The organism is Halopseudomonas yangmingensis (assembly GCF_900114825.1).
In the GTDB taxonomy this organism is placed as follows: Bacteria; Pseudomonadota; Gammaproteobacteria; order Pseudomonadales; family Pseudomonadaceae; genus Halopseudomonas; species Halopseudomonas yangmingensis.
In genome coordinates, this window is the sequence record NZ_FOUI01000009.1 from 1 (window position 1) to 57,671 (window position 57,671).

A 57,671-nucleotide genomic window follows, 5' to 3' on the forward strand; every position below is an offset into this window, starting at 1 on the left:
CCGCTGCAGTTTACCGTACGCCTGAGCGGCCCGTCGGCCAGCCCGGTGGAAGTCAACTGGACCCTGCAACTGGACGGCAGCGCCAGTGCCGATGACCTGCAGAGCCCGATCAGCTACAGCGGTAGCGTCACCATTCCGGCCGGCCAGCTGAGCGCGGTGGTCAGTGTACCGACACTGGATGACAACCTGTTCGAAGGCGGGGCGGGCAGCTTTGAGGACCTGACCCTGAGCCTGACCGGCGCCACTGGTGCCCAGCTTGGCAGCCAGACCAGCGTCAGCGGCCTGATTGAAGACAACGACAGCCTGCCGGTGGCAGTGGCTGACAGTTATTCGGTTGTTGAAGGTGCAGCACTGGGTAGCGAGGGGGTGCCGACAGTGCATGGCTGGTTAAATAATGACCCTGCCGGGCTGACGGTCGCCAGAATTTCACTGAATGCGGATGGCACTGGTTTTGTTGAAGTCGATCCGGTGACTGGTGCGCAGATCACAACCGCCCTTGGCGGTGTCCTGACTGTCTATGCCAGTGGTGAGTTCACCTATCAGGCTCCGGTTCTGTCGCACCCTGAGCATCTTGAGGCACTGCTTGATACGCTCTATTACCAGGCCTCGGACGGCACCAATCTGGCGGACCCGGTTGCTGTGTCTTTCAGTGTCTCCGATACCGAGCCGGTTATTCAGAGTGTTGAGAGTTTGCTGGCAAATAACGTACAGGGGCAAACCTTCGGGACCTGGAGCTACACACCCAGTGAAGACGGGTTCTTGCAGGAAATTGGCAACCTGCACAGCGGTATCAATCTCGGTTTTGATGCCGATGCGCTAAATGGTAATGCCATTGTGCTGCGGGAAGATGTATACGAGTCGGGTGTCTATGCAGGCGAGCGGCTGGAAGTGCAGATTCAGGATGGCAGCCAGACTTACACCTTCTTTACGTTGTTCATGAAGGCTGACGGCACCTACGTGTTCGATCTGGTCACGCCGAACCCGACGACCTCGGAAAGTGCCACTTTCGCGACGTCTATTGGTGGTAATTTTGATGCACTCTGGGCTGAACAGATACTTGGCAGCAACTTCGCGGGTTCAACCGATATTCGTTTCAGCGGAAACGGCACTACCGTCAATGCCAGCACCCAGGGCATAGGCACTGCGAACAACTTCATCAATCCGGGCCAGTCGCTGAATATTGATTTCTTTGTGGCTGATGGTGATGGTAATGGCGCAACCCACCCGACCGAGCAAAAGCTGGTGGATGGCGCCTCATTGACCGTGGCGTTCAATGGCAATTCCGGGGATGCAGTAGTCAACCTTCTGGTCAAGGATGTGGCGGGTAACACCCTTGCGACTCTTAACGGTATCAGTGTTTCTAATACCTCTCCGAGCATTAGCCTGAGTGCCCTTGAACTTAATATCGACAATTTCCACGGCATCACGCTCGAGCATGTGTCTGGAGATACCCTGCGTGTGAAAACCGTAGGCACTGAAATGTTGATACTGCCTGCCGATCAGACGTTGTCGTTTAACGTGCAGATTGTTGATGCAGACCTTGATGCGGTCGATCAGGATTTCACCGTCGATATCACCTCGCCGATAAGCGACCAGTTGATGGTTGGCAGCTCGATTGATGACACCTTCAACGGGGGGCGAGGTAATGATGTGCTGATCGGTGACATCCTTGGCAGCCAGAGTGTCGAGACGCCGCAAAACTACAACATTGCCCTGATGGTCGATGTGTCTGCCAGCATGAATGATCCGTCCGGAACATCGGGTTTGAGCCGCTTTGCCTTGATGAAACAGGCCTTGAATACCCTGGTGCAGGATCTCGCCCAGCATGGCGGCACGGTGAATGTCCAGCTGATCCCCTTCGGAACCAACGTCGGAACAGTAGCCACCTACACGCTCGACAGTGCGGCGTCGGTAAATGCCCTGATGGTAGCCATCAACGACCTGACATTGTCGACCTGGACCAACTACGAGGCTGCCTTGCGTGCAGCCAAGACCTGGTTTGACAGCCAGTCGCCTGTCACACCTGACTTCCAGAACAAGGCCTTGTTCCTGACTGATGGCAACCCGACGTATCACCTTAATAACAATGGCAACCCTGTGCGCGGCTCTGGCGGCGGCAGCAGTGGAACCAATGCGGCGAATATGAACAACGCCCTTGAAGCAATGAATGATCTGGTCGGTGCAGGGTATGACGTGTCGGTGAGCGCCATAGGCATAGGCACTAATGTTAACCAGAACTATCTGCGCTTTTTCGATAACACCAGCGTGACAGGTACAGGCGCTGTGAATATTGGCGGGACCAGTATTTCCGGCAGTGTCGGACAGGTCGAGATAGTCAATACAGCAGCAGACCTTGACGTCGCGTTGGGATCTACCATAGATATCGTGCCAGAAGTCGGCGACGACGTGCTGGTAGGCGGAAGTGGTGACGATATCCTTTTTGGTGATGCGCTTTCATCGGACGCCTTGGGTGGCGATTACGTCGGCAAGGGCTATCAGGGCATCGTTGACTACCTAAGTGACACGCTAGGCCGTACACCCACGGCTGAGGATGTAATGCAGGCAATCAGGAGTAATCCGTTGCAATTCCACGATGCAGACAGCGAGGTGGGTGGTAACGATCTGCTTGACGGTGGTGCCGGTAATGACCTTCTGGTGGGTGGCGCGGGTGATGATGTGTTGATTGGCGGGCAGGGGGATGACCTCATGTACGGAGGCAAGGGGGCCGACACTTTTGTCTGGCAAAAGGATGACCAGGGCAGCCTGTTGGTTCCGGCTGTTGATCGCGTGATGGATTTCAGTGTTGCTGAAGGTGATCGTCTGGATATCAGTGAATTGCTCGGAGGCATAGATTCGACCGGTATCGGTAACTACCTGGAAGTCAGTAATCTGGTTTTCGAGGGGGTCGAGAGCACGCTGTTGTCGATCAATACCGAAGGAATGATTGCTGAAGGGGCCAATCAGGAGATCCTTCTCAAGGGTGTCAGCTGGACCGATGCTGATATAAGCAGCCTGCTGGCAGGCCCTGATCCGACTCTGATAGTCTGAGTGTGGTCGTGACACCGATCAGTCGTGCGGCTGATCGGTGTTTTTTTATGTTCGTCCGTTGCAGGAGAGCAGAAAATGTTCGTCAAGCGTGATCCTGAGGGCGTTATTTTGGATGTGTCTGTGGAGCCCTTGCCAGGCTACCAGGCTGGCGGGCAGGGCGAGTCTGATGAGTTGCAAGGCTGGCTTGAGAAACGGCGGGCTCTGGATAGTTTGCAGTCACTTCAGCACAGTGATCGGGATCTGGTGCGGGTCATTGAGGATCTGGTGGATGTGTTGCTGCAGCGAGGCGTAATCAGAATCACCGATCTGCCCGAAGCTGCAATCAATAAACTGAACAGCCGATCCCAGGCGCGCGCGCACCTGGGCGGATTGTCCAACCTGATTGACCAGGAAGAGCGAGACAACCTGGTCTAGTCGCGCTCCTGCCAGGCTGCAGGCGCTGCCAGCAGCAGGCCTTGCATGGCGGTGATGCCAAGCGTCTTGAGGGCTTCTGCCTCGCCATCGCTTTGTACTTGTTCGGCAATCAGAGGCAGGTCAATTCGCTGGGCCGTGTTGGCCAGCGTCTCAAGGTACAGATGCTTTTCCTTTTCCTGGTCCAGATTGCGAATAAAACTGCTGTCAATCTTGAGGTAGGCCAGACCGATAAGTGCCAGTTCGCCAATCATGCTCAACTGTCTGCCAAAGTGCTGCAGAGCCAGTCGGGTGCCACAGGGCCTGAGTCTTTCGGCAAAGGCAGCGATTTCAGTCGAGTCGTACAGGTGCCGTGCATCCACTTCCAGCGTCAGCAGTGCAGCCTGAGGCCTGTTGCGATCCAGCAGGGAGGCTATTTTCTCAAGGCTACGGCTGTCGGCCAGGGTGGCTGGCATGAGGCTCAGGGCCAGCGGTGAAGGATGCTGCCGCAAGTGAGATAGCGTCATTTCCAACATGCACAGGTCAAAGTCCTGCGCCATGCCGAGACGCTCGATCCATGGCAGGAATCGACCTGCATGGATCAATTCCCCTGTGTCGCCAATCAGCCTTACCAGCACCTTGTGGTGAAGGGTTTGACTGTTTCTGCTATCGATCACAGCCTGGAAATGAATCACGAAACGGCGATCGTCCAGTGTGCTCTGTAGACGACTCTGCCAGTCGTCGGGATTGGCCTGAACGGATGCAGTGCCGATGCACAAGCCCGGCTCCAGCCAGAGGTCGCTGCAGCTGGACTCGCTCAATGCCTGATCAAGCCGCTGCAGCACCACAGCCAGTGTGTCTCCTGGATGATAGTCGGCCAGCCCCATCTGGAGTGGTTCGTGATCGCTGCGATGCAGGTCTTCCAGTGCCGCGATGTGCGGACGCAGTCCATTGGCTGTTTGCAGCAGTTCTTGCTGCTGGCTGGCCGGTGCCAGTATGACAAACTCACCGCCTCGTGAGCGACTGCAGAGCCAGTTGGGGTGTTGTGTCTGCAGTGCCAGCAGCGGGGCGGCCAGGCTGCCCAGCAGCTGGTCGGTGCGTTGTGCGCCCAGTGTCTGGTTGAGCTGGTTGAGGTTGCCCAATCGCAGTCCGAGCAGATGGCCGGTTGTTGCGTCTTCAGCAGTCAGGGCGGCGCTAAGGGTGTGAGTGAAGGCCTGGCGGTTGGCCAGGCCGGTCAGCTCATCCTGATAGGCCTGCCGGCGGTAGCTTTCCGTGCGCGCCGCCTCCTCATCAAAAAGTCGCTTCAGTTTGCCCACCATCTGGTTCATCGCCAGTACCACATGCCGTAGTTCGGGGGTGCGCGGGACCTTGCCCAGTGTGCGATATTCGCGTCGGGTGATAGCTTCAGCCTGATCGGCCAGCGCCAATAAGGGACGCAACTGCAGGCGCAGCAGGCGGGAACCCAGCAAGGCAGCAACCAATCCACAGAGTACCAGCCAGCCAAGTATTCCCAGTGCGCTGTCCCACAGCCGGTTGAGCGCAAACTGCGGATGACTGATCACTTCTACCCGGGCATGTTGCTGCCACCCATGCATGATCAGGGCTTCTCCTATACCTGGTTGCAGGTTGACCAGGCGCACAAACCAGCCGGGTGCTCTGGTTTCCTGAAGGTCATGGCTTCGCGCTGTCAGCAGGCTGTTATCGGAAACACCTATCAGGCGGATGCTGGAGAAATAACCGGTGTCGAAGATGGAGCTGACCATCAATTCGGCCATTGCCGGATCATCGACGTGCGGAGTCAGTGACAGGCCCAGCGCAGTGGCAGCATCCTGTGCGTGTGAGGCCAGTTGGCTCTGAAGCTGTTCGCGTGAGGTTTCCAGGCTGACCAGAAAGCTGCCGCTAAAAGCCAGAAGCAGAAACAGGCCTATGCCAAGGATCAGCTGTTTCACCAGAGACATGGGTGGGTCCTCACTGTCAGTGTGCTCCCGGAGCAGGGAAGCCTTCATCGCGCATCTTCAGCAGCAGATCCTGCCAGCGCGACAGTTGTGTGGGTGAGCCGGTACGGCTGCTGCGTCCTTGTCCGTCTAGCCACAGGCCTTCGGCATTGAAACTGTAAACCGGTAGCAGGTCGGAGCGTTGTGATGCCGGCAAAATCCGGTCGATCAGGTTGTCCAGTACCAAGGGCTCACTGTCGGCGGTCGGATAGAAGGTGAGCACCATGTGAGCCTGATTCAATTCGATGGCCTTGACATAGGTCAGACGTAGCTGGTCATTGCTGATGCCCAGGCGGCGCAGGCTGAAATACTTGGCAATGGCATAGTCTTCACAGTCGGCGGCACCTTTGATCAGTGCTTCGACCGGTGTTGCCCAATAATCGTTCTGACCCCAGATATCGATATCGTCGGCAAAGCGCAGACGCTGGTTGAAGAACAAGTTGACGGCCTGTAGCTGCTCGTGAAGGGACAGAGTTGTTGACTGCTGAAGCAGTCTTTCCCATTCCTGCAAGCGCCAGTGTGCCTGCAGGTCCATGCCATAGCGTTGCTGTGCCCGTTCGATGATGCGTTCGAAATTCCACGCACCGCTGCCCAATGACAGCAACAAGGCCGCCAACAACAAAAGGCAGGACCAGATACGGGCCGGGTTGGCGGTCACTGGTGCAGTCGCTCATCGGGCTGATTGTTGCCACGCAGTGTAGGCAACAATCGGCCGGGCTGCCAGAGAGGAAGGCGGCGGGTCAGTGACGTTGCAGCAGCGCCGGCTTGCCCTTGTCTTCCGGGGCGTGGAACAGCAGGAACAGCTGGGTGAGGGTATCGGGGATGTGTTCGAGCATCTCATCAACCACCTCGGCCTCGCGGTTGATTTCAACGAATTCCGGCTGGTCATCGAACAGGCCTGAACCGACCATCACCGGCAACAGCAGTTCGCTGACGGTCTCTTCCTGTTCGGCAAACCAGTCATCCTCACGCATGAACACGCCTTCCATAAAGCCGACGCACCAGCTGCGCAGGTCGGAATAATCCGGCTCATCACCCAGGTCCAGATCGCAGGGCAGCTCGAATTCCTCGTCACTGGCCAGCTCGCTGGCGATCCGGCTATGCAGCTCACACAGAGTGTCTTCGATCAGCTGGCGCTGTTCGTCATTGGCCCAGGCCGGCGGTTCGGCGAACAGGGCATCCAGCCACTCGCGCTCGGGAACCACCGTCGGAGCAATGGCCAGGGCGGTGAGGAAGCCATGCCCGGCCATGTAATCGAGCGCTTCTTCGTGCAGGTCGTCGGCATCGAGGAAGGCCTGCAGCTTTTCAAGTCGACTGGCGAAGGACATGGGTACACCTCTTGAGTATTGGTAGCGGCATTGTACCCATGCGCCGGGGGTTTGCCAAAGAACCGCTGCAGGGCTGCTATAATCGCCAGCCTTATCCATGCGACGGGTGCCCTAACGGGCCTGCCCGCGCCGGCACAGCGGAAGATAAACCCCATGTATCCAACCCCCCTGGACGCCCTGCAGGCGGTATTCGGTTACAGCCAGTTTCGCGGTCAGCAGCAGGCCATCATCGAACAGGTCAGCGCTGGCGGCGATGCCCTGGTGCTGATGCCGACCGGTGGCGGCAAGTCGCTGTGCTACCAGATTCCCGGGCTGATGCGTGCCGGCCTGACGGTGGTGGTATCGCCGCTGATCGCCTTGATGGACGATCAGGTGGCGACGCTCAGGGAACTCGGGCTACGCGCGGCGGCACTGAACTCCACGCTGGATGAACAGGCCCAGCGCGAGATTGCTGCAGCTATGCGCCGTGGCGAGCTGGACTTTCTCTATCTGGCGCCAGAGCGGCTGGTCAAGCCGCGTACCCTGCAATTTCTGCAGAGCCTGCCGATTGCCCTGTTTGCCATTGACGAGGCGCACTGCGTATCCCAGTGGGGGCATGATTTTCGCCCGGAATACCTGCAACTGGGGCAACTGGCTGGGTTGTTTCCGGGGGTGCCGCGCGTTGCCCTGACCGCCACCGCGGATGAGCGCACCCGCGAGGAAATTGTCCAGCGCCTGCACCTGCAGCAGGCCGAGCGTTTCGTTTCCGGCTTCGACCGGCCGAACATCTTTTACCGGGTGCTGCCCAAGGACAAGCCGCGCCAGCAGCTGCAGGCCTTCCTGCGCGAACGTCGCGGCGATGCCGGAATCGTCTATTGCCTGTCGCGGCGCAAGGTCGAGGAAACCGCCCAGTGGCTGAGTGAGCAGGGCTGGCCGGCGTTGCCCTACCATGCCGGTCTGCCGGCCGAGTTGCGCGCCCATCACCAGAGCCGCTTCCTCAACGAGGAGGGACTGATCATGGTTGCTACCATTGCCTTCGGCATGGGGATCGACAAGTCCAATGTGCGCTTTGTTGCCCACCTGGATTTGCCCAAGAGCATCGAGGCCTATTACCAGGAAACCGGGCGGGCCGGGCGTGATGGCCTGCCGGCGGACGCCTGGATGGTCTACGGGTTGCAGGATGTATTGATGCTCAGCCAGATGATGGCCGGCTCCGAGGGCGATGAGCGCTACAAGCGCGTTGAGCGCCACAAGCTGGATGCCATGCTGGCGTTCTGCGAGTTGACCGGCTGCCGGCGGCAGGCGCTGCTGGCCTATTTCGGCGATGTCATGCCGGAGCCCTGCGGGCATTGTGATAACTGCATCGAGCCGGTTTCCACCTGGGATGGCAGCGAGGCGGCACGCATGGCGCTGTCGACCATTTACCGCAGTGGCCAGCGCTACGGGGTTGGCCATCTGACCGATATCCTGCTGGGGCGGCTGACCGAAAAAGTCCAGGGTGCCGGTCACCAGCATCTGTCGACCTTCGGCATCGGCAAGCAGCTGGATGAGACCGAGTGGCGCTCGGTATTTCGTCAGTTGATCGCGCACCGGCTGGTTGAGGTGGATCTGGATGCCGGCGGTGGCCTGCGCCTGATGGACAGTTGCCGGCCACTGCTGCGTGGCGAGCAATCATTGTCACTGCGCCGCGATGTGGTGCGCAGTCAGGCTGCCAGCCGGCGCACTGACCGGCCGCTGGTGGCCGAGGCCGATCGACCCTTGTGGGAAGCCCTGCGCGCGCTGCGTCGGCGGCTGGCCGAGGAGCACAGCGTGCCACCCTATGTGATTTTCCCTGATTCGACATTGGTCGACATGCTGGAGCGGCGGCCTGCCGATCTGCAGGACATGGCCAGGGTCAGTGGGGTCGGTGCACACAAGCTGGAGCGCTACGGTGCGGAATTTCTGCAGGTGCTGCAGGGTGGCGCGGCAGCCGAAGCCGAGCCGGCCTCGGCGCAGGCGCAGCAGGTCGAGGTAGCCGGGCTGGCGCTGGCGGGTATGCATGCCGGGCAGATTGCCCGACAGCTGGGGATGCCGGAACGTCAGGTGTGGATGGAGCTGGCGCGCGCCATCGGTGCCGGCAGCATTGCCCTGCAACATGCCGTCGATTTGCCGGAGGCACAGATGGCACGCATTGAGGATGCCTTCCTGGCCGGGGATGGTGAGCAACTGCCGGGTGTACGCACGGTTGCCGCCGAGCTGGGTGATGAGATTGAGGAGGGCGTGCTGCACTGCATCCGTGCAGCACTGCTGGCGGAGATCCACGGCTGACGGTGGCCGGCCGTCAGCCCTGCCTGGTGTTGCCTTAGAACGTCTGGCCGAGGCGCATAAACAGCGCCTGCTGGTCATCCTCGTTGATGCCGATGCCGAGAATCAGCGGCCCGAGCAGGGTGTCTATGCCCAGCAGCAGACTGCCGGCCGCAATGTAATCGGTATCAAAAGCATTGCTACCGTTGTTGTAAACCCGCCCGTATTCGAGGGTGCCACCCAGATAGATCGGCAGATTCACCGACAACAAGCTGCCCGGCATCAGGCGGCGGTAATACACGGCACGTGCCAGATTGAAATTCTGACCGGTCAGAGCATCCTGGCGATAACCGGAGAACATGCCCGGTCCGCCAAGCTGGAAGCTGCTTTGGGCTACATCCACATCATCGCTGGTGCGTCCGGCCATCAAGCCGGCAATCAGGCTGTGCGGGCCGCTGGAGTAGGCCCTGTTCAGACGAACATCAATCTGCCGGTAACGTTCACTGGCACCCAGGTCAGGTTCCGATTGGCGCCAGATGAAACGTGCGTCATCGCCGCTGCGCGGGAAGTTGACGTTGTCCAGCGTGTCACGGTCAATCTGCAGGCTGTAGAAAGCCTCGTCGAAGCTGAAGGACGGGCGTTGACGTTCGCCCACACGCACTTTGGCATCTCCCCAGTAGCGCGACATGCCGAAGCGGATCTCTCCGTTGTTGGAGATTTGCCGGCCCAGATTGAAACCGGTGCCATAGCGTTGCTGCCGGTAGTCAGCTACCGGCCGGTTATCCTCGATTACTTCGATGTTGCGTGACTCGGCGTTGGCAAAGGGAGCGACAAACCAGCGCGAACCGTAGTCCAGCGGCTGGTAGAACTCGCTGTAGGCCAGTTGTTGCTGACCCAGTTGAACCCGAGTCAGCCATTCGGCCCCCAGACGGTTGACACCGTTGACCCTCAGGCTGGCACCGATGTTGTACTGGCTGCCACCCTTGAAGTCGTCACTCAGACTGAGGCCGGGGCGCAGGTAGTTGATACCGGTTTCACGGCCGCTGGTGCGGATCACCAGGGTGTTGATCTGCTCGCCGTGGAGAACCTCGTAATTCACCCGGCTGAAGTAGTCGGTGCCGTAGATGGTGCCCATGTCCTTCTGCAGTCGTTCCAGGTTCAGTGGCTCGCCGACTTCCTGGCGTACCAGGCTGCGAATCACCCGGTCATCCACCTTGCCACTGTTGAGTATGCGGATTTCGTGAATGATTGGCTGGCGTTGCGGGCGGGCGCTGGCCAGATTGCCGCCGGGACTGGTTTGCAGTTGCCGCGCAGCCAGCTGTAGGGTCATCGGATGCTGCTGCAGGCTCTGGCTGCCGGCGAGAATCGCTGCGGGCACTTCGGAAAAGCTGCCAAAGCCAATATCACCGAGTTCTGGTTGCAGCAGGATGTCGTTTGGTCCGAGTGTGGCCAGTTGCTTTTCGGTGTTGTTTCGCGTGAGCAGGGTAGTGGTCTGGTCCATGATGTCGAAGACCGACTTCAACTGCTCCTTGGATTTCAGTGGCGTGCCTATGTCCACCACAATCAGTCGGTCCACACCCATGCGGCGTGCGACATCGACCGGCAGGTTATTGGTCAGCACGCCGTCCACCAGCATGCGTCCTTCATGGCGTACCGGAGCAAAGAAGCCCGGCAACGCCATGCTGGCGCGTATTGCCAAAGGCAGATGACCGCGCTGGAAGACCACCTGGTCACCGGTGGTGATGTCGGTAGCGACGGTTCGAAATGGAATCGGCAGGCGATCGAAGTCATCCACCTCGTTGGTGTGTACCAACAGGGTTTCCAGTGCCACACCGATATTCTGTCCCTGCAACAGGCCCAGCGGCAGCTTGACGCCCTGACGGTCAAAGCTCAGCCGCTGCTTGACCAGAAAGTCGCGATCATCCTGCTTGCGACGAAAGGGGATGTCCTCGCGTGCCGGGTCGTCGCTCATGATAGTGGCCCAGTCCAGCTCCTGAGCCAGTTCCGCCAGTTCGTCGGCACTGTAGCCGGCAGCGTAGAGACCTCCGATAACAGCCCCCATGCTGGTGCCGGCAATCGCATGCACGGGGATATTCTGGCGCTCAAGCTCCTGCAGTACGCCGATATGGGCCAGGCCGCGTGCACCTCCGCCGGACAGCACCAATCCGATACGCGGTTCGGCAGCCGCCAGGCCGGTAAACAGGCTCAGTAACACGGGCAGCAACGGGGTGCGGAGCAGTCGGCGTATCAACGGGGTGCGCATGGGTGAAATCCATTGGTGACGGCATATGGCTGGCGGCATTGTAAAGCAAAGTTACCCGCCCAGGCTGCCTGCATCTTTGTTTGACTGCCCGTCACGCAACAGTCATGCAGTGTTCAAGGGACGGCAAAGCAGTTACTCCAGAATCTGTTGGTGAGGGCGCTGCTGTACGAGCGCCACAGCTCAAGCCAGGAGGCGTCAATGAATATGGCACTGCAGCAGATTCACCCGGGCAGAACCCGGGTCCGGTCGCTCTGGATTTCCGACCTGCATCTGGGAACGCGCGGCTGTCAGGCCGAGAAATTGCTGGCATTTCTCAAACAGCATGATTGTCAGTACCTGTATCTGGTGGGCGATATCATTGACGGTTGGCGGATGCGCAAGGGCGTGTACTGGCCACAAAGTCATACCAATGTTCTGCGGCGGATTCTGACCATGAGCAAGCGCGGCACACAGGTCATCTACGTTACCGGTAACCACGACGAATTCCTGCGGCGTTATTCGGGCCTGGTGCTGGGTAATATCAGCCTGCTTGATGAGGCGATCCACGAAACCCTTGATGGTCGCCGCCTGCTGGTGATCCATGGAGACCAGTTTGATGTGATTACCCGATGTCACCGCTGGCTGGCTTTTCTTGGTGATCACGCCTACGAGTTCAGCCTGGTACTCAACCGTTGGTTGAACCATTGGCGCAGGCGATGGGGCTACGGTTACTGGTCCTTGTCTTCATGGCTCAAGCAGCGAGTGAAGAGTGCGGTGAGCTTTATCAGTGACTACGAGGATGCTTTGCTGCACGAGTGTCGCAAGCGTGGACTCCAGGGTGTGGTGTGCGGGCACATACACCATGCCGAGTTGCGCGACATATCAGGAATTACCTATCACAACTGCGGTGACTGGGTTGAGTCCTGCACCGCTCTGGTGGAAAGACCGGATGGGCGTTTCGAGTTGCTGCGCTGGGATCAGTTGCAACCGGTGGCAACCGGGTTGCCCCTGGATGAACTGGCGGGGTTCAGCGAATGATCTTGTCGCGCAATTTGCGAGCCGCCTGTTCCAGCGCCACGACAATCTGCTCCTTGTCGTAGTTGCGGATGCTGGCGGTGTCCAGATACATGGAGAAGCCGGGTAGCTCGTGCTCGACAAATTCGGGCGCGGCACCCAACTCCCTGCGCAAGCCGACCACCTGATAAATCTGTACCGGACGGGAGAAGCCCTTGACGTTGATCTGCCCCTTGTCGCGGCACAGGATGGTGTCCTTGACCAGTGACCAGGTTTCGTGGGGGATAAGTATCTCTCCCGCCTCGGCAGCACTCTCCAGGCGGCTGGCCAGATTCACCTCGCGGCCGATGATGGTGTAATCCATCCGGCTCTGGGCGCCAAAGTTGCCAACCGTGCAGTAGCCGGTACTGAGCCCCATGCGGATCTCCAGTGGCCGGGTAATGCCCTTGCTGCGCCATTGCTGGCGCAATACTTTCATGTGTTTGCGCATGGCAATGGCCATGGATACTGCTGCTTCGGCATCCTCCTTGGCGCCGCGGGTGACCGGATCGCCAAAGAACACCATCACGCAGTCACCAATGAACTTGTCAATGGTGCCGCCGTACTCCAGCGCGATGCGTGACATTTCATCAAGGTAATTGTTCAGCAGGTCGGTCAGAGCTTCTGGTTCCATCTCTTCGGCCAGTTCGGTAAAGCCGCGGATGTCGGAAAAGAATACGGTGAGTTTGCGTCGCCGGGTTTCCAGACGCACACTCTGGCGGCCACTGAAGATTGATTCCCAGACTTGCGGTGACAGGTACTTGGACAGGTTGGCCGCAAGCATGGCGCTCTTTTGCTGCTGCTGGCCGATTTGTTCGCGTGCCTGTTCAAGGTGACGACCCTGACGGTAAAGGAAGATGCCCTGTGTGATGATCACGGCAATGCCGCCAATCAGGCTGGCAGCATTGAGCAGACTGCTGCCGGCCGGGTTCAGTGTGGCGGTAGTCACTTGGCCAGCCAGTAATGCCGCGGCAACCGCCAGCAGCCAGGCGGCAATCAGGTAGCGCGCCCCCCCGGCAATACTGCTGGCAAAGCCGAGCATCAGCATAAAGACCATTGATGGCACCAGGCTGAAGCCGATCAAGGCAACCAGAACGCCGCAATGCAACGCATCGATTGCCAGCAGCAGCAAGCGGAACTTAACCGAATCCCGGTGAGCCAGCCGGCGATTGCTCCATTCGGCCAGATGCGGGTAAAACAGGCTCCAGGCAATCACCAGCGTTGCGGTGATTGCTCCGCTGCTCTGTTCGAGCGCGGCCGCCGCAAAGGTCAGGGCCACACACAGGTAGGCGATGATGCGGGCGTGGTATCCCTGCAGGGGAGGGCGTACCGGAATCCTGAAGCTGTTCAGGGGCATGTTGCAGCTATCCATTGCCAGAAAAGTGAAGGGGGATACTGCCGCCTTGGGCGATCGTATCCCGCAGGGATCATAATATGCGGGGAGGCAGGGGGGAATAGCGGCTTGTGGTAAGGGCCGTGCCTGTGGCAGTTTGATGCGGGTCAATATTGCCTGTAGCTGCTATCTAGGAGAACCATTGGTGGATGCTTTGCATGCCTTGCACTCGCGGGTTTCCGTACCCCGCCTGACCGGACCTGCACCCACGCCGAGACAGGTGGAGGCGCTGTTGCAGGCGGCCCTGCGTGCCCCGGATCACGCCTGGTTACGGCCCTGGCGATTTCTGCTGCTGGAACAACAAGGGCTTGAGCGGCTCGGGGACTTGTTCGGGCAGGTGGCATTACGCAACACACCGGATATTTCTGCCGATGTCCTGGCTCGCTATCAGGGGCTTCCCTTGCGCGCCCCCATGATGATCATTGCCATTGCACGGCATGTGCCCCACCCCAAAGTGCCCGAGGCCGAACAGGACATGTCCTGTGCCGTGGCTGTCGGCAACCTGCTTCTGGCAGCCCATGCCATGGGGCTTGGAGCGGTCTGGCGCACCGGTGAGATGGCAGCCGAACCACTGGTGCACGATGGCCTGGGGCTGGCGGAAAACGAAAAGATCATCGCCTTTGTCTATCTGGGGCAGCCGGCAGGCGGCCGCAAGCCGGTTCCCGAGCTCAAGCCGGCGGACTATCTGGAGGTATGGACTGGTAACTGAATATTGGCTCGCAGGCCACCGGCGGTGGCCCGGCTAAAGCCCAGAGTGCCACCGTGGCGGCTTATTGCACGACGGGCTATGGTCAGCCCCAGTCCGTGGCCGCTATTGGCTGCCTGCTCCGGCAGGCGCAGAAAGGGTTCGCCGAGCCGTCCCAGCCACTCGTCAGGTACTCCCGGCCCCTGGTCTTCAATTTGCAGGCTCAACAGGTCGGCATCATGCGTCAGTCTCAGTGTGATGCAACCGTTGTCCGGACTGAAACGCACGGCATTGCGCAACAGGTTGTCGATGGCGCTGGCCAGCTGGTCGGGCCAGCCCTGTATCTGGATGCCGCTGCTGCCTTGCAGATCAAAGCGGATGTGGCGTTCTTCGGCCAGTAAATACGCCTGTTCCACGCAGTTACTGACCAGGCTGTCCAGGTCAAAGGGCTCGGCTGGCTGATCCAGGGTATCCAGTCGGCTCAGCGCGAGAATGTCGTCAATCAGGGCATCCAGTTGGTCGCAGGCCTTGTCCAGTCTCTGCCACATGGGGTCATCGGGAGCAGGCTGGTGTCGCTGCACCAGTGCCAGTCCGATGCGCAGGCGCGCCAGTGGTGAGCGCAGTTCGTGGGAAACATCGCGCAGAAGCTGGCGCTGACTGCCCAGCAGCTGCTGGATGCGTCCGGCCATTGCCTGGAAACGGCGTGCCAGGTCGCCGATCTCGTCCCGTCGCTGGCTTGTCAGGGTCAGCGGCTGCAATGCCACATCGCCGAACTCGCCGCGCTGCAACTGTTCGGCGGCTTGCCCCAGGCGGGCCAGTGGCAGCGTCAGGTAGCGGCTAAGCAGCAGGCTGAGGATGCCCAGTACCAGCATTGCCAGCAGGATATTGACCAGTAGCCCCCAGCGGCTGTGCTGCCAGCGCAGCAGTTCGGGAGTGGGTACATGGATGGTCAGTTGGTACTGGTCGCGTTGTGATTCCCAGCCAAGCTGCAGCAGCCGGCCATGTCGCGTGCTGGTCGATTCTGCCGATGCCTCAAAGCGCGGTAACTGTGGAATGGTACCGGGCAGCAAGCGCTGGCCCTGACTGTTGTAGAGCTGTGCGCGCAACCGGTAGTCGCGTCTTTGCTGCTCCAGCCACTGCTGTGCGAGTTGCGGGCCACCGCTTTCATAACGGTTGATCAGTTGCTCGGAAAAATCCCTGAGCTGGGGGTGGAACTGCAACAGCAACCAGTCCTGTTGCAGCATGCGGCTGACCAGAAAGCCGCTACCGCCGACCAGCAGGGTTGCCAGCCAGAGGACCGCGAAAACTTTCCAGAACAGCCGCATGGCGAGACTTAACTCCGGTTCTGGCGGTCGCCACGCTCAGACTTTTTGCTGCGTTTGCCATCCATGTTGTCACTGCCCTGGCGTTTGCTGCGTTGCTCCATACGCTGCTGGCGCTCTTCGCGCATCTGCTGCCAGGCTTTTTGCTGTTCCTCGTTGAGAATGCCCTGCATTTCCTGCTGGTGTTGTTCGCGAAGCTGCTGGTGCTGCTGCTGGTGGCGCTGGTGCATGTCGCGCACCTGTGACTGCTGGCCCTCATCCAGTTGCAGGCGTTCGGTAAGCCGCTGCAGGTGCTGCTCGCTATCCATGCGTCCCATGCCTTGGGCCAGTGAGGCAGTGGAAATACTGATGGCGGCAATCAGCAGGCTGGTGGTAAGAATGGTTTTCATGCGGGAACTCCTCTGTGCATTAACCGGGGCCCGTATTGCCGGTAGTGGCTGTCGGGCTTGTATGACAGTTTGCCGGTTGGCCGGTAAAGCGCCGCTGTTGCCGGGTAAAGACTCTGTAAAGGTTTCGGTTACTGGCGCAGCAGATAGCCGCGGCCGCGCACCGACTGGATCAATGGCCGGCCATCCGCATGCTGGCCGAGTTTGCGGCGCAGGTTGCTGATATGCATGTCAAGACTGCGATCGTAAGGGCCGAGTGGCTTGCCCAATACCTCGCGAGACAATTGCTGGCGGTCCACCAGTTGCCCGCTGTTATGCATGAGCATAGCCAGAATCAAGGCTTCGGTCTGAGTCAGTGCCAGTAGCTCGTCGTTGCGCCAGACCAGCAGGCTTTCGCTGTCCAGGCGCAGGGCGCCGCACTGCAGTTGTCCGCTGCCCTGGGGCACAGGCTGGCTGCGGCGCAGCAGGGCACGCAGGCGGGCTACCAGTTCGCGCGGGTCGCAGGGTTTGGCCAGATAGTCATCAGCGCCGAGTTCCAGGCCGAGGATGCGATCGATGGGTTCGCCGCGGGCACTGAGCATCAGCACCGGTGTGTTGTGCAGGCGGCGCAGCTCGCGTAGCACCTCCAGTCCACTGGTGTCCGGCAGCATCAGATCCAGAATGATTGCATCGGCTTCGGCGGCAGCAGCCATCTGCAGCCCGCTGCGGCCGTCATGCGCGCACGTTACCGCGAAGCCTTCACCCTGCAGCCAGTCGCTTAGCAGCTCGCAAAGCTCCTGGTCATCATCAATCAGTAGCAGGTGTTGTGGGTTCAGTTCAGCCATTCACTGCTTTTCCGTCGACCGCCGCCGCTACGCCCCAGCATAAAACCGAGCAGCAGACTGCCGGCAACCGTGCCGCCGCCAATCAGGAACCACTGCTGTTGCTGTTGTTGGTCGCGCGCGCGCATGGCATCGATAATCGCTTGCTGCTGTTGCAGTCGATCCTGCAGTAGCAGGTTTTCCTCGCTCAGGGGGTTGTCCCTGGCCTGCGAGCGGGCCTGTTGCAGGGCGTTTTCCAGGCGTGCGCGTTCGGCTTCAAGCTCGGCCAGTTCTGCCTGCAATACCGCGGTGTCTTGCACGTTTTCGCTATCGGCAAGGGGGTCGGCGCTGGCGGGCAGGGCGCCGGTGCTGATCCACAGGGCCAGCAGCAGGGTGGTCAATGGTGTGCGCATTGCTGGGCTCCTCAGGCAGGCAGAACAGGTTTGAAGGGTTTGACTTCAACTGCGGCATATACGCCGGCGGTCACATAGGGGTCTTCGGCTGCCCAGGCGCGTGCCTGTTCCAGCGAGTCGAACTCGGCTACAACCAGGCTGCCGGTAAAGCCGGCTTCCCCTGGCTCCGGGGTATCCAGTGCCGGATGAGGCCCGGCCAGTAGCAACCGGCCGGCAGCCTGAAGGGCTTGCAGGCGTTGCAGGTGGGCTGGTCGGGCACTCAGGCGGGACGAGAGGCTGTCAGGGTGGTCGGTGGCCATGATGGCGTAGAACATGCGGAATCCTTGGTGTACTGGGCCGGCGGACGGCAGACGGTTTGTTCAGGTAAAACTGGCATGCAGACGGCATAATAGACAATATGTCGTCCCGGCCACCAGCGGAGAGCCCCTTGATCGTTGATCTGCACATGCACAGTACTGCTTCGGATGGAGTCCTGGCGCCGGCTGCGCTGATGCGCTGCGCCGCCGATGCCGGCATCGGAATGCTGGCGCTGACTGATCATGACAGTCTGGACGGGCTTGACGAGTCCCGTGCTGCGGCTATTGCCGCCGGGATGCACTGGATCAGTGGCGTCGAATTATCAGTGCAGTGGCAGGGTGTCAGTCTGCATGTGCTGGGCTATGCCTTTGATACCGGATCTACGGTGTTGCGCGAGGCGTTGGCCGGTGTCCAGCAGGGGCGCTGGCAACGTGCGCAGCAAATTGACGAGCGGCTGGCCGCCAAACGTATGCCGGGGGCGCTGGAGGGTGCTTGCGCCATGCAAGTGGCTGCCGGTGGTGATGCGCGCCAGCCACCAGGGCGTCCGCATTTTGCCGATTGGATGGTTGAGGCCGGATATGTGCGTGACCGGGCTGAAGCTTTTCGCAAGTGGCTGGGTGCCGGCAAGCTGGGTGATATACGTCAGCATTGGCCAACGCTGGAGCAGGGCGTAGCGTGGTTGCGTGGGTCCGGCGGGATTGCCGTGCTGGCGCATCCTTGCCAGTACAATCTGACGCGTAGCCGTCTGCGCCGGCTGTTGCGTGATCTGGTTGCTGCCGGCGGGCAGGGAATCGAAGTGGTTAATGGTAACCAGCCGCCTGAACAGGTCGCCTACCTGGGCAAATTGTGCGTCGAGTTCGGCCTGCTGGCCAGTTGCGGCAGTGATTTTCATCAGCCCGGCTCCCCCTGGGCAGCGCTAGGCCGCATGACAACCATGCCAGCAGACTGTCAGCCGATCTGGCAGCGCTGGATCGGGCAGTCGGCGACGATATCTGCTTGAATGGAATAAACGGTAAGCCGTCAGGTGCCGACAATGACAGAGGACAGCATGAGTCAGTATTTTCAGCTTCACCCGGAAAACCCCCAGGCGCGCCTGGTACGTCAGGCGGTGGACATAATCCGCAGTGGCGGAGTGATCGCCTATCCGACGGACTCGGCCTATGCGCTGGGTTGCCATCTGGGCGACAAGGACGCGCTTGAGCGAATCCGCCGGTTGCGCCAGCTGGACGACAAGCACAACTTCACCCTGGTCTGCCGAGACCTCTCGGAGCTGGGTGTTTACGCCAAGGTCGACAACACCACCTTTCGTCTGCTCAAGGCCCATACCCCGGGGCCCTATACCTTTATCCTGAATGCCACCACCGAGGTGCCACGCCGCCTGTTGCATCCCAAGCGGCGTACCATCGGCCTGCGTATTCCCGACCACCGCATCACTCTGGAGTTGCTCGAGGCACTGGGCGAGCCACTGATGAGCGTGACCCTGCTGATGCCCGGCGACAGCTTGCCGATGACCGATCCGGAACAGATCCGCGAGCGCCTTGGCAAGCAGATAGACCTGATCATTGACGGCGGCGCCTGCAATCTTGAACCTACTACTGTCGTCAGTCTGGTTGATGGCCAGCCGGAAGTACAGCGGGTCGGGCTGGGTGACCCTGAACCCTTTGGCGGTAGCCGCGAGCCGGCGTTTGATTGAAGCGCCGGCAAACCGGGTATAATCGCGCCATTTGCCGATTCCACGACCATCCAATGTCATCAGGAGATTCCCTTGAGTTCTGTCGATTCACAGCGCCGCGTTCTGTCCGGCATGCGTCCTACCGGACGCCTGCATCTGGGTCACTATCACGGGGTGCTGAAGAACTGGGTCAAGCTGCAGCATGAATATGAGTGTTTCTTCTTCGCTGCTGATTGGCACGCGCTGACTACCCATTACGAGAACCCCGCCGATATCGAGCAGAATGTCACGGACATGCTGGTTGACTGGCTGGCGGCCGGCGTCAGTGGCAGTGCCGCCACCCTGTTCATCCAGTCACAAGTGCCCGAGCATGCCGAGCTGCATCTGTTGCTGTCGATGGTCACGCCGGTGAGCTGGCTGGAGCGGGTGCCGACCTACAAGGATCAGCAGGAAAAGCTCAGGGATCTGGATCTGGCCACCTACGGCTTTTTGGGTTATCCGCTGTTGCAGAGTGCCGACATCCTGATGTATCGCGCCGGTCTGGTGCCGGTGGGCGCTGACCAGGTTGCCCATGTGGAAATCACCCGTGAAGTGGCGCGCCGCTTCAATCACCTGTACGGGCGCGAGCCGGATTTCGAGGCGCGTGCCGAGGCCGCCATTCACAAGATGGGCAAGAAGGCAGCCAAGCTCTACAGCAGCCTGCGCAAGGCCTGGCAGGAAACCGGTGATGCCGAGGCGCTGGAAACGGCGCGGGCGTTGCTCAAGGAGCAGCAGAACATCACTCTGGGTGACAAGGAACGGCTGTTTGGTTACCTCGAGGGTGGTGGGAAGGTGATTCTTGCCGAGCCCCAGGCGCTGCTCACGCCGGACTCGAAAATGCCCGGTCTGGACGGGCAGAAAATGTCCAAGTCCTACGGCAATACCATTACTCTGCGCGACAGCAACGACGAGGTCAGTGAAAAGGTGCGCCGCATGCCCACCGATCCGGCCCGTGTGCGTCGCACCGATCCGGGCGATCCGCAGAAGTGTCCGGTATTTCAGCTGCATCAGGTATACACCGACGAGGCTACGCATGGCTGGGTGCAGCAGGGTTGCCGCACTGCCGGTATCGGTTGCATCGACTGCAAAAAGCCGGTGATCGATGCCATCTGCGCCGAGCTGGCGCCAATGCAGCAGCGGGCCCGCGAGTTTGAGGCCAATCCGGAGGCGGTGCGACTGATTATCGCCGAAGGTAACGAGCGGGCCCGTGAGGCGGCGCGCGATACCCTGATCGAAGTGCGGCAGGTCATGGGCCTGCAGTACCGCCAGTAACGGCCTTGAGCCTGGCCTCCCCGGACAAGAATGACATCCCTGCTGCGGCGACAGTGCCGCAGCAGCAAGAGCTGCCCCTGGCTCTGGTGTATGGTCAGGCCATTACCCAGTTGCCACAGGATCTGTATATCCCGCCACAGGCACTGGAAGTCTTTCTTGAAGCTTTCGAGGGGCCACTGGATCTGCTGCTGTATCTGATCCGCCGACAGAACATCGACATCCTTGACATACCGGTGGCGGAAATTACTCGCCAGTACATGGGGTATGTCGAGCTGATGAAGACTGCCCAGCTGGAGCTGGCTGCCGAGTATCTGGTGATGGCGGCGATGCTGGCCGAGATCAAGTCACGCTTGCTGCTGCCGCGCCAGTCACGTGAGGGTGAGGACGAGGAGGACGATCCGCGTGCCGAGCTGATTCGGCGGTTGCAGGAGTACGAACGTTTCAAGCAGGCGGCCGAACATATCGACAGCCTGCCGCGCCTTGGGCGTGAACTGTTTCAGGCTGCGGCCGAGCCGCCGGCCATCGAGCTGCGCCGCCAGCATCCGGAGGTCGAACTGCAGGAACTGCTGGTGGCTCTGACCGAGGTGCTCAGCCGTGCCGAGCTGTTCGAGAGTCACCAGGTTACCCGCGAATTGCTGTCAACCCGCGAGCGGATGGCAGAGGTTCTGGAGCGGCTGCGCGGCGGCGGCTTTCTGCCCTTTGTCAGTCTGTTCAGCGCCCAGGAGGGCAAGCTGGGCGTGGTGGTGACCTTTATGGCGATTCTTGAGCTGGTCAAGGAGCAGCTGGTGGAGTTGGTGCAGAACGAACCCCTTTCCCCGATCCACGTAAAGCTGAGGCAGACGGATGAGCCAGCCATTGCTTGAACAGATTCTTGAGGCCGTGTTGCTGGCGGCGGCAAGGCCGCTGCCGCTGGAGCACCTGCGCGAACTCTTCGAGCCAGGGCAGGAGCCCGCCAACGATACCTTGCGTGCGGCGCTGGAACGCTTGCGCGAGCAATGCAGTGGGCGCGCCTGTGAGCTGGTGGAAACTGCCAGTGGCTGGCGGCTGCAGGTGCGTGCTGACTACGCCCCCTGGGTTGGCCGGCTATGGGAGGAGCGCCCGCAGCGGTACTCCCGGGCCTTGCTGGAGACGCTGGCGCTGATTGCCTACCGCCAGCCGATTACCCGAGGCGAGATCGAGGATATTCGTGGCGTGGCTGTCAGTAGCCAGATCATCCGTACCTTGCAGGAGCGGGACTGGATTCGGGTAGTGGGTCACCGTGAAGTGCCCGGTCGACCGGCATTGTTTGCAACTACCCGGCAGTTTCTTGACCACTTCAACCTGCGCAGCCTGGCCGAGTTGCCGCCACTGGCCGAGTTGCGCAGTCTGGAGCAGATCGAGGCCGAACTGCCCTTGCAACCGCTTCAGGCTGCCGCCACTGGAGAAACGGCTGTATGGCTCTCCGATACGGCAGTGCCTGACGCCCTTGAGCCTCCAGAGGAGGCTGATTTCGGCGAACTTCTGGAGCAACTGGGCAGTATGGAAGCCAACCTGAAAACCGACTTTGATGATCCTTTGCGCCCGTCCGCGCGCTCACAGGAGCAGGGCGAGGGTGGTGATCACGGTAGCTGAAACGGCGCTGCGCTGTTATCCTGTGCGGCTTGATTTTTTTACACCGGGAGGTGCCGCCATGAATGACCAGAACACCAACGAGCAGAGCGAAAGCCAGATACCTGTCAGCGGCGAAAAGCTGCAAAAAGTCCTCGCGCGCATGGGCCTTGGCTCGCGCCGTGAAGTCGAAACCTGGATTGGCGCCGGCCGGGTGCTGGTCAATGGCGAGCCTGCCACCCTCGGCTGCCGGGTAGACAGCCTTGATCAGATCACGGTTGACGGTCGACCACTGCGTCGCGACCTCGGTGCCGAAGTACTGCGTCGGGTAATGATCTATAACAAACCTGAAGGCGAGGTCTGTACCCGTGACGACCCTGAGGGTCGCCCCACGGTATTTGACCGTCTGCCACGCCTGAAACACGGCCGCTGGATCAATGTCGGCCGTCTGGATATCAATACCTCCGGCCTGCTGCTGTTTACCACCGATGGTGAGCTGGCCAACCGTCTGATGCATCCTTCCTGGCAAATGGACCGCGAGTACGCGGTACGGGTCATGGGCGAGGTGGACGAGGAGATGATCGAGCGCCTCAAGCAGGGCGTGATGCTGGAGGATGGCCCGGCGCGCTTTACCGATGTGGTCAGCTCGGGCGGTGATGGTATCAATCGCTGGTACCACGTGTGCCTGGTTGAGGGGCGCAACCGCGAGGTGCGTCGCCTCTGGGAATCCCAGGGCGTGCGTGTCAGCCGCCTCAAGCGGGTGCGTTTCGGACCTGTTTTCCTTGGTGCCGAGTTGCCTGTCGGTCGCTGGCGCGAAATGAAGCAGAACGAGCTGGACACGCTGTCACTTGAGGTTGGTCTGCAGCCAATGGCCCTGCCGCAGATGAAGACCGAGGAGAAGGAACGTCTCAAGCGTCTGTCGCGCAAGCCGTCGATGCACAAGGCGGCGCGTCCGTCCCCGCGTGGCAAGGGCAAGCCCGGCCGTTAAGCCGGGCGTCTTGTCCGGACGTCAATGCGTGGCTGATTCCCCGACCACGCAGTTGCGGCCGTTCTGCTTGGCCTGATACATCAGCTGGTCAGCACGTTCAAGCATGGTAGCAGCGCTTTCATCCGTTCTGCGGGTGGCTACACCCAGGCTGGCGCTGAGCGGAATATCCTGACCATCGATCGCAAACTGCATCCCGGCAATTCGCCGGCAGATGCGTTCGGCTACCAGCAGGGCCGCCTCGACGGCGGTGTTTGGCAGCACGGCAACAAACTCCTCGCCGCCCATGCGGTATACACCATCGACGGCCCGCAAGCAGTCATTGATGCAATTGACTGTGGCTTTCAGTGCTTCATCACCAATGGCGTGGCCGTAGCTGTCATTGATTTTCTTGAAATGGTCCAGATCGATAGCGATGATGCTCAAATCGCTGCGCTGGCGAATGCTGTGCTGGATCTCGCGCTGCAGGCTTTGCTCCAGCGCCAGTCGGTTGCCGGCGCAGGTCAGGCTGTCGTTCAGGGCGGCGGCAATGGCTTGCCGGTACAGCAGGGCATTGCGCAGCGGAAACAGCAGGCTGCCCAGCAAGGCTTCCAGTATCTGCAGTTGCCGCTCGCTGAAGCGCTTGCCGCGGCAAAATACCACTTCGCCCAGGTAAGCGCCTTCATGGGTCATGCGGTAGCTGCAGCGATGCAGCTTCTGAACACCCAGCGCAAGGTTCAGCTTGTGTGACTCATGCCGGTATTCCAGTCCGTCCACGCACATCTGGCCGTGCAGTTCGCGGAAAAACAACTCAAGTACCCGTGGCAGCTCCAGCGTGGTCTGCAGCAGTTGCAACAAGCGTTGCTGCATAGCTGGCAGATTGAACAGTGGCTCTGTCTTGAGCGGGTGCTGTTGTTCCTTGTCCCGCGGATGAACCAGTGTCAGGCGGGCGGAGTCGAATTCGGTGCTGCTTTCCTGAATGAATGACATGCGGAATCCTCGATGCATGCAAGCTGTTGCAATGCATAAAGCATGAACCGTGCCATCATTGTGTTTCTTTTAAAAACAATAAGTTATTGGTTTGTTTGGTGGCTTTGCGGCAAAAAAATGCCGCCGACCCCGGAAGCTGTCGGCGGCTGTCGGCAGAAAAACGGCGTTTACTGGGCGTCCAGTGCCTGGCCGTTGACGCCCTGACTGTCAGCGCCCAGCAGGTAGAGAAATACCGGCAGGATCGCCTCGGGCGCCGGATTGCGTTCGGGCGCTTCGTTGGGGTAGGCGCGGGCGCGCATGGCGGTGCGGGTGGCACCGGGGTTGACGCTGTTGACGCGGATATTGCTGGTGCCGTCCTGTTCGTCGGCAAGCACCTGCATCAGCCCCTCCAGCGCGAACTTGGATATGGCGTAGGGACCCCAGTAGGCGCGCCCCTTGCGCCCGACGCTGGAGGACAGCATGACCACCGAGGCATCCGTCGAGGCGCGCAGCAATGGCATCAGTGCGCGGGTCAGCAGGAAGGGCGCATTCAGGTTGGTCTGGATTACCTGCATCCAGGCCTCCGGCTTGACCTGGTCGAGCAGCGTGCGTGGGCCCAATGCGGCGGCATTGTGCACCAGTCCGTCGAGGCGTCCGTAACTATCAAACAACTGGTCAGCCAGGCTGTCGAAGGCCGCCGCGTCGGCCTTTTCCAGGTCCAGTTCACAGATTGCCGCCGGCGCGTGGCCGGCCGCTTCGATCTGGTCATACACCGCCTCGAGCTTGGCGGCGTTGCGGCCCAGCAGAATCACCTGGGCACCCAGTTCGGCGCAGCGCAGCGCCAGGGCGCGGCCGATGCCGTCACCGGCGCCGGTAACCAGAATGATGCGGCCGTTGAGCAGGCCGGCCGGGGCGTTGTAGTCAAACATCGAAAATCTCCTGTTGGCGCAACTGCTGCAGCCAGGGCAGCAGTTCGGCGGCGTGTTGGACACTGTGATCGGCTTGCCAGGTGGCGGGCGGATCATCGCTGGAAAGATACCCGTAGAGTGCTGCTGCGGTGCGCATGCCGGCGGCGCGACCGGCTTCGATATCGCGCCGGTGATCACCGACGAACACGCAGTGTTGCGGTGTGACGCGCATCTCGCTGCAGGCCTTGAACAGTGGTTCCGGATGTGGCTTGGGCTGGCTGACCTGATCCGGACAGACCAGACTGGCACAGCGCCGGTCAAGTTGCATGGCTTGCAGCAGCGGAATGCTGAAGCGGCTCATCTTGTTGGTCACCACGCCCCAGGGCAGGCCTTCGGCATCCAGCCAGTCAAGCAGCTCGGCAATCCCGGGATACAGGCGCGTATGCATAGCCAGTTGCGCCGCATAGCGCTGCAGGAAGTCCTCGCGCAGAAGGTCAAACTCCGAGGCCTGCGGTGAGCTGTCAAAGGCGGCGCTGAGCATGCCGGCAGAGCCATCCGAGACCCGGCTGCGCACCAGGCTCTCGGGAGCCGGTGGCAGGCCGCGATCGGCGCGCATGCGCTGGATGATGTCGACAAAGTCCCCGGCGGTATCCAGCAGGGTGCCGTCCAGATCAAACAGGATGCCGGCCAGCATCTCAGGCACTGCGGCTGCAGTGGATCATGTAGTTGACGTCGACATCGGCTTCCAGCTTGTACACCTTGGTCAGCGGATTGTAGGTCAGGCCGGTGATGTCCTGCAGGTCAAGGCCGGCGTCGCGGGCCCAGTTGCCCAGTTCGGCCGGACGGATGAACTTGGCGAATTCGTGGGTGCCGCGCGGCAGCAGGCGCAGCACATATTCGGCGCCGACAATGGCGAACAGGAACGACTTGGGGTTGCGGTTGATGGTCGAGAAGAACACCTGCCCGCCGGGCTTGACCAGGGTTGCGCAGGCGCGGATCACTGATGAGGGATCCGGCACGTGCTCGAGCATTTCCATACAGGTCACCACATCGAAGGCACCCGGCATTTCCGCTGCCAGCTCCTCAGCGGTGGTTTGCCGGTAGTCGACCTCGACACCCGACTCCAGCTGGTGCAGACGGGCAACGCCGAGCGGCGCCTCGCCCATGTCAATGCCGGTAACACTGGCGCCGCGCAGGGCCATGGCTTCGGCGAGGATGCCGCCGCCACAGCCGACATCCAGCACCTTTTTGCCGGCCAGGCCGGCACGCTCGTCGATCCAGTTGGTGCGCAGCGGATTGATCTCGTGCAGCGGGCGGAATTCGCTGTTGCGATCCCACCAGCGGCTGGCCAGGGCTTCGAACTTGGCGATTTCCGCGCGGTCGACGTTAAGACTCATCGGGTTGATCCTCTTTTTTGATCCGGGCGGCCCAGTTGGCCACCTGCTGGTGGATGTCGGCGGGCAATAAGTCAGTGGCCAGCTGTCCGTTGCTCAGGCGTCGGCGCCCGGCTACCCAGACATCACTGACCTGGCGCGAGTTGCTGCTGTAGAGCAGGTGCGACAGCGGGTCGTAGACCGGCTGCAGCAGTGGGTCACCCAGATCGATCAGGGTCAGGTCGGCCTGCTTGCCCGGCTCCAGTGAGCCGGTCTGCTGTTCCAGGCCGAGGGCGCAGGCACCGGCCAGGGTTGCCATATGCAGGGCCTTATGCGCCTGCAGGGCGGTGGGCTCGCCGCTGACGGCCTTGGCTAGCAGGGCAGCAGTACGCAGTTCGTCGAGCAGGTCCAGATCGTTGTTGCTGGCAGCGCCATCGGTGCCCAGTGCTACATTGACACCGGCCTGCAGCAGTCGCTGTACCGGGCAGAAGCCGCTGGCCAGCTTGAGATTCGATTGTGGGCAGTGCACCACCTGAACATCATGGCGGCTGAGCAGCGCCAGATCACTGTCATCCACCTGGGTCATGTGTACTGCCTGCAGGCGAGGGCCCAGCAGGCCGAGGCGCTGCAGGCGCTGCAAGGGGCGTTCGCCGTACTGTTGCAGGCTACCGGCTATCTCGTCAGCGCTTTCATGCACATGCATGTGGATCGGCAGATCCACCTCGTCGGCCAGCGTGCGGATGCGCAGCAGATTGTCATCGCTGACCGTGTAGGGCGCATGCGGCCCGAAGGCCAGGCTGACCAGTGACTGGTGGCGCAGCTCGTCGTGCAGCTGCAGGCCCTGCTGCAGACCGCTGGCACAGTCGGGCACGCCGGGGATTGGATGGTCGAGTAACGGGAAGGCAATCTGTGCCCGTATGCCGCAGTCGATCGCGGTCTGTGCCGCGATGGCCGGATAAAAGTACATGTCGGCAAAGCAGGTGGTGCCGCCACGCAGCATTTCGGCAATCGCCAGCCGCGTGCCGGTGGCAACAAAGTCGGCATTCACGTGGCGACGCTCGGCCGGCCAGATGTGCTGCTCCAGCCAGGTCATCAGTGGCAGATCGTCGGCCAGCCCGCGCAGCAGGGTCATCGCCGCATGCCCATGGGCGTTGACCAGACCGGGGATCAGCAGGTGGTCCGGGCGTTCGCAGCGTTCGCGGACCTGCAGGTCCTCACAATGGGCGACTGGCAGCAGGGCGACAATACGACCCTCGTGCACGGCCAGCGCATGCTCTTCGAGCACCACGCCGGCAGGAACCACGGGAATGATCCAGCGTGGCACGATCAGCAGATCGAGTGGCTGGGGCAATGGAGTGATGGGCAGTTCGACTTGATTCATGGTTGCGCAGTATACCCGCAGGCGTGCACCAGTACAGATGCTGCAGCATGATTGCCGCAGTCATGCTGCCGAACAAGCCCGGAACGCGGATGCGGCGTATACTCGCGGTTTTTTTGCGGGAGTCGGACATGGCTGTGGGCAGGGGAATGCGGGAGGTCACGCTGGATGTGGTGCCCTTGTACTGGGACGAGGCGCAGGCGCGACTGATGCTGCTCGATCAGCGGCGCTTGCCGCATGCCGAGGAGTGGCTGGCCTGCGCCAATGCGGCTGAGGTGGCGCGCGCCATTCGTGAGATGGTGGTGCGCGGTGCGCCGGCGATCGGTATTGCCGCCGCCTACGGTGTCGCTTTGGAAGCTCTGGCGTTGCAGCATAGCGATAATTGGCCAGCCGCCCTGCAGCCGGCCATCGATCAGCTGGCTGCCTCACGACCCACGGCGGTGAATCTGTTCTGGGCGCTGAAGCTGATGGGTGAAGCGCTGCAGCGTCACGCCCGGCAGGCTGACCTGCCACAGCGCTTGTTGCAGTTGGCGGAGGATATTCATCAGGCCGATATCGAAGCCAGCCTGAGCATGGGGCAACTGGGTGCAGAACTGATTGCCCGTCATGATCGCCATCCGCAGCGTCTGATGACCCACTGCAATGCCGGTGCCCTGGCCACTGGCGGCTATGGCACGGCGCTCGGGGTGATCCGTGCAGCGCATGCGGCGGGGCTGGTGGAGTGCGTGCATGTCAATGAGACCCGGCCCTGGTTGCAGGGCTCGCGGCTGACGGCCTGGGAGTTGCTGCGGGAGGATATTCCGCTGCAGCTGAATGTTGATTCGGCGGCCGCGCACCTGCTCAAGGCCGGGGATATCAGCTGGGTGATCGTGGGGGCCGACCGGATTGCCGCCAACGGCGATGTGGCCAACAAGATCGGTACCTACGCACTGGCGGTGCAGGCCATGCACCATGGTGCACGCTTTATGGTGGTGGCACCGACCTCGACCATCGATATGCAGCTTGATTGTGGTGAGGATATTCCCATCGAGGAGCGCGATGCGGAGGAATTGCTGGTTCTGAATGGCCAGCCGCTGACAGTGCCGATGCCGGTGTGCAATCCGGTATTCGATGTCACACCGGCTGATCTGATCGATGTTCTGGTCACCGAAAAGGGCATTGTCGAGCGGCCTGATGCCGATTCGCTGGCGGCCTTGATGAGTCGTGACCGACTGCACTGAAGGGCAGTCGACAACTCCCTGTCAGGTTGCGTCTATGGTATGCTTCCGCGCTTTGATCGATGCCGTGGCCGGTCGTGGGCAAGCCCCCGGCCAGCACCGCCGCAGGCGGGTCGGGCCGGGCTGGCGTGGTTTTATCAGGGCAACAGTATGCCGACAATAAAAGGAATGCCGTTTCATGGGTGAACTGGCCAAAGAAATCCTTCCCGTCAATATCGAAGACGAGCTGAAACAATCCTACCTCGACTACGCCATGAGCGTGATTGTCGGGCGTGCCTTGCCGGATGTGCGTGACGGACTGAAGCCGGTGCATCGGCGCGTGCTGTTCGCCATGAGCGAGCTGGGCAACGACTGGAACAAGCCGTACAAGAAGTCCGCCCGTGTGGTCGGTGACGTGATCGGTAAATACCATCCGCACGGCGACTCGGCGGTGTACGACACCATTGTGCGGATGGCGCAGAATTTCTCCATGCGCTATCCGCTGGTCGACGGTCAGGGCAACTTCGGCTCGATCGACGGCGACAATGCAGCCGCCATGCGTTACACCGAAGTGCGCATGGCCAAGCTGGCGCACGAGCTGCTGGCCGACCTCGACAAGGAAACTGTCGACTGGGTGCCAAACTATGACGGCACCGAGCAGATTCCGGCCGTTCTGCCGACCAGAGTGCCGAACCTGCTGGTCAATGGTTCCAGCGGTATTGCCGTGGGCATGGCTACCAATATTCCGCCGCATAACCTGACCGAAGTGGTCAACGCCTGTCTGGCGCTGATCAGCAATCCCGAGCTGGATGTTGATGGCCTGATGGAATACATCCCGGGCCCGGACTTCCCCACGGCCGGCATCATCAACGGTCGCGCCGGGATCATCGAGGCCTACCGCACCGGTCGCGGGCGCATCTATATCCGTGCCCGCTGCCAGATCGAGGATATCGACAAGGTCGGTGGTCGCCAGCAGATCATCATCAGCGAGCTGCCCTACCAGCTGAACAAGGCGCGGCTGATCGAGAAGATCGCCGAGCTGGTCAAGGAAAAGAAACTCGAAGGCATTACCGAGCTGCGTGACGAGTCCGACAAGGACGGTATTCGCGTGGTCATCGAGCTGCGCCGCGGGGAAGTGGCCGAGGTGGTACTCAACAACCTCTACGCACAGACTCAGATGCAGAGCGTGTTCGGTATCAATATCGTCGGCCTGCTGGATGGCCAGCCGCGCATCCTTAATCTCAAGGACTTGCTGGAAGCCTTTATCCGCCACCGCCGCGAGGTAGTGACCCGGCGTACCGTCTACGAACTGCGCAAGGCCCGCGAGCGTGGCCATATCCTTGAAGGCCAGGCGGTCGCTCTGTCGAATATCGACCCGGTGATTGCCCTGATCAAAGCCTCGCCGTCGCCGGCTGAGGCCAGAGAGCGCTTGATTGCCATGCCCTGGGAGCCGGGTGCGGTGATCGAGATGGTCGAGCGTGCCGGTGCTGAGTCCTGCCGTCCGGATGGTCTGGACGAGCAATACGGCATGCGCGATGGCAAATACTACCTGTCACCGGAGCAGGCCCAGGCCATTCTTGAGCTGCGGCTGCATCGCCTGACCGGTCTGGAGCAGGAAAAGCTGCTGGCCGAATACCAGGAAATCCTCACCCGCATCGGTGAGTTGCTGCACATCCTCAACAGCCAGGAACGGCTGATGGAAGTGATCGTCGAGGAGCTTGAGCTGGTTCGCGACACCTATGGCGATGAGCGGCGCACCGAAATCGTTGCCTCGCGTCTGGACCTGACGATTGCCGACCTGATCACTGAAGAAGAGCGGGTGGTGACCATCTCCCACGGTGGCTATGCCAAGAGCCAGCCACTCACCGATTACCAGGCGCAGCGCCGCGGTGGTCGCGGCAAGTCGGCCACCGGGGTCAAGGATGAGGATTACGTTGAGCACCTGCTGGTTGCCAACAGCCATGCGACGCTGTTGCTGTTCTCCAGCAAGGGCAAGGTCTACTGGCTGAAAACCTACGAAATTCCCGAGGCATCCCGCGCGGCGCGGGGGCGGCCGATGGTCAACCTGCTGCCGCTGGAAGAGGGTGAACGCATCACCGCCATGCTGCAGATCGACCTTGAAGCGTTGCAGCAGAGTGCTGGCGCCGAGGAAGATCTGGATGACGAAGCGCTGCTGATTGACGGCGAATTGGTGGACAGCGAGGCGGATGTCGAATCCGACGACGAGTCTGCCGATGACGACCAGCAGGACGAGCCGACCGGCGCCTATATCTTTATGGCCACTGCCCGTGGCACGGTGAAGAAGACCCCGCTGGTGCAGTTCAGCCGGCCGCGCAGCAATGGCCTGATTGCCCTGCGTCTGGAAGAGGGTGACACCCTGATTGCCGCGGCGATTACCGATGGCGCCCGCGATATCATGCTGTTCTCCGATGCCGGCAAGGTGATTCGCTTCAAGGAGCGCCATGTGCGCACCATGGGCCGCACCGCGCGCGGTGTGCGCGGCATGCGCCTGGGCGACGGACAACGGCTGATCTCGATGCTGATTCCCGAGCGCGAGGTGCAGATCCTTACCGCTTCCGAGCGTGGTTATGGCAAGCGCACCCAGCTGGATGAATACCCGCGTCGCGGCCGTGGCGGTCAGGGCGTGATTGCCATGGTCACCAACGAGCGCAACGGTGCGCTGGTGGGTGCCGTGCAGGTAGTCGACGGCGACGAGATCATGCTGATTTCCGATCAGGGCACGCTGGTACGTACCCGTGTCAGCGAGGTCTCGAAACTGTCGCGCAATACCCAGGGCGTGACCCTGATCAAGCTGGCCACCGACGAAAAGCTGGTCGGGCTGGAGCGGGTTCTGGAGCCAGAGGATGACGGCCTTGCCGATGGGCAGGAGCTGGAAGCTGACCTTGAGTCGGCTGTCGATGAACAACCGGCCGCCGATGCACCGGCGGCAGATCCGCAGGAGTGACAAGCATCGTGAGCAAGCGTCTGTTCAATTTCTGCGCCGGCCCGGCCGCGTTGCCGGAAGCCGTGCTGCAACAGGCCCGTGAGGAATTACTGGACTGGCAGGGCAAGGGTCTGTCAGTGATGGAGATGAGTCACCGCAGTGACGAGTTTGTCAGCATTGCCGAGCGTGCCGAACAGGACCTGCGTGACCTGCTGAATATTCCGGACAACTACCGGGTGCTGTTCCTGCAGGGCGGTGCCAGCCAGCAGTTTGCGCAGATTCCGCTGAACCTGCTGCCCGAGGGCGGGCGTGCCGACTATATCGATACCGGTATCTGGTCAGCCAAGGCAATCGAGGAAGCCAGCCGCTTCGGCAATGTGCATGTGGCAGCCAGCGCCAAGGGCTACGACTACTTCGCCATTCCCGGGCAGAACGACTGGCGCCTGTCGGCGGATGCCGCCTATGTGCACTACACGCCGAACGAGACCATTGGCGGTCTGGAGTTTGGCTGGGTGCCCGAGGTGTCAGCGCCACTGGTGGCCGACATGTCCTCGACCATACTGTCACGGCCGGTCGATATTTCGAAGTTCGGCCTGGTCTATGCCGGCGCGCAGAAGAACATCGGCCCCAGCGGCCTGGTGGTGGTCATCGTGCGCGAGGATCTGCTCGGACGTGCGCGCGCCAGTTGCCCGACCATGCTCGACTACAGCGTAGCCGCGCAGAACGCCTCTATGTACAACACGCCGCCGACCTTTGCCTGGTACCTGTCCGGACTGATCTTCCAGTGGCTCAAGGGGCAGGGCGGTCTGGAGGCGATGAAGCGCATCAATGAGGCCAAGCAGCGCAAGCTGTATGGCACCATCGACGCCAGCGACTTCTACAGCAATCCGATCAATCCGGCTGACCGTTCGTGGATGAATATTCCCTTCCGGCTGGCCGACGAGCGACTGGACAAGCCGTTCCTCGCCGGTGCCGAACAGCGCGGCCTGCTCAACCTGAAGGGCCACCGTTCGGTTGGTGGCATGCGTGCATCCATCTACAACGCCGTACCCGAAGCGGCGGTGGATGCGCTGGTGGCCTATATGGCCGAATTCGAGAAACAGCACGGTTGATCCCATGTCCGATGAAGTTCAACTCAAGGCACTGCGTACGCGCATAGACAGTATCGACGAGAAGCTCCTCGATCTGATCAGTGAGCGTGCGCGCTGCGCGCAAACGGTTGCCCAGGTAAAGCAGAAGTCGCTGGCCGAGGGCGAATCCCCGGTGTTCTACCGCCCCGAGCGTGAAGCCTGGGTGCTCAAGCACATCATGGAGCTGAATCGCGGCCCGCTCGATAACGAGGAAGTGGCGCGGTTGTTCCGCGAGATCATGTCGGCCTGTCTGGCGCTTGAACAGCCGCTGAAGGTTGCCTATCTGGGGCCGGAGGGTACCTTTACCCAGGCGGCAGCACTAAAGCATTTCGGTCACTCGGTGGTCAGCGTGCCGATGGCGGCGATCGACGAGATCTTCCGCGAGGTGGCGGCGGGTGCCGTGCAGTTTGGCGTGGTGCCGGTGGAGAACTCTACCGAGGGTGCGATCAATCACACGCTGGACAGCTTCCTTGAGCACGACATGGTGATCTGCGGCGAAGTCGAGCTGCGCATTCATCATCACCTGCTGGTCGGTGAGAACACCAAGACCGACAAGATTTCCCGGGTCTATTCCCATGCCCAGTCGCTGGCCCAGTGCCGCAAGTGGCTGGATGCGCACTACCCGAACGTTGAGCGGGTGGCGGTGGCCAGCAATGCCGATGCAGCCAAGCGGGTGAAAAGTGAATGGAACTCGGCGGCGATTGCCGGTGATATGGCTGCCGAGCTCTATGGCCTGACCCGGCTGGCAGAAAAGATCGAGGACCGCCCGGACAATTCCACGCGTTTTCTGATCATCGGCAATCAGGCGGTGCCGCCGACCGGTGATGACAAGACCTCGATCATCGTTTCCATGCGCAACAAGCCCGGTGCCCTGCACCATCTGCTACAGCCATTCCATGGCAATGGCATCGATCTGACCCGTATCGAAACCCGCCCGTCACGCAGCGGCAAGTGGACCTACGCGTTCTTTATCGATTTTCTCGGTCACCAGAGCGATCCACTGATCAAGGATGTGCTGGAGAAGATCAACGACGAGTCGGTGGCACTCAAGGTGCTGGGGTCGTACCCGAAGGCGGTGCTCTGAATCGTCAGCCACAAGCGGCAAGCGGCAAGCTGCAAGCAAATGCAGACTGGTCTGGCTTGAAGCTTGCGGCTTATAGCTTGAGGCTTGTTTATGACCTGTGATTTCCTCAGCCTGGCTTTGCCGGGTGTGCAAAAGCTGTCTCCCTATGTGCCGGGCAAGCCGGTGGACGAATTGGCCCGCGAGTTTGGCTTGCGCGTGCAGGATATCGTCAAGCTGGCCAGCAACGAGAACCCGCTGGGGCCGAGCCCGAGGGTGCTGGAGGCCATCCGTGCCGCACTGCCGGAGCTGACCCGCTACCCGGATGGCAATGGTTTTGCCCTGAAACAGGCTCTTTCCCATGAGTTTGGCCTGGTGCCCGAGCAACTGACGCTGGGCAACGGCTCCAACGACATCCTGGAACTGGTAACCCGGGCCTTCGTAGCCCCGGAGCACGAGGTGGTGTTCAGCGAACACGCCTTTGCCGTGTATCCGATCGTCACCCAGGCCGTGGGTGCCCGTGCAGTGGTGGTGCCGGCACGTGACTGGGGGCACGACCTGTCTGCCATGGCGGCGGCCATCACCCCGGCCACCCGTCTGGTATTTATCGCCAACCCGAACAACCCGACCGGTACCTGGATTGGTCGCGCCGAGCTGGAGCAGTTCCTTGCTGGCGTGCCGGAGCGGGTCATAGTGGTGCTCGATGAGGCCTATACCGAATACGTCGAAGACGCCGATTTCCCGCGCGGCTTCGACTACCTGGCGCAATACCCGAATCTGCTGGTGTCGCGCACCTTTTCCAAGGCCTATGGTCTGGCGGCCCTGCGCGTTGGTTATGCGGCCAGTCATCCGGCGATTGCCGATGCGCTGAACCGGGTGCGCCAGCCGTTCAATGTCAACAGTCTGGCATTGACTGCGGCCTGTGCGGCGCTGGCCGATGAGGATTACCTGCAGCGCAGCCGCGAGCTCAACAGTGCCGGCATGGCGCAACTGGAGCAGGGCTTTGCCCGGCTTGGCCTGCAGTGGATCCCGTCGCGCGGCAATTTTATCGCGGTGGACCTGGGGCGCGAGGCGGCGCCTGTGTATCAGGGGCTGTTGCGTGAGGGAGTGATTGTGCGGCCGGTGGCCAACTATGGCATGCCGCAACATCTGCGCGTGACAATCGGTCTTGAGCAAGAAAATCATCGATTCCTCGACGCCTTGCAGCAGGTACTTGCGCGTGTCTGAATCCCTCGGCAAACCGCTCGACAGTCCACTCTTTGAACGCGTCTGCGTGGTTGGTCTGGGCCTGATTGGCGGCTCGGTGGCGCGTGGGCTGCGCGAGTTGCAGGCCTGTCATCAGGTAGTGGGTTGTGATGCTGATGCCTTCAGTCGTCAGCGAGCGATTGAGCTGGGCATAGTGGATCAGGCCTGCGCCGAGCTGGCCGAGGCCGTGCAGGGTGCCGAACTGATAGTGCTGGCGGTGCCGGTACTGGCCATGCAGCGGGTATTGGAGCAGCTTGCCGCGTTGGATCTTGGTCAGGCGGTATTGACCGATGTCGGCAGCAGCAAGACCGCAGTAATCGAGGCCGCCGAGCACGCCTTCGGGCGGGTGCCGGTACTCTTTGTGCCGGGCCATCCGATTGCAGGCTCTGAAAAGAGTGGCGTCGAGGCTGCCCGGGCTACCCTGTTTCGCCGGCACAAGGTGATTCTCACCCCGCTGCCGGATACCAGTCGGCAGGCGGTCGAGTTGGTGGGCAAGCTGTGGCAAACGCTTGGCGCAGACGTCGAGTCGATGCCGGTCGACGAGCATGACGAGGTGCTGGCGGCTACCAGCCACCTGCCGCACCTGCTGGCTTTCTCACTGGTCGATACCCTGGCGGCACGCAGCGAGAATCTGGAGATCTTCCGCTATGCCGCAGGTGGATTTCGTGACTTTACCCGGATCGCTGCCAGCGATCCGGTGATGTGGCGTGATGTCTTTCTGGCCAACCGCGATGCGGTATTGCGCAGTCTGGACGACTTCACCAAGGATCTGGCCCGCCTGCGGGCGGCCATCGAGGCGCGCGATGCCAATACCCTGCTCGGTGTATTTACCCGGGCACAGGCTGCGCGTGAGCATTTCAGCACCATTCTTGCCCGCAGGGCCTATGTGGAACCTATGCACAGTCAATTGATCAATTACCTTGCCAGTCCTGGTGGCCGCCTGAGCGGCCGTATCCGTGTGCCCGGCGACAAGTCGATTTCCCATCGCTCGATCATGCTCGGCTCGCTCGCCGAAGGCGTGACCGAGGTCGAAGGCTTCCTGGAAGGGGAGGATAGTCTGGCCACCCTGCAGTCCTTCCGCGATATGGGCGTGGTAATCGAAGGGCCGCATCAGGGGCGGGTAACCATTCATGGGGTCGGTCTGCATGGACTACAGGCGCCGCCCGGGCCGCTGTATCTGGGCAACTCCGGTACCTCCATGCGGCTGCTGTCCGGGCTGTTGGCGGGTCAGCGTTTCGATACGGTACTGACCGGTGATGCCTCGCTGTCCAAGCGTCCGATGGGACGGGTGGCCAAGCCGCTGCGCGAAATGGGCGCGGTCATCGAAACCGCTGCCGAAGGACGGCCACCGCTGCACATCAAGGGTGGCGGAAAATTGATGGGCATGGACTATGAAATGCCGATTGCCAGTGCCCAGGTCAAGTCCTGCCTGTTGCTGGCCGGTCTGTATGCCCATGGTCGTACCTCGGTGACCGAGCCGGCACCGACCCGCGACCATACCGAGCGCATGCTCAAAGGCTTCGGCTATCCGGTACAGGTCGACGGCGACACCGTCACCGTCGAGCCGGGCCACAAGTTGACTGCCTGCCGCATCGATGTGCCGGCGGATATTTCCTCGGCGGCCTTCTTTATGGTGGCGGCGAGTATTGCCGAGGGCTCGGATCTGACCCTCGAGCATGTCGGTATCAACCCGACGCGCATTGGCGTGATCAATATCCTGCGCGCCATGGGCGGCAATATCGAACTGAGCAACCAGCAGGAAGTGGGTGGCGAGCCGGTAGCGGATATCCGGATCCGCAGCGCCAGATTGCGCGGCATCGAGATTCCGCTGGACCAGGTGCCGCTGGCAATCGACGAGTTCCCGGTGCTGTTCGTGGCTGCCGCCTGTGCGGAAGGGCGAACTGTTCTGCGCGGTGCCGAAGAGCTTCGGGTCAAGGAATCCGATCGTATCCAGGTCATGGCCGATGGCTTGCAGGCACTGGGTGTGCGCGCCGAGCCAACGGCCGATGGCATTGTTATTGAGGGTGGCCCGATCGGTGGCGGTCGGGTCGAAAGCCATGACGACCACCGTATTGCCATGTCCTTCAGTGTCGCTGCCTTGCGGGCTACAGGCGAGATTCATATCGGCAACTGCGCCAACGTGGCCACCTCGTTCCCCGGTTTCGTCGAGCTGGCAAATGCCACAGGCATGCGCCTGAGCGTGGAGCCTTCGGCATGAGTGTGCCGGTCATTGCCCTGGATGGCCCTGGCGGTTCCGGCAAGGGCACCATTGCCGGCCTGCTGGCGGGTCGTCTGGGCTGGCATCTGCTGGATTCCGGCGCCCTCTATCGGGTGCTGGCGCAGGCCGCACAGCGGCATGCCGTGGCGCTGGATGACGAGGCGGCGTTGGCCGTGTTGGCGCGTGAACTGGATGTGCGTTTTGTGGTGCAGCCGGGTGACGAGCAGCAGGTGCTGCTCGAAGGTGACGATGTTACCCGGATAATCCGCACCGAAACTGCCGGGGCCGGTGCTTCGCAGGTGGCGGCCCTGCCGGCCGTGCGAGAAGCCCTGTTGCAGCGCCAGCGCGATTTTTGCCAGTCACCCGGCCTGGTGGCTGACGGCCGCGACATGGGAACTGTGGTGTTTACCGGTGCGCCGCTGAAGATCTATCTGACCGCCAGCGCCGAGGAACGCGCCACTCGCCGTTACCGGCAGTTGCTGGGCAAGGGTGAAGATGCTAATCTGGCGAGTCTTCTCGAAGAGATCATTGCGCGGGATGCGCGTGACATGAATCGCAGCGTGGCGCCGCTGAAGCCGGCCGACGATGCGATCATCGTCGATTCCACGCAGATGAGCATCGAGCAGGTACTTGAAACGGTCGAGCAGGCGGCGCGCGAGCGCGGGCTGCTGGGCTGATCAGGAGGGGTTTGCGGCGGGCAACCAGCGTTACCGTCGCCGACTGTCAATCATCAACCCACGCAAGCTGGTGGCGTGGCGGGTACGTAGCTGCAGGGTGCGCGATGCAAGCGACCTGGCGGTAACGGCCTTATTACATATTTACGGGAATCCAAATGAGCGAAAGCTTTGCCGAACTTTTTGAAGAAAGCCTAAAAACCCTCGACATGCAACCGGGCTCCATCATCACCGGTATCGTTGTGGACATCGACTCCGACTGGGTCACCGTTCACGCCGGTCTGAAGTCCGAGGGTGTCATCCCGCGTGACCAGTTCCTCAACGACCTGGGCGAACTGACCATCAATGTCGGTGATGAAGTACACGTTGCACTGGACGCCGTTGAAGACGGTTTCGGTGAAACCAAGCTGTCCCGCGAGAAGGCCAAGCGTGCCGAGTCCTGGACAGTACTCGAGGCTGCTTTCGCCGCCGAGGAAATCGTCAAGGGTGTTATCAACGGCAAGGTCAAGGGTGGCTTTACCGTCGACGTCAACACCATTCGCGCGTTCCTCCCGGGTTCCCTGGTCGATGTCCGTCCGGTGCGCGATACCGCCCACCTGGAAGGCAAAGAGCTGGAATTCAAGGTCATCAAGCTCGACCAGAAGCGCAACAACGTGGTGGTTTCCCGCCGTGCCGTACTCGAAGCCGAGAACAGTGCCGAGCGCGAAGCCCTGCTGGAAACCCTGCAGGAAGGCCAGCAGGTCAAGGGTATCGTCAAGAACCTCACCGATTACGGCGCCTTCGTTGATCTGGGCGGCGTTGATGGTCTGCTGCACATCACCGACATGGCCTGGAAGCGCATCAAGCATCCGTCCGAGATCGTCAATGTCGGCGACGAGATCGACGTCAAGGTGCTCAAGTTCGACCGCGAGCGCAACCGCGTCTCCCTGGGTCTGAAGCAGCTGGGCGAAGATCCGTGGGTCTCCATCACCGGTCGCTATCCGGAAGGTACCCGTGTTACCGCCAAGGTCACCAACCTCACCGACTATGGCTGCTTCGCCGAGCTGGAAGAGGGTGTCGAAGGTCTGGTACACGTATCCGAAATGGATTGGACCAACAAGAACATCCACCCGTCCAAGGTCGTTCAGGTCGGCGACGACGTGGAAGTCATGGTGCTGGATATCGACGAAGACCGTCGCCGTATCTCCCTGGGCATCAAGCAGTGCAAGATGAACCCCTGGGAAGAGTTCTCCAGCAAGTTCAACAAGGGCGACAAGATCTCCGGCTCCATCAAGTCGATCACCGATTTCGGTATCTTCATCGGTCTTGACGGTGGCATCGATGGCCTGGTTCACCTGTCCGACATCTCCTGGAACGAAGTCGGCGAAGAAGCCGTACGTCGCTTCAAGAAGGGTGACGAGATCGAAACCGTCATCCTGTCGGTCGATCCGGAGCGCGAGCGCATCTCCCTGGGCGTCAAGCAGCTGGAAGACGATCCGTTCTCCAACTTCGTTGGCCTCAACGAGAAGGGCGCCATCGTCAAGGGCACCGTCAAGGAAGTTGACGCCAAGGGCGCAGTTATCGTCCTGGGCGACGATATCGAAGGCACTCTGAAGGCCTCCGAAATCAGCCGTGACCGTGTTGAAGATGCACGTAACGCTCTCAATGTCGGCGACGAAGTCGAAGCCAAGATCATTGGTGTCGATCGTAAGAGCCGCCTGATCAGTCTGTCGATCAAGGCCAAGGACGTTGAAGACGAGAAAGAAGCCATCCAGGGTCTGCGTCAGCAGGAAATGGCCGCTGCCGGTCCGACCACCATCGGTGATCTGATCAAGCAGCAGATGGAAAACAAGGGTAACTGAGTTTTCTGTCGATAAAAAAGGGCGGCCTCGGCCGCCCTTTTTTGTGCCTGCTGTTCAGCCGTTGGCCTGGGCTGTCTCGCGGTAGCTGGTCGGGCTCATGCCAGTCCAGCGGCGGAAGGCGCGGGTAAAGCTGCTCGGGTCAAGAAAGCCCAGCTCAAAGGCAATCCGACCCAGATTCAACCGGCCTTCACGGATCAGCCGCACGGCCATTTCCATGCGAACCTCATCCAGCAGTTTTTCATAGCTGGTGTTCACCTCGCTGAGTTTACGACGCAGGTGGCGTGCGCTCATGTTGAATGGTGTGGCGACCAGCTCCTCGGATATCTCCCGCGTGCTCACCAGACTGCGGATGCGCTGCTTGACCTGTTCGGCAAAGTCGCTGTTGGGCAACTCCTCCAGCATGTCCTCCAGCGAGGCATCCAGTCGCTTGAGCAAAAAGGCATCGGCGCTGGGCAGGGGTTGGCGCAGCAGGGCGCGATTCAGCCGAAACGCCAGACGCTTGCTGTTCATGCGGATGCGTGTGCCAAGAATTTCCTCGCAGCAACTGCGATAGCGTTCGTGGTCTTCGGCCAGCCGGGTTTCCAGCACCAGCGTGCTGCCCTCGGGCTGCAGGGTGCGCCAGATCTTGCCGCATTGCACCAGCAGGGCTTCCATATGCATCGGGTGGGGCGTGCCGCGCGGCTGGAAAATCAGCGTCAGGGCCTGCTCGTCTTCGACTGTATACATCTGTACCTGGGTGCTGAATACCGGGAAAAAGCGCACGATGCGCTGGATGGCATCACTGATGGTTTCGCTGGAGCTGGCGGCCAGGCCGAGAACCTTGAGCGTATTGGAGGTGAACTGCCGGCCCATGCGCAGCCCGAAGCACTCGTCGCCGCTGAGCTGGGCGGCCTGATCCCACAGACGGTTCATGTCGTGCTGGCTGATCTGAGCCATGCTCAGATCGCTGGGTCGACAATGCTCGCGCAGATCTTCGGGCAGGTCATCAATCCCTTTGCCGTAGCTGGCCAGGGTCTTGCCGATTCCTTGGGCCCAGAAGGCCCGCTCCTGCAGCCGGCTACCGGCCTGGGGGGCGCTGTTGTTGGTCATTGCGTGTTGCTCTTGTTGTTTTTGTTGTGCTTTTTTCAGCCGATCTGGCGGCTGTATATGCAAGCCAGCTTACCCGAGGGGGCTGCTATTGTACAAAAGGCTGCAACAGACTTTTGCAGCTCGAGTATTGCCCATTCAGCCAATGAATGTCCACTGCGGACAAGAAAGTCGTCCTAATCGGCCAAACAGATTTTTGTCTGCATGACAGACTTGGCACCGATGCCAGAGCCCTCGCAGGGGTCTGGGGTCCGCAGAATCACTCTAACGGAGCAGCACAATGACAAAAAAAATGCATGCCTGGTCGCTCGCGGCACTGCCGCTGGCCATCGGTCTGGCCAGCTTCTCTGGCGCAGCCAATGCGGCCAATTTCAATATCGGTGACATCGAAGCACAGTTCGACTCGCAGCTGTCTGTGGGTGCCAGCTGGGCGATGGAGAATGCTGATAAGCGGTTTATCGATTACCGCACACCTAATCCCAACACTGGTGAAAATCTTGGCGGCAAGGCTGTAGCCCGTACCTCTGATGATGGTCGCCTGAACTTCAAGAAGGGCGATGCCTTCTCGAAGATCTTCCGTGGCGTGCATGATCTTGAACTGAAGTATGGCGACTCTGGTGCCTTCCTGCGTGGCAAGTACTGGTACGACTTTGAAACCAAGGACGGCAGTCAGCGATACTACGACATCAGCGACAAGGGCCGTAAGCCGCTGGTGAAGAGTTCGGGTGTCGCACTGCTGGACGCCTTCGTTTACCACAACTATTTTATCGGCAGCAATCCGGGCAATATCCGCCTGGGTCGCCAGGTGGTCAGCTGGGGTGAGTCGACCTTTATCGGTAATTCGATCAACTCGATCAACCCTATTGACGTGGCTGCCTTCCGTCGTCCGGGCGCAGAAATCAAGGAAGGCCTGCTGCCGGTAGAGATGCTCTACCTGTCCCAGGGCATTACTGATCAGCTGTCGATGGAAATGTTTTATCAGTTGAAGTGGCACCCGTCTGCTATTGATAACTGCGGTACCTTCTTCGGTTCAGATACTCTGGCAGTTGGCTGTAATGATCGCTTGGTGGTTGTTGGTCCAGACTATCCTGCAGGTGATGATCGCTTAGTTGCTGCAAATGGGATGGCCAACTATATTGTTCGTGCGAAAAAGGACGTAGAGGCTGGAGATGACGGGCAGTGGGGTGTGGCTTTCCGTTATTTTGCTCCTGAGCTGAATGACACTGAGTTTGGTTTCTACGCTATGAATTACCATAGTCGGATGCCTTTTTACTCAAGCATGGCCGGTAATGTTCTTATTCCGGGTCAGACTGCTGGAGCATATGCGGGCATCATAAGACAAATCCAAGCAGGAACCTTTACAGGGAATATTCCTCCTGCCTTTGGTGGCAATGCTGGAGCCTATGCAGCATATCTAGGTAGTGAAGCTACAAGGCTGGCAGGTATTGCAGGTGCAAGCAGTGTTATTGGGTTGGATGGGCAGCCAGGCCCTGCAGGCTACTTCTTTGAGTACCCTGAGGATATCCGTCTCTACGGTGTAAGCTTCCAGACCAACATTTCCGGTGTTTCGGTTGGCGGTGAACTGAGCTACCGTCCGAATATGCCGATGCAGATCAACACTGGTGATCAAAGTCGTACAGCGCTCGTGGCTTTGAGCAGCCCCGACAATACTCATCGCAATATCAATACGCTCGGCCTGTCAGCGCCGATTGAAATTCCTGGTTATGTACGCAAAGAATTGTGGCAGGCGCAGGTTACTGCTGTGCACTTCATTGACCAGGTTCTGGGTGCAAGCCGCCTCTCGCTGGTCGGTGAGGCGGGTGTGAACTACATCGGCGGCTTGGGTGATACCACCAAGTTTGGTCGTGACTCGCTGTTTGGCCAAAGCCCCTACCTGGAAAGTGATGTAGGCGCAGTGCCCGGTGACTGTGCAGCAGTAGATGCTGCCAGCCGGACAGGCCAGAACAAGGCTATCAGCTGGTGCGAAAACGACGGTTTCTACACCCGCTGGTCGTCCGGCTACCGTGTTCGTGCAGCTCTTGAGTACTCCAACGTATTCCGCGGTATCAACCTGAGTCCGAGCATTGCCTGGTCGCATGATGTCGACGGCTATGGCCCGAACTTCACCGAAGACGCCAAGTCGGTCAGCCTCGGCCTGAACGCCGATTACGCCAACAAATACAACGCCAGCATCAGCTACACCAGCTTCTTTGATGGCAAGTACAACACTGCGGTTGACCGTGACTTCGCGTCCGTCAGCTTCAGCGTGAGCTTCTGAGACTGGTAACTGGAGAGAGACAATAATATGCAAATGCAAAAGATGATTCTGGGCGCTGCAGGTCTGGCGCTGTCCATGATCGCCAGCAGCGTCATGGCCCAGTCGCTGACTCAGTCTGAAATCGACTCCCTCGGTGGTTCGGTACTGACCCCGGTCGGCGCCGAGCGGGCCGGCAATGCCGCCGGCACCATTCCCGAGTGGACCGGTGGTCTGCCCACCAATGCCGGCCAGCAACTGGCTGACGGCTTTCAGGCCAACCCCTATGCCGGTGAGCAGCCGCTGTTCGTCATTACTGCACAGAACTACCAGCAGTATGCCGACAACCTGACCCCCGGCCAGAAGGCGATGTTCGAGCGCTATCCGGAAACCTTCCGCATGCCGGTGTACCAGAGCCACCGCTCGGTCGGTTATACCGATGACCTGTATGCCCAGGTCAAGCGCACTGCCGGTCAGGCGCGTTTGGTCAACAACGGTGACGGTATCGATAACTTTTCCCACGGCTCCTTTGCCTTCCCGATTCCCCAGTCGGGCGCCGAAGTCGTGTGGAACCACATGACCCGCTACCGCAAGAACACCAAGCGCTGGTACATGCAGGCGATGCCGCAGGTCAACGGTTCCTACACCCTGATCAAGATGGAAGAGGAAGCCGGTTACCCGCACCTGATGCCGGATGTGGATGCTGCTTCCATGCCCAACACCCTGCTGTTCTTCAAGCAGCGCGTGAACGCGCCGGCACGTCTGGCCGGTAACGTGCTGCTGGTACACGATACTCTGGATCAGTTGAAAGAGCCACGCATGGCGTGGGTATACAACGCCGGTCAGCGCCGCGTACGTCGTGCTCCGCAGGTCGCCTATGACGGTCCGGGTACTGCCTCTGACGGTATGCGTACCTCGGACAACTTCACCATGTACAACGGTGCACCTGACCGTTATGACTGGAAACTGGTGGGTAAGAAGGAAATTTTCGTTCCTTACAACGCATACAAGCTGACCGATCGCAACGTGAAGTATGCGGACGTACTGCAAGCAGGTCACATCAGCCCGGATCACACCCGCTTCGAGCTGCATCGCGTGTGGGAAGTGCAGGGCAACGTCAAGCAGGGGCAGCGCCACATTTACGCCCAGCGTAACTTCTTCGTTGATGAAGACTCCTGGCTGATCAACCTGGCTGACCACTACGACGGTCGTGGCACCCTGTGGCGCGTAGGTGAGGGTCATGTGGCTCACAACTACGTCGAGAAGCTGCCGGGCTACGCCATCGAAACCCTGTATGACCTGCTGGCCGGCCGCTACATTGCTCTGGGCATGTACACCGAGGAAGTTTCTGCTCCGCAGTACGACTTCGTACCGAGCTATAACCAGTTCACCCCGGCCGCTCTGCGCGCTGCAGGTGTTCGTTAAGGTCTGACAGCTGTACCGTTTGGGTTTGAAAGGGGCATCTTCGGATGCCCCTTTTTTTGTGCGTGTTATTTGTGTTTCAGGCCGTCTGCGGTATACGGCTATCATTGATTGCTGCGATGATGCATGAACAATTCGGCTGATCCGGTCGGATTACGACCCGGTCTGCATTATGCTTTCTGCCATTGCTGGCCGACTGGCGGCCGGATGCTGTTGGGAGGTGGCTGATGAGTGGACAATTCGCAGGCAAGGTGGCGCTGGTAACCGGCGGTGCGGCCGGTATTGGCAAGGCGACTGCCGAGGCCTTTGCGGCTGCCGGTGCGGCTGTGGTGGTGTCAGATATTGATGTGGCCGGGGGTGAGGCGCTGGTTGCCGGGCTGCGTGCCGCAGGTGCACAGGCACTCTTTGTTGCCTGTGACGTGGCTGATGCGGCTCAGGTCGAGGCGCTGGTCGGGCGTATCAAGAGCGAGTTCGGGCGTCTGGACTGTGCATTCAACAATGCCGGTATCGAGGTTGAGCAGGACAAGCTGGCAGACGGCAAGGAAGAGGTGTTTGACCGCATCATGGATGTCAACGTCAAGGGCGTCTGGCAGTGCATGCGTTTCGAGATTCCGCTGATGCTGGCCCAGGGTGGTGGGGCTATCGTCAATACGGCCTCTGTGGCAGCGCTGGGCGCTGCGCCAAAGATGAGCATCTACAGTGCCAGCAAGCACGCTGTGCTTGGGCTGACCCGTTCGGCAGCGGTGGAGTATGCGAAGAAAGGTGTGCGGATCAATGCGGTGTGTCCGGCGGTAATCGATACCGACATGTTCCGCCGTGCCGCCGCGCTGGAGCCGCGCAAGGCCGAGTTCGCTGCGGCCATGCACCCGGTTGGCCGGCTGGGCAAGGCTGAAGAGATTGCCGCGGCAGTGCTATACCTGTGCAGTGAGGGGGCGGGCTTCACCACCGGCATTGCCTTGCCGGTTGATGGTGGCGCAACCTGCATCTGAAGCTACTGCCGCGCCAATTGCTTTTTGGGCGCGCTGACTTCAGTCGGCGAGGCAGCCCGACAGGGCTGCCTCACTAACCTATTGGCTACTTACGTGGCGGGTTGGCCCAGTAGCTGCAGTTGTGGTACCCAAGGAATCCTCCAGCAGCAACGGCGGAGTCTGATTTAACGCCGCTGTCGGACACATCCAGTTGCTGTATAGGTCCCAAAGGCCCGGCAAAGGCATTCCATGCTGCCGGCACCCCGTTGCTGGGATTCGGATTGCCGTCCTTGGCGAAGCTGGTCCAGTAGTCGACCATGGTCTCTGCCAGATCATCGATTTCCTGATCTGTACCTGTGTAGCGTTCGCGCATCAGATCAGCGTCATACAGCACGTACGGGATTTCACCGGCATGGGTGGCGCCCTGCGGGAAGCTCAGCGGGACAAACACGCCTGGAGCGACCGGGATGGCAGGCGGTACCAGCGTCCAGGGGGCATTTTCGTCACGGAACCAGTATTTCCAGGTTTGCAAGCCGTTGGCTGCAAAGGTGCTGGCGTGAACATAGCTGTTGCAGGCAAACATGAAGTCGGTCCAGATCGCCGACATGGCCAAAGAGTAGGGCTGGTCCTTGCTGCTGAAACGGGCCAGGTAGTCATCGGCTATCTGGACCTCATCGAAGGGTACAAGAGCCTGATAAGGCGTAAAGAAGTCAGCTACTTCCTGACGGTAGGCGGCCTCTCCGCGAGCTTCCAGCGATTGCAGGCCATTGCTGATTTCATCCAGGGCAACAAACAGCGTTCCTTCATCCTGGTTGCTGCCGATCATGATATCCAGTTCTGTATTGAACTCACCCGCTGCCAGGGCGTCAGTAATGGACTTGGGCAGCAGGTCTGAATCCGGATCTACGGCCGGCAGGCTTTGTGATCCCTGGGCGGCAAGAATCACCAGGGGATCAAGCGCACGAAGGCAGCTGGCTGCGCTGGCGGGATCGCTGCAGCCCACTGTGTTGGCGACCTGTACACCGTTGAACTGGGCTAGTGCCTTGGGTTGTTGGAACGGGGCGTAGGAGCCGCTCTGGACGATGGCACGCTGGAACAGGTTTTCAGTCTTGGCACGGGGTGAGACAATGTGGCTCATCACGCTGTGACCGCCGGCTGATTCGCCAAACAGGGTGACATTGGCCGGGTCTCCACCAAAGTTGCCAATATTCTGCTGAACCCAGCGCATCGCCTGTTGCTGATCCATCAGGCCAAAGTTGCCACCATCAGATTCCAGACCTGGATGGGCCAGAAAACCCAGATTGCCCAGCCGGTAATTCAGGGTTACGACTATCACGTCCTTTTCAACCAGGCGTGTCGGGTCATACTCACCGCCACCGTCCCCCATGACGAAAGCGCCGCCATGAATCCATACCATTACCGGCAGGTCTTTGGCATTTTCCGGGGTGTAGACGTTCAGGTACAGGCAGTCTTCGCTGCCGCTGATCGCGCCGGTGGTGCTTGATTGCAGGCAGGCATCGCCGAACTTCTCATCCAGTACAAGTGGTGCGCTACGCTCGGCCGGTGGCGTTGGTGGCGCAAATCTCAGGCCGTCAACCGGCGCTGCTGCATAGGGAATGCCACGGAATACGCGCATGCCATCAAGGGTGATGCCGCGGACTTCGCCTTCACTGGTAGAGATTGCCAGCGGGTTGACTGGTACCGGCTCTTCAGCCTTGCTGCTTGAGCCGCCAGAGCTCAGGCAGCCGCTGAGGGTAATGGCGAGAATACTGGCGGTCAGGCTTTTCAGGAGCATTCCTTGGGCGTTTGGCTTTGCGTGCATGCGTACATCCTGTGATCGTTGTTGTGTTGGATGCTGGCAGACTAACGTCAAGCGCCTGTCTTCGGCTTGGCCTGTGTGGGGGCTGGGCAGGGGCTGGTTTTTTGGGTACTATCGAGCGTTTTTTTGACTGAATGGTCAGCTGTCGGGCTGCGTGCAGGCGTCTGAGCCTTTGGGTAGACTGGCACTCTGTTTGCCGTTGTTCTGGAGTTCGCAATGCCTGCTGCGCCGTACCCCGTGTCCTATATCGAACCGGTATTTCGCCCACCCAGCGAGGCGCATTCGCTGATTCTGCCGGTAACCAACGGCTGCTCCTGGAACAAATGTACATTCTGTGAAATGTACACCGCCCCTCAGAAAAAATTCCGTGCCCGCGATGAGTCCGAGGTGCTGGACGAGATCCGCCGTGCCGGTGAGCAATTGATCGTGCAGCGGATATTTCTGGCCGACGGCGATGCCATGGTGTTGCCGACCCACCGGCTGCTGCGCATCCTGCAGGCAATCCGCGAATATATGCCTGAAGTCAATCGGGTTACCTCCTACTGCTTGCCGCGCAATCTCAAGCGCAAGTCGGTGGATGAGCTGCGCGAGCTGCGTGAGGCCGGTCTGCAGATGCTCTACGTGGGCGCCGAATCCGGCGATGACGAGGTGCTGGAGCGAGTCAACAAGGGTGAAACCCGGGCCTCTACCGCCGAGGCATTGCTCAAGGCGGGGGAGGCTGGCATCCAGCGTTCGGTGATGATTCTCAACGGGCTTGGCGGCGCCAGCCTGAGTCGCCAGCATGCGCTGAACTCGGCGGCGTTGATGAACGATACCCAGCCGGAATACCTGTCTACACTGGTGGTGAGCTTTCCGCAGGGCATGCAGCGTTTTCGTGAACGTTACAGCGATTTCCAGCCACTCGACCAGGCCGGTCTGTTCAGTGAAATGCACTGGTTTGTCGAGGCGCTGGAGCTGAATGACAGCGTGTTCCGCAGTGATCATGCCTCCAACTACCTGGTGCTCAAGGGCGTATTGGGGCGTGACAAGGCGCACATGCTTGAGCAGATTGAGCTGGCACGTACACGTCCCGAGCGGGCCGGACTGCGTGCCGAGTGGATGCGTGGTCTGTAAACGATCGAACAGCAAGCCGGAGGTTTGATGGGCAAGTCACTGCTGCTGGTATGTCTGGCCGTGCTGTTGGCCGGTTGCGTCAAGCCTTCGGACATGCAGGCCACCTCGCGCTATTACCTGGGCGACGCCGGTGTGCTGGATCATCACCGCATCGAGCGGCGTGCCAACTGGACGCTGCAGTCCGACTCGCGGCTGTTTATTGCCCAGGGGCATTATATGCCTGACGGCAATGCCCAGGTGCGGCCGAATATCGTCGCCGAACAGGCCTTCGCCGCGGCGGTTGAGCTGTTCCCCGAGGTGCGTCGCGCCAGTCAGCCGCTGGGGCTTGATGAGGCGTTGGGTGAGGCCCACAGCCAACGTATGGATTACCTGCTGTATGCGCGTTTTGCCTCGGCCAGGGACGCGCTTGGCAGTGTTGAACAGTGGGAGGAGCAGGGCACTGATGCGCCGCTGGGAACCGACCGGGCGGTGTTGCAGCTGACGCTGTTCGAGGCTGGCAGTCGACGGCAGATAGACCATGCAGTCATACGTTCGCGCGGTGGCTTTTTGCAATTGTGGAAAGCCGACCCGGAAGATCTGCTCGGCCGTCCGCTGCGCGACTATCTGAACCGTCTGCTGGCCCGCTGAGGGGTTTCTATGAGTGATCTTGCGCCTGTTGCCGAAACCCTGCTCAAGTCCCTGCCGGATGCAACTGCCGAAGAGGTGTTAAAGCCAGCGCCCGTACATCTCTGGAATCCGCCGCTCAGCGGTGAGCTGGATATGCGTATCGCCCGGGACGGCACCTGGTATCACGAGGGGCGGCCGATTCGTCGGCACCGGCTGGCGCGGCTGTTTGCCAGTATCCTGCGGTTGGAAGAGGACGGTCGTTATGTGCTGGTGACGCCGGTGGAACGTTGGCTGATCCGGGTCGAGGCGACACCCTTTGTGGTTATTCGCGCGGATGTGGAGGGCGACGCTGACGATCAGCGCATTCACCTGACCACCAACATGGACGAGAGTTTCTGGCTGGATGCCGCCCACCCCTTGCAGATGCTGCCCGTGGGGGTTTCCGGTGAACTGCAGCCGGTTGTCGTGGTGCGCGATGGTCTGCAGGCGCGGTTGCATCGGAATGTCTACTACCAACTGGCCGAACTGTCGGCGCCGATGCAGCAGGAAGGTCTCGAGCGATTTGGTGTGCACAGTTGTGGTTGTTTCTTCCCGATGGACGGTCAGCAAAGCTGATCGATGGCTGCAACCCGCACGGAGACTGGCTGACTTGCCGGTCGAAGGACCGCACTGGCCTTTTATGCACGCCCGTCAAGCCCTTCCGGCTCAATTTTCACGGTTGATATTTCCTATATCTGGGTCTAGGATTGCGCGTCATGCACAACCAGTAGTGTTTTTTGCCAGTGTCGACCATAAGCCGGCGCAGGCCTTGAAGCTGGCCCTCCGGGGCCGTCAGCCGAGCATTCAGGAGATAACAATGAGTCAGACAGCCAAGGTGCAGCGACTGCACAACGTGGTTACCAGCATTCCGTTGCAGACTGCGTCGGAAGATATCTGGGATACCAAGTACCGACTCAAGACCAAGGACGGTGTAGCTATCGACAAGACTGTTGATGAGAGCTACCAGCGGGTTGCCCGCGCCCTGGCCGAAGTCGAGGAACCCAAGGTGCGCGAGCACTGGTACGAGCAGTTTCTCTGGGCCCTGCGCCACGGTGCGATTCCGGCTGGCCGGATTACCTCGAATGCCGGTGCGCTGGAGCACAAGCCGGCCACCTCGACCATCAACTGCACAGTGTCGGCGACCATCGGCGATTCGATGGACGATATCCTGTCCAAGCTGCACGAAGCCGGTTTGACCCTCAAGGCCGGCTGCGGTATCGGTTACGAGTTCTCTACCCTGCGCCCGCGTGGTGCCTATGTTTCCGGCGCCGGCGCCTACACCTCCGGCCCGCTGTCGTTTATGGATATCTACGACAAGATGTGCTTTACCGTTTCTTCTGCCGGTGGCCGTCGCGGTGCGCAGATGGCTACCTTTGATGTCGGCCATCCGGATGTAATGGACTTTATCCGCGCCAAGCGCGAGAGCGGTCGGCTGCGCCAGTTCAACCTGTCGCTGCTGATCACCGAGGAGTTCATGCAGGCGGTAGAGGAGGATGCCGACTGGAAGCTGGCCTTCCCGCTGACCCAGGCCGAAGCGGATGCCGATGCTGTTGATCTGAACGATGACAGCCAGGTGATCTGGCGTGAGTGGCCGAGCAATGCCCGTTACGTCACCCGTGAGGATGGCCAGGTAGCCTGCCGGGTGTTCCGTACGGTGAAGGCGCGCCGGGTGTGGGACATGATCATGGCCTCTACCTATGACTTTGCCGAGCCGGGTTTCATCCTGATCGACCGCGTCAACCAGATGAACAACAACTGGTTCTGCGAGGCGATCCGCGCCACCAACCCCTGTGGCGAGCAGCCGTTGCCGCCGCACGGCGCCTGCCTGCTGGGTTCGGTCAACCTGACCCTGTTCGTGCGTGACCCGTTCACCGACAAGGCGCGTTTCGACTGGGACGAGTACCGCAAGGTGGTGGATATTTTCACCCGCATGCTCGACAACGTGGTGGAGATCAACGGCCTGCCGCTGGAGCAGCAGCGCGACGAGATCTACCGCAAGCGCCGGCATGGCATGGGCTTCCTCGGTCTGGGCTCGGCGATGACCATGCTGCGCATGAAGTACGGTTCGCCGGAGTCGCTGGAGTTCACCGAAGAGGTGTCCCGCGAGATGGCGGTGCAGGGCTGGCGTACTGCCCTGCAACTGGCTGAAGAAAAGGGCCCGGCGCCGATCATGGACGAGGAGTTCGAGGTTACCGAGAAGATGCTCGCCAAGCGTCCGGAAATGCGTGCGGATGGCTTCAAGGCCGGTGACCGGGTCAAGGGCAAGGTGCTCTGGGCCAAATACAGCCGCTATATGCAGCAGGTGGCCGGGGTGGATGCCGAACTGATCGCGCAACTGGCCGAGAAGGGTGGTCGCTTCACCCACCACAGCTCGATTGCGCCGACCGGCACCATTTCCCTGTCGCTGGCCAACAACGCCTCCAACGGTATCGAGCCAAGCTTCGCCCACCACTATTTCCGTAATGTGATCCGCGAAGGCAAGAAGTCCAAGGAAAAGGTCGACGTATTCAGCTTCGAGCTGCTGGCCTACCGGCACTTTATCGATGCCGAGGCGCTGCCGAGCCTGGAAGCCGGAAAGCGTAACCTGCCGGACTACTTTATCGCCGCCGATGATGTGACGCCGATGCAGCACGTGGATGTGCAGGCGGCCGCACAGAAGTGGGTGGACTCGTCGATTTCCAAGACCGCCAACGTGCCGACCGACTACCCCTACGAGCAGTTCAAGGACATCTATCTGTATGCCTACCGTCAGGGTCTGAAAGGCTGCACCACCTTCCGTTTCAATCCCGAGGCGTTCCAGGGCGTGCTGGTCAAGGAAGAAGATCTGGCCAATACCACCTACCGCTTCAAGCTGGATGACGGCAGCTTTATTGAGGTCAAGGGCAACGAAGAGGTGGAATACGACGGCGAGCTGCACAGTGCCGCCAACCTGTACGATGCCCTCAAGGAAGGCTACTACGGCAAGTTCTGAACAGCCGCAGGCCCATTACCCCATTGCAAGGCCCTGTCGCTGACGGGGCAGAGGAATACCCATCATGGCAGTGAAAATCAGCAACAAGATCGTCGATTACGCAGTGGTCAAGCCGGACGAGCCCAAAGCCGTCGTTCAGGAGGTTGCCAAGGCAGCCCTGGCCATCGAGGAAATGCACGAGAAGCTCAAGCGCCCGCAGGACCTGGAAGGCAGCACCTACAAGATCAAGACCCCGGTGTCCGAGCATGCGCTCTACGTCACCATCAATGATCTGGTGCTGAACCCGGGCAGTGACCACGAATCGCGCCGGCCCTTCGAGATCTTCATCAACTCGAAGAACATGGAGCATTACCAGTGGATTTCCGCACTGACGCTGATTATCTCGGCGGTGTTCCGCAAGGGCGGCGACTGCACCTTCCTGGTTGAGGAGCTGCGCAGTGTATTCGATCCCAAGGGCGGCTACATGAAGCGCGGTGGCCGCTGGATGCCTTCGCTGGTCGCCGAGATTGGCGATGTACTGGACCAGCACCTGAAAAAGATCGGCATGTTGCAGGACGAGATGGATGACCATCAGCGTGCCTACCTGGAGCAGAAGCGCGCCGAATTCACCAGTCTCAAGCCCCAGGGGCAGGTGGATGCCGAGTGTGACGACAGCACCCAGTCCTATCCGCCGGGTGCGGTAATGTGTGGCAAGTGCCACACCCAGGCAGCGGTGCAGATGGACGGCTGTCTGACCTGCCTGAACTGCGGCGACAGCAAGTGCGGCTAAGGCCGCACCTGCCAGGCGTTACCATTCAGAGATGGAAGTCGCCGCTGGCTTCCGGCTGGTAGGTAATGTCGATGATTTTCAGTTTCAATGGACGGCCGCCCGGGCCTGTCCAGTCAATGCTCTGGCCTTTCTTCAGGCCGAGCAGGGCGATGCCGACTGGTGCCAGAATTGAAATGGTACCGGCTCGGCCGGCTTGGTCGGGGTATACCAGAGTCAGCACAAACTCACGGCTGCTGGCTTCGTCGACAAAGCGCACCGTTGAGTTCATGGTCACCACATCCGGTGTGATGCTGGTATGGCTGACTACGCGAGCGCGCAACATCTCGCCTTCCAGGGCTTCCATCAGGTCAATGGGACCGTCCAGGGTATCCAGCACCTTTTCCAGACGCTGAACATCCAGGCGTGACATCACAATGGCGGGTGACTTGTTCATGGCGAACGGCATTTCTCCTTGCTATGGGCAGGCCAGTGAAAAAAGCGACCTCGCGGGTCGCATGGCTGGACTGCTCAATGTGGTTGTATGCATCCGCAACCCGGTCGCTGACAGGGTGTCCGGGAACTGAGTAAAAGGGGCAGATGCGGGCGACAGGACGTCGGCCTTGCATCAGACACTACCAGAACCGCAGATAGTTGCAAGGCCCCGCACGGTTTTACTGTGCAGGGGGCGGCGGATGTGGCCGCCTGATTTATTGGTTTTGTGCGGATGCGCTGCGTGGCGGTTGTCTTTATTGCGCCGCCGCGGTCGGCAGGCTAGCCTGCAAGGCTGTAGGGCCTTGTTGCCAGTCTTTCCCTGTTTGTGCCTGAGCGGCATTTTTGTCAGAATCCGGCGATTTTCCATCATGATCAGGGGGCAAGGTAATGGAGCGTCTTATCGAGGTTCAGCAGTTACTGCGGCGCAATCTGCATCTGGATGATCAGCAACCGCTGGATCCGGATACCGAGTTGCTTGGAGCCATGCCCGAATTCGACTCCATGGCGGTGGTATTGATTCTGGCGGATATCCAGAGCACTTTCGGGATCCAGATCCCTGACGACGAGATCGAGGCAGAAGCCTTTCTCACCGTCGCCAGTCTCCACCATTTCATAATGTCCCGGCTGGGCTGAGTCACTGCTATTCTCCATGCAGGCGACTAGATGACGGCATGTTTCTGCTCCCTTTCAGTGTATGCAGTTGGGCTCTAAGATCGCCTGATGGCAGGGAAGAACAATCGAGGTGACAATGCGCGAACAACTGGATCAGGTGGTGCTGGCTGTGGAGCAGGTGCTGCTCGGCAAGCCTCGGGCAGTGCGGTTGGCAGTTGCCTGTCTGCTGGCTCGCGGGCATCTGTTGATCGAGGATCTGCCGGGGATGGGCAAGACCACCCTGTCACAGGCGCTGGCACGTGTGATGGGCTTGAGCTACCAGCGCATCCAGTTCACCAGTGACCTGTTGCCGGGCGATATTCTTGGCACCTCGGTTTTTGACCGCGACAGCGGGCAATTCGTTTTTCATCCGGGACCTGTCTTTGCCGAACTGATTCTCGCCGACGAGATCAACCGGGCCACGCCGAAAAGCCAGAGTGCGCTGCTTGAGGCGATGGAGGAAGGGCAGGTGACTATCGAGGGTGCCACTCGCCCGTTGCCCGATCCTTTTTTTGTTATAGCTACCCAGAATCCGGTCACCCAGGGCGGCACCTTTGCCTTGCCGGAATCGCAACTGGACCGCTTTTTGATGCGCCTGTCACTCGGCTACCCGTCGCCGGCGGCCGAGCGCAGTCTGTTGCAGGGTGATCAGGGACGCAGCCGACTGGAGGCCCTGGCGCCCGTGCTGGACCCGATCCGGTTGCGTGCCTTGCAGGCGGCGGTACCGCGCGTGTCAGCGTCCGAGGCGATTATCGAGTACATCCTGCGTCTGGTTGGTTACACCCGTGAGCAGGCAGGTTTTGCCTGGGGGCTGTCGCCGCGTGCCAGCCTTGGTTTGCTGGCTGCTGCCCGCGCCTGGGCTTTGCTCGAACATCGCCAGTATGTGATTCCCGAGGATGTGCAGGCGGTACTGCCGGCAGTGGTCAGCCATCGTTTGCGAGCCTCGGATGACCCTGCCGGACATGGCGGCGGTGCCCTGGCCCGTCGGCTGCTGTCCGAGGTGGCGGCACTCTGATGCAGCGCCTGCGCGGCTTGTTTCGCGGCTGGCTACAGGGCTGGCTACAGCGCCGGATGCCAGCCAGTGCCGAGGTTCGGCTCGGGCACCGTCAAATATTTATTCTGCCAACCCGCGCAGGGCTCGGCTTGCTCGCCCTGTTAGCGGCTTTGCTGGTCGCTGCAATTAACTACCAGAACAGTCTGGTGTATGCGCTGACTTTCCTGCTTTTCAGTTTGTTCTGGGTCACCCTGCACCACAGTTGGCGCAATCTGGCGGGAATGCAGCTGCGCAGCGGCGGTGTGGCGCCGGTATTTTGTGGTGAACAGGCCGCGCTAAGTCTGTGGCTGGATGCCGGGAGCCGGGCGCGCAGTGCCTTGCGGCTGGGCTGGCAGAGTCAGCAGCGCCTGACGCTGGACGTTGCTGCCGGTGAACCCCAGGCGGCAACCCTGTATCTGCAGACTACCCGGCGCGGCTGGCTGTATCCCGAGCGTTTGCGTGTGGAAACCCGTTGGCCGCTGGGCTGGTTCGTTGCCTGGAGTCTGCCGGCACTGCAGTGGCAGGTGCTGGTTTATCCGCATCCGCTGCAGTTTCCATTGCCGGTCGGTGGCAGCGGAGCCGACGCCGAGGACGGTGAGCCGAGCGCCCTTGAAGGTGTCGAAGATTTTGCCGGTTTGCGTGCCTACCAGCCAGGTGACAGCAAGCGCCGGCTTGACTGGCGCGCCTGGTCACGTGGTCAAGGGTTGCACAGTCGGCTATTCACTGATCTGGCCGGCGACAGTTGCTGGCTGAGTCTGGATCTGGCCCAGGGTAATGATCTTGAGGCACGGCTGGGCTGTCTTACCGGCTGGGTCTTGCGTCTGGAGCGTGAGAGTCGTCCCTACGGTCTGTTGTTGGCGGGTGAGCGCATAGATCCGTCACTCGGGGAGGCGCACCGCGACCGCTGTCTGCGTGCTCTGGCCTTGTTCGGGAATAGCCCATGAGCACCCCTGGTGAACTGATACCGCGCAGCAGCCTGGCCTGGCTGCTGGTTGCCCAGTTGACGGTAATACTGCCGCACTTGCCACGCTTGCCCCTGTGGGCCGGGGCATTCTGGCTGTTGTGTGTGCTCTGGCGCATCCAGATCCAGCGTATGCGCTGGACCTTTCCATCCTTGCTGATTCGGGCGCTGGGGTTGTTGCTGGTATTCGGCATGGTCTTCAGTCACTTGCGTACCCTGATCGGGCTGGACGCGACCGTCATGCTGCTGGTGCTGTTGTTCATGCTCAAGTTGCTGGAAATGCGCACGCCGCGGGATGCGCTGGTGGTGATCTATCTGGGGTTTTTTGTCACTGCTACTGCCTTTTTGTTTGATCAGGGAATACTGCTGACGCTCTATCAGGTCGGTGTGTTGTTGGTGCTGGTGGCGGCATTGGTAGGTCTGCAGCAGACAGCCGGCCGACAAAATCCGCTGAGTGCCCTGCGGGTCGGCGGCATGCTCCTGTTGCAGGCGGTGCCGCTGATGCTGGTGCTTTTCCTGCTGTTTCCGCGGATTGCTCCGCTGTGGGCGGTCAATGCACCGGGCAGTGCGCGTATGACCGGGCTGGCAGAAAGCATGGCGCCGGCCGATGTGGCGGAGTTGGCCCGTTCCGGAGCGCTGGCCTTCAGGGTCAGTTTTGATGGAGACATACCACCTGCCAGTGAACTTTACTGGCGCAGCATGACGCTGGCGGACTTTGATGGCCGTCGCTGGAGCATGGGGGCGCCGCTGCTCAGCAGGGTAAGTTGGGAGCCCCGTGGGCCACAATTCGATTATCAGGTGGTGGCTGGTGCCTCAGGTCAGCCCTGGTTGTTTGCCTTGCGCGGGGCCAGCAGCAATGATCCGGGAGTGCTGCAGACAGCCGATTTCAACCTGCGGGCCCGTGCCGCACTCAATGCAATTACTTCCTACCAGGTGCAGTCGCGACCACAGTCGCTGCTGCAGCCCGAGGGGCTGAATGCCGCCGAGCGGGCGCGCTTTCTGGCTTTGCCCGAGGGAGTAGACCCACGCAGCAGGGCTTGGGCCGCAGAGTTGCGGACCCGCCATGCCGGTGATGCCGACCTGATTGACAGCCTGATGCAGCATTTCAATCGTGAGCCTTACCATTACACCCTGCGTCCGCAGCGGCTCGGCCAGCACAGCAATGACGAGTTTCTGTTTGATACGCAGCGCGGTTTCTGTGCGCACTACGCCGGGGCCATGACCTTTGTGCTGCGCGCCGCCGGTATCCCGGCACGGGTAGTAGCCGGCTACCAGGGGGGCGAGCTCAATCCTCGTGGCAACCATCTGTTGATACACCAGTTCGATGCCCATGCCTGGGTCGAGGCCTGGCTGCCGGAGCAGGGCTGGGTTACCTATGACCCGACCTTTGCGGTAGCGCCTGAGCGTATCGAGCGCGGCCTGCAG

Annotated in this window: 48 protein-coding genes and 1 pseudogene (1 of these 49 running past the window's edge); 31 read left to right on the forward strand and 18 right to left on the reverse strand. The window is 60.5% G+C overall.

Annotated elements, in window-relative coordinates; genetic code table 11:
- Together BMZ23_RS09285 and BMZ23_RS09290 are read left to right on the forward strand one after the other, a co-directional pair.
- Nucleotides 1-3,048 (forward strand): VWA domain-containing protein (locus BMZ23_RS09285; RefSeq protein ID WP_143069581.1); only part of this gene is annotated, 3,048 nt, incomplete at its 5' end.
- 24 nt (nucleotides 3,049-3,072) lie between these two features.
- Entirely contained in the window at nucleotides 3,073-3,462 is a 390-nt protein-coding gene (locus BMZ23_RS09290) for a tryptophan synthase subunit beta (RefSeq protein WP_245748172.1), read from the forward strand.
- Here the strand turns inward: BMZ23_RS09290 and BMZ23_RS09295 are convergent.
- From BMZ23_RS09295 to BMZ23_RS09305, 3 genes are all read right to left on the reverse strand, one after another.
- Entirely contained in the window at nucleotides 3,459-5,396 is a 1,938-nt protein-coding gene (locus tag BMZ23_RS09295; RefSeq protein ID WP_093475942.1) for a bifunctional diguanylate cyclase/phosphodiesterase, read from the reverse strand. The two genes, BMZ23_RS09290 and BMZ23_RS09295, sit on opposite strands and share 4 nt — an antisense overlap.
- A 16-nt stretch (nucleotides 5,397-5,412) precedes the next feature.
- Entirely contained in the window at nucleotides 5,413-6,090 is a 678-nt protein-coding gene (gene lapG, locus BMZ23_RS09300) for a cysteine protease LapG (RefSeq protein ID WP_245748173.1), read from the reverse strand.
- An 82-nt stretch (nucleotides 6,091-6,172) separates the two neighbouring features.
- Nucleotides 6,173-6,760, reverse strand: a complete 588-nt coding sequence (locus BMZ23_RS09305; RefSeq protein ID WP_093475945.1) for a UPF0149 family protein — start codon at nucleotides 6,758-6,760, stop codon at nucleotides 6,173-6,175.
- 153 nt (nucleotides 6,761-6,913) lie between these two features.
- Between BMZ23_RS09305 and recQ the strand changes: the two genes are divergently transcribed.
- Nucleotides 6,914-9,046, forward strand: a complete 2,133-nt coding sequence (gene recQ / locus BMZ23_RS09310; RefSeq protein ID WP_093475948.1) for a DNA helicase RecQ — start codon at nucleotides 6,914-6,916, stop codon at nucleotides 9,044-9,046.
- A 34-nt stretch (nucleotides 9,047-9,080) separates the two neighbouring features.
- Here recQ and BMZ23_RS09315 read toward each other — a convergent pair whose 3' ends face one another.
- Nucleotides 9,081-11,270 (reverse strand): patatin-like phospholipase family protein, encoded by a 2,190-nt coding sequence (locus tag BMZ23_RS09315; RefSeq protein WP_093476234.1) that lies wholly within the window; start codon nucleotides 11,268-11,270, stop codon nucleotides 9,081-9,083.
- 213 nt (nucleotides 11,271-11,483) lie between these two features.
- On the opposite strand from BMZ23_RS09315, the gene BMZ23_RS09320 reads away from it, so the two are divergent.
- Nucleotides 11,484-12,302, forward strand: a complete 819-nt coding sequence (locus BMZ23_RS09320; protein ID WP_093475951.1) for a UDP-2,3-diacylglucosamine diphosphatase — start codon at nucleotides 11,484-11,486, stop codon at nucleotides 12,300-12,302.
- Here BMZ23_RS09320 and BMZ23_RS09325 read toward each other — a convergent pair.
- Entirely contained in the window at nucleotides 12,292-13,674 is a 1,383-nt protein-coding gene (locus BMZ23_RS09325; protein WP_093475954.1) for an adenylate/guanylate cyclase domain-containing protein, read from the reverse strand. The two genes, BMZ23_RS09320 and BMZ23_RS09325, sit on opposite strands and share 11 nt — an antisense overlap.
- Nucleotides 13,675-13,855: 181 nt before the next feature.
- Here BMZ23_RS09325 and BMZ23_RS09330 point away from each other — a divergent pair, with 181 nt between their 5' ends.
- On the forward strand, nucleotides 13,856-14,419 hold the full coding sequence (locus tag BMZ23_RS09330) for a nitroreductase family protein (protein ID WP_093475957.1): 564 nt from the start codon (nucleotides 13,856-13,858) through the stop codon (nucleotides 14,417-14,419).
- Here the strand turns inward: BMZ23_RS09330 and BMZ23_RS09335 are convergent.
- The 5 genes from BMZ23_RS09335 to BMZ23_RS09355 form a co-directional block, all read right to left on the reverse strand.
- On the reverse strand, nucleotides 14,392-15,720 hold the full coding sequence (locus BMZ23_RS09335; protein WP_093475960.1) for a sensor histidine kinase: 1,329 nt from the start codon (nucleotides 15,718-15,720) through the stop codon (nucleotides 14,392-14,394). The genes BMZ23_RS09330 and BMZ23_RS09335 overlap by 28 nt on opposite strands.
- An 8-nt stretch (nucleotides 15,721-15,728) precedes the next feature.
- A complete protein-coding gene (locus BMZ23_RS09340) occupies nucleotides 15,729-16,106 on the reverse strand; it encodes a hypothetical protein (protein ID WP_093475963.1) in 378 nt (125 codons plus the stop codon).
- Between the two features lie 128 nt (nucleotides 16,107-16,234).
- Nucleotides 16,235-16,927, reverse strand: a complete 693-nt coding sequence (locus tag BMZ23_RS09345; RefSeq protein ID WP_093475966.1) for a response regulator transcription factor — start codon at nucleotides 16,925-16,927, stop codon at nucleotides 16,235-16,237.
- On the reverse strand, nucleotides 16,915-17,316 hold the full coding sequence (locus BMZ23_RS09350) for an SH3 domain-containing protein (protein ID WP_093475969.1): 402 nt from the start codon (nucleotides 17,314-17,316) through the stop codon (nucleotides 16,915-16,917). Before BMZ23_RS09350 ends, BMZ23_RS09345 begins: the two co-directional genes overlap by 13 nt.
- 11 nt (nucleotides 17,317-17,327) lie before the next feature.
- Nucleotides 17,328-17,630: a YciI family protein gene (locus BMZ23_RS09355; protein ID WP_093475972.1), complete on the reverse strand. Its 303-nt coding sequence runs from the start codon at nucleotides 17,628-17,630 to the stop codon at nucleotides 17,328-17,330.
- Between the two features lie 113 nt (nucleotides 17,631-17,743).
- Between BMZ23_RS09355 and BMZ23_RS09360 the strand changes: the two genes are divergently transcribed.
- The 6 genes and pseudogenes from BMZ23_RS09360 to rluB all read left to right on the forward strand — a co-directional run.
- Complete coding sequence (locus BMZ23_RS09360; RefSeq protein WP_093475975.1) at nucleotides 17,744-18,613, forward strand: PHP domain-containing protein; 870 nt, start codon at nucleotides 17,744-17,746, stop codon at nucleotides 18,611-18,613.
- Between the two features lie 48 nt (nucleotides 18,614-18,661).
- On the forward strand, nucleotides 18,662-19,306 hold the full coding sequence (locus tag BMZ23_RS09365) for an L-threonylcarbamoyladenylate synthase (RefSeq protein WP_093476237.1): 645 nt from the start codon (nucleotides 18,662-18,664) through the stop codon (nucleotides 19,304-19,306).
- A gap of 72 nt (nucleotides 19,307-19,378) precedes the next feature.
- Nucleotides 19,379-20,596, forward strand: coding sequence for a tryptophan--tRNA ligase (locus tag BMZ23_RS09370; RefSeq protein ID WP_093475978.1), 1,218 nt, complete (start codon nucleotides 19,379-19,381; stop codon nucleotides 20,594-20,596).
- 5 nt (nucleotides 20,597-20,601) lie between these two features.
- Nucleotides 20,602-21,459, forward strand: a complete 858-nt coding sequence (locus tag BMZ23_RS09375) for a segregation and condensation protein A (protein ID WP_425431684.1) — start codon at nucleotides 20,602-20,604, stop codon at nucleotides 21,457-21,459.
- On the forward strand, nucleotides 21,440-22,207 hold the full coding sequence (gene scpB, locus BMZ23_RS09380) for an SMC-Scp complex subunit ScpB (RefSeq protein ID WP_093475981.1): 768 nt from the start codon (nucleotides 21,440-21,442) through the stop codon (nucleotides 22,205-22,207). Before BMZ23_RS09375 ends, scpB begins: the two co-directional genes overlap by 20 nt.
- Before the next feature lie 58 nt (nucleotides 22,208-22,265).
- Nucleotides 22,266-23,153, forward strand: a pseudogene (rluB, locus tag BMZ23_RS09385) (23S rRNA pseudouridine(2605) synthase RluB); the annotation flags it as partial.
- A 39-nt stretch (nucleotides 23,154-23,192) separates the two neighbouring features.
- Here the strand turns inward: rluB and BMZ23_RS09390 are convergent.
- The 5 genes from BMZ23_RS09390 to BMZ23_RS09410 form a co-directional block, all read right to left on the reverse strand.
- Nucleotides 23,193-24,137, reverse strand: coding sequence for a GGDEF domain-containing protein (locus tag BMZ23_RS09390; RefSeq protein WP_177197257.1), 945 nt, complete (start codon nucleotides 24,135-24,137; stop codon nucleotides 23,193-23,195).
- 167 nt (nucleotides 24,138-24,304) lie between these two features.
- Entirely contained in the window at nucleotides 24,305-25,045 is a 741-nt protein-coding gene (locus BMZ23_RS09395) for a YciK family oxidoreductase (protein WP_093475987.1), read from the reverse strand.
- Nucleotides 25,038-25,718, reverse strand: coding sequence for a phosphoglycolate phosphatase (gene gph / locus BMZ23_RS09400; RefSeq protein WP_093475990.1), 681 nt, complete (start codon nucleotides 25,716-25,718; stop codon nucleotides 25,038-25,040). Before gph ends, BMZ23_RS09395 begins: the two co-directional genes overlap by 8 nt.
- A 1-nt stretch (nucleotide 25,719) precedes the next feature.
- The gene (ubiG, locus tag BMZ23_RS09405; protein WP_093475993.1) at nucleotides 25,720-26,421 is read right to left on the reverse strand and encodes a bifunctional 2-polyprenyl-6-hydroxyphenol methylase/3-demethylubiquinol 3-O-methyltransferase UbiG; all 702 of its coding nucleotides are present in this window, start codon (nucleotides 26,419-26,421) and stop codon (nucleotides 25,720-25,722) included.
- Entirely contained in the window at nucleotides 26,411-27,748 is a 1,338-nt protein-coding gene (locus BMZ23_RS09410; protein ID WP_425431687.1) for a TRZ/ATZ family hydrolase, read from the reverse strand. The genes ubiG and BMZ23_RS09410 overlap by 11 nt, the downstream gene beginning before the upstream one ends.
- A gap of 176 nt (nucleotides 27,749-27,924) precedes the next feature.
- Here BMZ23_RS09410 and mtnA point away from each other — a divergent pair, with 176 nt between their 5' ends.
- The 8 genes from mtnA to rpsA all read left to right on the forward strand — a co-directional run bounded on the left by mtnA (nucleotide 27,925) and on the right by rpsA (nucleotide 40,083).
- Entirely contained in the window at nucleotides 27,925-28,995 is a 1,071-nt protein-coding gene (gene mtnA / locus BMZ23_RS09415; protein ID WP_245748176.1) for an S-methyl-5-thioribose-1-phosphate isomerase, read from the forward strand.
- A gap of 175 nt (nucleotides 28,996-29,170) precedes the next feature.
- The gene (gene gyrA, locus BMZ23_RS09420; protein WP_093475999.1) at nucleotides 29,171-31,936 is read left to right on the forward strand and encodes a DNA gyrase subunit A; all 2,766 of its coding nucleotides are present in this window, start codon (nucleotides 29,171-29,173) and stop codon (nucleotides 31,934-31,936) included.
- 8 nt (nucleotides 31,937-31,944) lie between these two features.
- A complete protein-coding gene (gene serC, locus BMZ23_RS09425) occupies nucleotides 31,945-33,027 on the forward strand; it encodes a 3-phosphoserine/phosphohydroxythreonine transaminase (RefSeq protein ID WP_093476002.1) in 1,083 nt (360 codons plus the stop codon).
- Nucleotides 33,028-33,031: 4 nt separating this feature from the next.
- A complete protein-coding gene (gene pheA, locus BMZ23_RS09430) occupies nucleotides 33,032-34,129 on the forward strand; it encodes a prephenate dehydratase (protein WP_093476005.1) in 1,098 nt (365 codons plus the stop codon).
- Nucleotides 34,130-34,219: 90 nt separating this feature from the next.
- Entirely contained in the window at nucleotides 34,220-35,332 is a 1,113-nt protein-coding gene (gene hisC / locus BMZ23_RS09435; protein WP_093476008.1) for a histidinol-phosphate transaminase, read from the forward strand.
- A complete protein-coding gene (locus tag BMZ23_RS09440; protein WP_093476011.1) occupies nucleotides 35,325-37,568 on the forward strand; it encodes a bifunctional prephenate dehydrogenase/3-phosphoshikimate 1-carboxyvinyltransferase in 2,244 nt (747 codons plus the stop codon). Before hisC ends, BMZ23_RS09440 begins: the two co-directional genes overlap by 8 nt.
- Entirely contained in the window at nucleotides 37,565-38,245 is a 681-nt protein-coding gene (gene cmk, locus BMZ23_RS09445) for a (d)CMP kinase (protein ID WP_093476014.1), read from the forward strand. Before BMZ23_RS09440 ends, cmk begins: the two co-directional genes overlap by 4 nt.
- 155 nt (nucleotides 38,246-38,400) lie before the next feature.
- Complete coding sequence (gene rpsA / locus BMZ23_RS09450; protein WP_093476017.1) at nucleotides 38,401-40,083, forward strand: 30S ribosomal protein S1; 1,683 nt, start codon at nucleotides 38,401-38,403, stop codon at nucleotides 40,081-40,083.
- A gap of 54 nt (nucleotides 40,084-40,137) precedes the next feature.
- On the opposite strand, the gene BMZ23_RS09455 is transcribed toward rpsA, so the two are convergent.
- On the reverse strand, nucleotides 40,138-41,172 hold the full coding sequence (locus tag BMZ23_RS09455; RefSeq protein WP_093476019.1) for a helix-turn-helix domain-containing protein: 1,035 nt from the start codon (nucleotides 41,170-41,172) through the stop codon (nucleotides 40,138-40,140).
- Nucleotides 41,173-41,449: 277 nt separating this feature from the next.
- On the opposite strand from BMZ23_RS09455, the gene BMZ23_RS09460 reads away from it, so the two are divergent.
- From BMZ23_RS09460 to BMZ23_RS09470, 3 genes are all read left to right on the forward strand, one after another.
- Entirely contained in the window at nucleotides 41,450-43,447 is a 1,998-nt protein-coding gene (locus BMZ23_RS09460) for a DUF1302 domain-containing protein (RefSeq protein ID WP_093476022.1), read from the forward strand.
- 33 nt (nucleotides 43,448-43,480) lie between these two features.
- Nucleotides 43,481-44,848, forward strand: coding sequence for a DUF1329 domain-containing protein (locus tag BMZ23_RS09465; protein WP_093476247.1), 1,368 nt, complete (start codon nucleotides 43,481-43,483; stop codon nucleotides 44,846-44,848).
- Nucleotides 44,849-45,072: 224 nt separating this feature from the next.
- A complete protein-coding gene (locus tag BMZ23_RS09470; protein WP_093476025.1) occupies nucleotides 45,073-45,834 on the forward strand; it encodes an SDR family oxidoreductase in 762 nt (253 codons plus the stop codon).
- 85 nt (nucleotides 45,835-45,919) lie between these two features.
- Here the strand turns inward: BMZ23_RS09470 and BMZ23_RS09475 are convergent, their stop codons facing one another.
- Nucleotides 45,920-47,635, reverse strand: coding sequence for a carboxylesterase/lipase family protein (locus tag BMZ23_RS09475; RefSeq protein WP_093476028.1), 1,716 nt, complete (start codon nucleotides 47,633-47,635; stop codon nucleotides 45,920-45,922).
- A gap of 213 nt (nucleotides 47,636-47,848) precedes the next feature.
- Here BMZ23_RS09475 and BMZ23_RS09480 point away from each other — a divergent pair, with 213 nt between their 5' ends.
- The 5 genes from BMZ23_RS09480 to BMZ23_RS09500 all read left to right on the forward strand — a co-directional run bounded on the left by BMZ23_RS09480 (nucleotide 47,849) and on the right by BMZ23_RS09500 (nucleotide 53,130).
- Nucleotides 47,849-48,745, forward strand: a complete 897-nt coding sequence (locus tag BMZ23_RS09480) for a radical SAM protein (RefSeq protein ID WP_093476031.1) — start codon at nucleotides 47,849-47,851, stop codon at nucleotides 48,743-48,745.
- A 27-nt stretch (nucleotides 48,746-48,772) separates the two neighbouring features.
- A complete protein-coding gene (locus BMZ23_RS09485) occupies nucleotides 48,773-49,372 on the forward strand; it encodes a DUF4823 domain-containing protein (protein ID WP_093476034.1) in 600 nt (199 codons plus the stop codon).
- Nucleotides 49,373-49,381: 9 nt separating this feature from the next.
- Complete coding sequence (locus BMZ23_RS09490; protein WP_093476037.1) at nucleotides 49,382-49,966, forward strand: DUF1285 domain-containing protein; 585 nt, start codon at nucleotides 49,382-49,384, stop codon at nucleotides 49,964-49,966.
- Nucleotides 49,967-50,207: 241 nt separating this feature from the next.
- Nucleotides 50,208-52,361: an adenosylcobalamin-dependent ribonucleoside-diphosphate reductase gene (locus tag BMZ23_RS09495; protein ID WP_093476040.1), complete on the forward strand. Its 2,154-nt coding sequence runs from the start codon at nucleotides 50,208-50,210 to the stop codon at nucleotides 52,359-52,361.
- A 64-nt stretch (nucleotides 52,362-52,425) separates the two neighbouring features.
- A complete protein-coding gene (locus tag BMZ23_RS09500) occupies nucleotides 52,426-53,130 on the forward strand; it encodes a TSCPD domain-containing protein (RefSeq protein ID WP_093476043.1) in 705 nt (234 codons plus the stop codon).
- Nucleotides 53,131-53,155: 25 nt separating this feature from the next.
- On the opposite strand, the gene rnk is transcribed toward BMZ23_RS09500, so the two are convergent.
- Nucleotides 53,156-53,563: a nucleoside diphosphate kinase regulator gene (gene rnk / locus BMZ23_RS09505; RefSeq protein WP_093476250.1), complete on the reverse strand. Its 408-nt coding sequence runs from the start codon at nucleotides 53,561-53,563 to the stop codon at nucleotides 53,156-53,158.
- A gap of 425 nt (nucleotides 53,564-53,988) precedes the next feature.
- Between rnk and BMZ23_RS09510 the strand changes: the two genes are divergently transcribed.
- The 4 genes from BMZ23_RS09510 to BMZ23_RS09525 all read left to right on the forward strand — a co-directional run.
- A complete protein-coding gene (locus tag BMZ23_RS09510) occupies nucleotides 53,989-54,234 on the forward strand; it encodes an acyl carrier protein (RefSeq protein WP_093476046.1) in 246 nt (81 codons plus the stop codon).
- Nucleotides 54,235-54,349: 115 nt separating this feature from the next.
- Entirely contained in the window at nucleotides 54,350-55,267 is a 918-nt protein-coding gene (locus BMZ23_RS09515; RefSeq protein WP_093476049.1) for an AAA family ATPase, read from the forward strand.
- Nucleotides 55,267-56,229 (forward strand): DUF58 domain-containing protein, encoded by a 963-nt coding sequence (locus tag BMZ23_RS09520; RefSeq protein ID WP_093476052.1) that lies wholly within the window; start codon nucleotides 55,267-55,269, stop codon nucleotides 56,227-56,229. Before BMZ23_RS09515 ends, BMZ23_RS09520 begins: the two co-directional genes overlap by 1 nt.
- On the forward strand, nucleotides 56,226-57,671 hold the 5' portion of the coding sequence (locus BMZ23_RS09525) for a transglutaminase TgpA family protein (RefSeq protein ID WP_093476055.1). The gene runs 609 nt beyond the window's last position; only the first 1,446 of its 2,055 coding nucleotides appear in the window; the start codon lies at nucleotides 56,226-56,228; its stop codon lies beyond the right edge, outside the window. The genes BMZ23_RS09520 and BMZ23_RS09525 overlap by 4 nt, the downstream gene beginning before the upstream one ends.

What these genes read in the sequence shown, in the direction of transcription:
- BMZ23_RS09340 (WP_093475963.1), bottom strand. Translation starts at nt 16,106, where the DNA reads ATGAAAACCATTCTTACCACCAGCCTGCTGATTGCCGCCATCAGTATT.
- BMZ23_RS09295 (WP_093475942.1), bottom strand. Translation starts at nt 5,396, where the DNA reads ATGTCTCTGGTGAAACAGCTGATCCTTGGCATAGGCCTGTTTCTGCTT.
- BMZ23_RS09390 (WP_177197257.1), bottom strand. Translation starts at nt 24,137, where the DNA reads ATGTCATTCATTCAGGAAAGCAGCACCGAATTCGACTCCGCCCGCCTG.
- BMZ23_RS09470 (WP_093476025.1), top strand. Translation starts at nt 45,073, where the DNA reads ATGAGTGGACAATTCGCAGGCAAGGTGGCGCTGGTAACCGGCGGTGCG.
- BMZ23_RS09365 (WP_093476237.1), top strand. Translation starts at nt 18,662, where the DNA reads ATGAGTCAGTATTTTCAGCTTCACCCGGAAAACCCCCAGGCGCGCCTG.
- BMZ23_RS09475 (WP_093476028.1), bottom strand. Translation starts at nt 47,635, where the DNA reads ATGCACGCAAAGCCAAACGCCCAAGGAATGCTCCTGAAAAGCCTGACC.
- BMZ23_RS09495 (WP_093476040.1), top strand. Translation starts at nt 50,208, where the DNA reads ATGAGTCAGACAGCCAAGGTGCAGCGACTGCACAACGTGGTTACCAGC.
- BMZ23_RS09480 (WP_093476031.1), top strand. Translation starts at nt 47,849, where the DNA reads ATGCCTGCTGCGCCGTACCCCGTGTCCTATATCGAACCGGTATTTCGC.
- BMZ23_RS09355 (WP_093475972.1), bottom strand. Translation starts at nt 17,630, where the DNA reads ATGTTCTACGCCATCATGGCCACCGACCACCCTGACAGCCTCTCGTCC.
- BMZ23_RS09395 (WP_093475987.1), bottom strand. Translation starts at nt 25,045, where the DNA reads ATGTTTGACTACAACGCCCCGGCCGGCCTGCTCAACGGCCGCATCATT.
- rnk (WP_093476250.1), bottom strand. Translation starts at nt 53,563, where the DNA reads ATGAACAAGTCACCCGCCATTGTGATGTCACGCCTGGATGTTCAGCGT.
- BMZ23_RS09485 (WP_093476034.1), top strand. Translation starts at nt 48,773, where the DNA reads ATGGGCAAGTCACTGCTGCTGGTATGTCTGGCCGTGCTGTTGGCCGGT.
- BMZ23_RS09455 (WP_093476019.1), bottom strand. Translation starts at nt 41,172, where the DNA reads ATGACCAACAACAGCGCCCCCCAGGCCGGTAGCCGGCTGCAGGAGCGG.
- ubiG (WP_093475993.1), bottom strand. Translation starts at nt 26,421, where the DNA reads ATGAGTCTTAACGTCGACCGCGCGGAAATCGCCAAGTTCGAAGCCCTG.
- BMZ23_RS09320 (WP_093475951.1), top strand. Translation starts at nt 11,484, where the DNA reads ATGAATATGGCACTGCAGCAGATTCACCCGGGCAGAACCCGGGTCCGG.
- BMZ23_RS09515 (WP_093476049.1), top strand. Translation starts at nt 54,350, where the DNA reads ATGCGCGAACAACTGGATCAGGTGGTGCTGGCTGTGGAGCAGGTGCTG.
- BMZ23_RS09460 (WP_093476022.1), top strand. Translation starts at nt 41,450, where the DNA reads ATGACAAAAAAAATGCATGCCTGGTCGCTCGCGGCACTGCCGCTGGCC.
- BMZ23_RS09350 (WP_093475969.1), bottom strand. Translation starts at nt 17,316, where the DNA reads ATGCGCACACCATTGACCACCCTGCTGCTGGCCCTGTGGATCAGCACC.
- BMZ23_RS09305 (WP_093475945.1), bottom strand. Translation starts at nt 6,760, where the DNA reads ATGTCCTTCGCCAGTCGACTTGAAAAGCTGCAGGCCTTCCTCGATGCC.
- BMZ23_RS09500 (WP_093476043.1), top strand. Translation starts at nt 52,426, where the DNA reads ATGGCAGTGAAAATCAGCAACAAGATCGTCGATTACGCAGTGGTCAAG.
- BMZ23_RS09510 (WP_093476046.1), top strand. Translation starts at nt 53,989, where the DNA reads ATGGAGCGTCTTATCGAGGTTCAGCAGTTACTGCGGCGCAATCTGCAT.
- scpB (WP_093475981.1), top strand. Translation starts at nt 21,440, where the DNA reads ATGAGCCAGCCATTGCTTGAACAGATTCTTGAGGCCGTGTTGCTGGCG.
- BMZ23_RS09345 (WP_093475966.1), bottom strand. Translation starts at nt 16,927, where the DNA reads ATGGCTGAACTGAACCCACAACACCTGCTACTGATTGATGATGACCAG.
- BMZ23_RS09335 (WP_093475960.1), bottom strand. Translation starts at nt 15,720, where the DNA reads ATGCGGCTGTTCTGGAAAGTTTTCGCGGTCCTCTGGCTGGCAACCCTG.
- rpsA (WP_093476017.1), top strand. Translation starts at nt 38,401, where the DNA reads ATGAGCGAAAGCTTTGCCGAACTTTTTGAAGAAAGCCTAAAAACCCTC.
- mtnA (WP_245748176.1), top strand. Translation starts at nt 27,925, where the DNA reads ATGCGGGAGGTCACGCTGGATGTGGTGCCCTTGTACTGGGACGAGGCG.
- recQ (WP_093475948.1), top strand. Translation starts at nt 6,914, where the DNA reads ATGTATCCAACCCCCCTGGACGCCCTGCAGGCGGTATTCGGTTACAGC.
- BMZ23_RS09325 (WP_093475954.1), bottom strand. Translation starts at nt 13,674, where the DNA reads ATGCCCCTGAACAGCTTCAGGATTCCGGTACGCCCTCCCCTGCAGGGA.
- BMZ23_RS09465 (WP_093476247.1), top strand. Translation starts at nt 43,481, where the DNA reads ATGCAAAAGATGATTCTGGGCGCTGCAGGTCTGGCGCTGTCCATGATC.
- gph (WP_093475990.1), bottom strand. Translation starts at nt 25,718, where the DNA reads ATGCTGGCCGGCATCCTGTTTGATCTGGACGGCACCCTGCTGGATACC.
- cmk (WP_093476014.1), top strand. Translation starts at nt 37,565, where the DNA reads ATGAGTGTGCCGGTCATTGCCCTGGATGGCCCTGGCGGTTCCGGCAAG.
- BMZ23_RS09520 (WP_093476052.1), top strand. Translation starts at nt 55,267, where the DNA reads ATGCAGCGCCTGCGCGGCTTGTTTCGCGGCTGGCTACAGGGCTGGCTA.
- pheA (WP_093476005.1), top strand. Translation starts at nt 33,032, where the DNA reads ATGTCCGATGAAGTTCAACTCAAGGCACTGCGTACGCGCATAGACAGT.
- BMZ23_RS09490 (WP_093476037.1), top strand. Translation starts at nt 49,382, where the DNA reads ATGAGTGATCTTGCGCCTGTTGCCGAAACCCTGCTCAAGTCCCTGCCG.
- hisC (WP_093476008.1), top strand. Translation starts at nt 34,220, where the DNA reads ATGACCTGTGATTTCCTCAGCCTGGCTTTGCCGGGTGTGCAAAAGCTG.
- gyrA (WP_093475999.1), top strand. Translation starts at nt 29,171, where the DNA reads ATGGGTGAACTGGCCAAAGAAATCCTTCCCGTCAATATCGAAGACGAG.